We start from the raw sequence: 47,288 nt of genomic DNA, 5'->3' as shown, positions 1-47,288 counted from the left end.
AGCAACAGCAAAATCAGAAGCGGGCACGGTCCAAATGTGGGAGCGGGCTTGCTCGCGAAGGTCGTTAACGATGATGCGGGCATTCTGGATGAACGCGGCGTTCTCAGGTTTTTCGCGAGCAAGCTCGCTCCTACAGAAAAGCGGCTCTGCTTTCGCTCTGGATCTTGCCTCTGCTTCTAACACTCAAGCCGGCCGGTAGGCCGCTGTGCCCTTGCTTTTGATCTGCTTGTGATCTTGATCTGCGGGCCCCGTCAACCACGATGGCCGCAAGCAGGCACGGTGGAGCGGCTAAATCGGCAGGGAAGCCGATTTAGCCGCGCCGGGCCATGGATGGCCCGTCGCGGCGGCCCGCGGAATCGGGCCGGAGTGCGGGCATGCCGAGCCTAAGCGAGGCACCGAGTGGTGGGGCAGAGACCTTTTGGTTACTTTTGGGGCGTTTGCCAAAAGTGACCCGCTGTAAGAGCGGAACCATAGGCGGCCGTTACCTAAATAACGGATATGTACCCAATCACCCCTCAAACCGCCCGCAACGCCAAAATCGCCAAATACAGCAGCACCACACCGCAAGCACCATAGCTAACCCTTTGCCACGTAGGCGAAGCATTCCGCCGCAGCAGGTTGACCAACGCCGCAATCAAAAAGCACGAAAGCACCGAAGCCAACATGAATCCCGCAAAAAACATCAACGTCTGCCCATGGCTCGGCGTCGCCCCAACTATCCCCGACAGCGCGCTGCCCAAGGCCCCCCAATAGACAATGTTCTTCGGGTTGGCCAGAGAAATCGCCGCACCCACCATCAGCGCATTCTGCCCGGACCTGGCCGGCGCACTTTCGGCTGCCGGCAGGCGCCAGGCATCCATCAGGCTGCGCACCCCGAGCCACGCCAGATAGAACCCGCACACCGCCGTCAGCGGTACCCGCACCGACTCATGCTGGATCAACAACGCCATGCCCGTCAGCCCAACCACCGCCCACACAGCATCACCCACCAGCGAGCCAATCTGCACCAACAACGCAGGCGTAAACCCGTGCAACAACCCACGGCGCAGGGTTTCCGCCAGCACCGCCCCCGGCGACAGGCAAAACACAAACCCAAACACCAGCGCCGAAAAAAAGATCGTCAACATGCGCAATACCCATGTAGGAGCGAGCTTGCTCGCGAAGAAATCACAGACACCGCAGAGCACCAGGCTTCCCACGTCATCGTTAACGACTTTCGCAAGCAAGCCAGCTCCTACAGTGAATGCCGGCATTTTAGGGAAGGGTGCGGAAGTCGTCTTGAACCAGATTGCGCTTTTCAGCCCTTGAGCACGCGTTGATAGCGCCCCGGCGTAATGCCGTAGGCCGCACGAAAATGCCGGTTCAGATGGCTCTGGTCAGCAAATCCCAGGGCGTGGGCCACCTGCGATGCAGCAATGCCTGAGCGCAACAGCCCCTTGGCGCGCCGGGTGCGCAGTTGCATCGCCCACTGGCGCGGACTCAGCCCGGTTTCTTTCTGAAAAGCCCGCAGCAGATGGAATTTCGACAGGCCCAACTCGTCACCAAGGGTATCGAGTGCCACGGCCTGATGCAGGTTTTCAGCCAGCAATTCCTGGGCCTTGATCACCACCCCGCGACCCACCGTTGTGCTGCCAGGCAACCGCACGCCGCTGCAACTGACCACCTCGCCAAGCAGCACCACCAAGGCGTCCTCACTTAGCTCTCTGGTCAGCGGATCGGCACTCAACGAATCCTCAATCGCACCGGCGAGTTTCATCGCCAGTTCTGGCTGGAAGCACAGCGAACGGTCAAACTCCAGATGCGCCAGGCCCAGGTCAGCCGCCAATTGGTCAGCAGTCGCATACAGGCTGACAAACCGCCACGGCTGCCCCTCGGCCGCGCCGCCACCCTGAATCTGCCCTGGGTTGTACAAGGTGATGCTGCCGGGGCCGGCCTCGAACGTGCGGCGGTCCAGCCACACCTGTTCCTCGCCGAGCAGGTTGACGCCGATCACGCATTCATCATGGCTGTGGCGGGCAAACGTCAGGCCGGTGCACGAGGTGCTGCTGACTTCGTAGTTGCCCAGCCAGGCGTGCTGCATGGAACTCATTGAGGTGGCTCGCAGGGACGTTTGCCCGCGAGCATACGCCGGAAAAGGCCTTCAGATCGACCGTTGATTGACCCGTTTCGACAGCGCCTCGCTACTCTCCTTGCGCTCCGAATAACGGTCCACCAGGTCCGGGTGATCACGCAGCAGCAGGGTGAACTTCACCAGCTCTTCCATCACATCCACCACGCGGTCGTAGAGTGCCGACGGCTTCATGCGGTCCTGATCGTCGAACTCCATAAAAGCCTTGGGCACCGACGATTGATTGGGGATGGTGAACATGCGCATCCAGCGCCCCAGCACCCGCAGTTGGTTCACGGTGTTGAAGGACTGCGAGCCGCCGCAGACCTGCATCACTGCCAGGGTTTTGCCCTGGGTTGGGCGCACTGCGCCGAGTGCCAGTGGCACCCAGTCGAGTTGCGCCTTGAACACCGCCGACATCGAGCCGTGACGCTCCGGCGAACACCAGACCTGGCCTTCAGACCACTGCATCAGTTCCAGCAGTTCCTGGACCTTGGGGTGGTCGTTGGGAGCGTCGTCCGGCAGCGGCAAACCCGATGGATTGAAGATGCGCGTCTCGGCGCCAAAGTGCCGCAACAGTCGCGCCGCTTCTTCCACCAGCAGGCGGCTGAACGAGCGCGGGCGAGTGGAACCATAGAGCAGCAGGATGCGTGGCGGTCGTTCAAATTGTTGAGGCGTGGACAGGTTTTGATGCAGGTTGGGCAGGGTGCTCATCAGGCTCTCCGGTTACAGCGCGGCGATGCGATCAAGCTCGGCCTTGAGTTCGACGGGGTTCAGGCTGGCGAACGGGATCGCGAAAAAAGCCTGGCAGCGCCGTTCAATGATTTCCAGGGTGGCGCGGAACGCGGCGTCGACCTGGGCTTCATCGCCTTGAACATCAGACGGGTCTTCCAACCCCCAATGCGCCTTGATGGCCGGGCCGAAATACACCGGGCAGGCCTCCCCGGCGGCCTTGTCGCACACGGTGATGACGAAGTCCGGCGGGCTGCCTTCAAAGGCATCGTTGCCCTTGCTGTACAAACCTTCGGTGCTGATACCAGCGGCCTTCAGCGTGGTCAGGCTGCGCGGCAGCACCTGGCCCTTGGGGAAACTCCCGGAGCTGATGGCCTGGAAACCGCCCGGCGCCAGATGGTTGAACAAGGCTTCCGAGAGAATGCTTCGGCAGCTGTTGGCGGTGCACATGAACAGGACTTTCATCAAACGGACTCCGTCAGAAACTCAGGCGCAGGGCGAGGGCGGCGAGGGTGATCAACAGCACCGGCAAGGTCAGCACAATCCCGACCTTGAAGTAGTAACCCCAAGTGATGGTGATGCCTTTGCGCGCCAGGATATGTAGCCAAAGCAGGGTGGCCAGGCTACCGATGGGGGTGATTTTCGGGCCGAGGTCGCTGCCGATCACGTTGGCGTAGATCATCGCGTCCTTGACCACGCCCACGGCATGGCTGGCCTCGATGGAGAGCGCGCCGATCAGCACGGTTGGCAGGTTGTTCATCGCTGAAGACAGCAGCGCGGTGAGCACGCCGGTGCCCAATGCCGCGCCCCATACGCCGTAGCCGGCGAAGGTGTCGAGCCAGGTCGCGAGGTAGTCGGTCAGCCCGGCGTTACGCAGGCCGTAGACCACCAGGTACATGCCCAGGGAGAAAATCACGATCTGCCAGGGCGCTTCCTTCAGCACCTTGCGAGTGGAGATTTTGTGGCCCTTGGCGGCGATTACCAGCAGTAGGGTGGCGCAGGCGGCGGAAATCGCACTGATGGGAATGCCCAGCGGTTCCAGGGCAAAACAGCCCACCAGCAGAATGCCCAGTACCCACCAGCCGGCGCGGAAGGTGGCGCGGTCGTGGATCGCACTGGCGGGATCGTCGAGGTCGGCCGGGTCGTAGGTTTGCGGAATATCGCGGCGGAAAAACCACAGCAATACGGCGAGGGTCGCGGCGACGCTCACCAGGTTCACCGGCACCATCACGGCAGCGTATTCGTTGAAGCCGATCTTGAAGTAGTCGGCCGAGACGATGTTCACCAGGTTGGAGACCACCAGCGGCAGGCTCGCGGTGTCGGCGATAAACCCGGCGCCCATGACGAACGCCAGGGTCGCCGCCGGAGAGAAGCGCAGCGCCAACAGCATCGACATCACGATGGGCGTGAGGATCAGTGCCGCGCCGTCGTTGGCGAACAAGGCCGACACCAGCGCACCCAGCAGTACCATATACGCGAACAACCGCCGACCGCGTCCACGGCCCCAGCGCGCTACATGCAAGGCAGCCCAGGCAAAAAAGCCTGCTTCATCCAGCAACAGGCTGATGACAATCAGCGCGACGAACGTCCCGGTGGCGTTCCAGATGATGTGCCACACCACGGGGATGTCCGCCAGGCTGATAACGCCAAGGGCCAGGGCCAGGATCGCGCCCATTGTGGCGCTCCAGCCTACGCCCAGGCCCTTGGGCTGCCAGATGACCAGGATGATGGTGAACAGGAAGATAGCAACGGCTACAAGCATGAAAAGCTCTCCGCAGGATCAGCAGCAGGCGCTGGCCCGTTGTGGTCGGTCGCCCATGGTGTCCAGACGCTGGGCGTCTGTGTTTAACCAGGCTTGGTTGGCTTGCAGAGTGGTGTCGAGCACCGCCGTTACCCATGCCGGCAAGGCCGGGTTGAGGCGGTAATAAATCCACTGGCCCTGGCGACGGTCCAGCAATAACCCGCAACTGCGCAGTTGCGCCAGGTGGCGGGAGATTTTCGGCTGGCTGTCGTCCAGAGCATGGATCAACTCGCACACGCAAAGTTCGCCTTCACGCAGGATCAATAACGTCAGCCGTGCGCGAGTGGCGTCGGCCAGGCATTTGAAGACGGTGGGTGGGGAGAAAAGATCTGACATGGTCAGCGGCCTGATACATATGGAAATACGAATATACGTATTTCCATATGTATTGGTCAAATCCTGTTTCGATTGACCTGCGTCAACGGCCTGGCAATCGACGACAAGTGGTTGAAATTAAACTGAAACACAAATGTCCTAAAGTGCCTGCCCATTGGTGATGAAGGAAGAAAACGTGTGACCCGTGCCACTCGCAACCTGCGCAAGACCCTCGATTCCGTCGCGGACAATAACGAAACCGCGGCCTTTGACCTGATGCGCGCCGTCGAAAAGCTCAGCGATGAAGTGCTGCGCCAGCGCCTGCTCAATACCATCCACCGGCTCAACCAGGACGCCCACGAACTGCGCGAAGCCCGGGACGCGGTGGAGCGGGTGTCGGTCAAACTGGCTTGAGCACGATCGTTCAAGACAATCCCTGATACCGCTGGCATGCTTGTCGACTGACTGTCGATGAGCCTGTTGTGTATGCCTAACGCTCTGCCTCTGAACGCCTTTTCCCGTGGCGCGATTGCGATCATTCCATTGTCCCTGGCCTGCGCGCCCTGGGGGCTGCTGGCCGGTTCCACTGCAATCGATGCCCAATTCACGCCGCTGGAAGCCCAAGGGCTGTCGACTATCGTGTTTGCCGGTGCTGCACAGCTGGTGGCCATCGGCATGGTCAAGAGCGGCGCCAGTCTGATTTCGATCCTGCTGACCACCTTGCTGCTGACCTCCCAGCATTTGCTCTACGGCATGCACATGCGTCCCACGCTGTCGCCGCTCAAACCACGGTGGCGCATGAGCCTGGGCTTTTTGCTGACCGACGAGTTCTTCGCCCTGGTCAGCCAATATGACCGCCAGACCTTCAACCGCTGGTACGCCCTGGGTGTCGGCCTGACGTTCTATATCATTTGGAATCTGTTCACTTTCGCCGGCATCGTGCTCGGCAAAAGCATTCCCGGGCTCGACCAGTTGGGCCTGGAATTCTCGATTGCCGCGACCTTTATCGCCCTGATCACCCCCGTAGTGCGCGACGTGCCAACCATCGTCTGTGTCGCCGTGTCGTTGCTGTGCTCGGTGTGGCTGAGCTACCTGCATTGGGAATCGGCGGTGGTGGTCTCCGGTGTATTGGGAATGAGCGCGGGGTTTGCCTGCAAGCGCCTGGGAGTAGGGCAGCGATGATCTTCGTGATGATTTTTGGCATGGGTTTGATCGTGTTTCTCAACCGCTACCTGTTCATCGAGCCGCGCCTCCCGGTGCGCCTCAATCGCGGGGCGCGGGAGTTTCTCGGGTTTGCGGTACCGGGGATGCTCACCGCCATCTGCGGCCCGATCATTTTCCTGGCCGACCATAAGCTCAACCTCAGCGTGAGCAATCCTTACCTGCTGGCCGGGGTGTGCGCCGTGGCGTTGATGTTCTGGACCCGCAGCGTGCTGATCACCGTGTTGCTGAGCATGGCGCTGTTCTATCTGTTCCGCTGGCTGCTCTGAACAGCAAACTCCTGCTACGGGGGGGCGCAAAACCAAGGCAAAAAAAAGCCCGCGGGAGGGCGGGCTAGAAGGGAGACTTCTTAAAAATGAGCCTGCCGACTATAGGCGGCCAAGTCTCCCTTCACAGTGAAACAAAGTTCACTCTCCGGACAGTTTGGCGACAGCTTTCCCTCCCCGGATGGGGAAACAGGGGGCGGTTCGTCGTGTGTTCAGGAGCGCAGCCCGAGCGGGCTGCGATTTTGCATCAGCTTTTTGCGTTGAGTTTGCGCAGTTCGTCGTAAGTCGCCGATTGCACAAACCAGAAGCCGGAAATGATGCACCAAATCAATGTGCCGCCAATCAGGGCGCCAAGGCCTGCCAGAAAGCTCTGGCTGAACATCACGACCAGACCTGTAAGCCACAGGAAAGCCAGCGCGATGTAGAGAACGGTGTTGTTGACGCCGATAACGAAATCTTTCATGAGGCTTCCTTTCTAGGTAGTGTCCCGTGGGCCTCATCAGTGAGGCCCAACGGTGCAATCATAATGCCATGACTGCCTTTCACGCCACCTCGGGTGCAGGTCCTGCAGGTTTCTGCTTGTTGGCCTTCGCCTCCGCCGCCAGGCATTCCAGGGCAAATTGCTCGGTGTAGGTCATCTGGATCGGGGTGCTTTCGCCTTTGACGGTGCGCTCGCCATCCAGGATGTAGCGGATGCGCTTGTCGGTCACGCCGATGCGTTTGGCGATCCACGAAGGCGTTTGGCCGATGCGGCTGATCAGCTTGTCGGCGTAGTCGGTGGAGGGGTTGTAGCGCTCGGCGTTCGGTGTCATGGGGGTTCCGGGTAAAAGCGGGTTCGTAAGTACGCGGCAGGGTGACGCAATTATCATTCGGTGTCGCCTGCTAATGGTACAGTCGCGTTTTTTCCAAGGAAGCTTCGGTATGCGGATGGTGGTAATTGGCGCTTTGGTACTGGCATCGCTGGCCGGTTGCGCGGGCTCGAAGATGAAAGAGGCGCGTACCGGTACGCCCTATAAAACCCTGGCCTCGGACAAGGCCCCGCTGGTGGTTGCCCAATGTATCCAGTTCGGTTGGCAGGACGAAGCGGTGTTCGGCGTGGATGCCGGTGGCTTCATGGAACCTGCGCAGGCCGGTGGCTTCACCATCTACACCACGGCAGGCGATTACTTTGTCGACGTGCGCAGCGCGGGCGCGGGTGCCAGCGTGAATTATTACGCGGCCCAGGATGACTATCCGGCCAAGCGGCGCCTCGCCGCACTGGCGACTTGTCTGTAATCCGTTGCGTTAGAAAAGTTCAGAAATGCCCTGCGGACAGCCTCGCGGGCATTGTTTTAGTATTTTCCTGCTCGCCCGGCGTGACGGCTCTTTACCGGTACAGGGACGTCGAGGCCGGAACGTCGTGCGGGCAACTCTTTTCTAGCGTGGCATATACCCCAGGTGCCAGCGCCGGGGAATCTTCAGCGACACCAGCCCCAACAGCGCCGCCAGCAACCCGCTGACCAACAGCGCACGAATCCCCATCTGGTGTTCCAGCAATGCACCGATCACCGCACCGGCAAACATCCCGGCCCAGGGGATCAGTTGCACGCGCCAGCCATTGCGGCGTTCACCCAGCATCCAGCGGCCCAGCCCGCGACCAAATCGCGACAGCGCCCCCGTGACATAAGTAAGCCCCACCGGTAATCCGTTCACCTCTTCGACGGCAGCATTCAGCATGCCCATGGCGATGATCGCCGCCAGCAATGACGGCAGTTGATCGTCGAACGGCCAGGCCGCGGCACCGCACAGCAGCGTGGCGATGCACAGCAACAAAGGCAGCGCATGGCGCCGGCTGATACGGCTGACCATCACGCCCAGCGCGTTACCGGCGATGAACGTTGCCACCAGCAACGTCAGGCGCGCGGTGAGGCCCAGGTCGCCTTCGCTGATCGCCACGGCGAGGCGCGTGGTATTGCCGCTCATGAACGAGACAAAATCGCCGCTGGCCATGAAGCCGATGGCGTCAGTCATGCCCGCCAGCACGGAAAGGCTGGCCACCAGCATCAGCCCCACACGCCCGCGCCATTTGTGGCGATGCAACAAGGCGGCGTTGGTGTAGGGCTTCAAGGATGAAGGCAGCATGGGGCCGTGTTCCTCGGTGAGATTATCCGGCCACTACCGTAGGACGCTTTGCGTTCGGCTGCAATGACTTGGGGCACTCACAGGCGTTCTGCCAGTTGTTCCAGAAACATCGCCAGCCCCACTTCCTCGGCTTTCAGGCCTTTGCGCACCCGGGGCTTGGGCAGCTTTGCCAGTTCGCCCAGGCTGAAATGCTCCAGCACGGCCGGGTGGATATAGCACTTGCGGCACACCGCCGGGGTGTTGCCCAGTTGCTTGGCGACGTTCTTGACCATCTCCACCACATGCTTCTTGGCGTCGGATTCCGGCTGCCATTCAAGCTCGCGCAATACCGCCAACGCCAGGGCCGTGCCGGCCCATGTACGGTAATCCTTGGCGGTAAAATCCGCGCCGGTGAGGCTGTGCAGGTAGGCATTCACGTCGGTGGAACTGACCGTATGGCGCTCACCGTTCTCGTCCAGGTACTGGAACAGGTTCTGCCCCGGCAATTCCAGGCAACGTTTGATCACCGTGGCCAGGCGCCGGTCCTTGACGGTGATCTGGTGCTCGATGCCGCTCTTGCCGCGAAACTGGAACAGGATCTCGCTGCCCTTGATGTCTACATGGCGGGTGCGCAGGGTGGTCAGGCCGTAGGAGCGATTGTCCCGAGCGTACTGAGTGTTGCCGACGCGGATCAGCGTGGCGTCGAGCAGCATCACCACCGTGGCCAGGACCTTCTCCCGATTGAACCCGGGCGCCGCGATCTGCGCTTCCAACTGCTTGCGCAGCTTGGGCAACGCGCTGCCGAACTGTTGCAGCCGGGAATACTTGTCGGTGTCACGCACCTCACGCCAGCGTTGGTGATAACGGTACTGCTTGCGTCCCCGGGCATCACGGCCGGTGGCTTGCAGATGGCCGCGCGGGTCGGCGCAGATCCACACATCGGTATACGCCGGCGGCACTGCGAGGGCGTTGATGCGCTTGATTTCGTCGGCATCGGTTATGCGTGTGCCGTCGGCCTTGAAGTACTGGAATTTACCCCGCAGCTTTTTCCGGGAGATCCCGGGCTGGGTATCGTCGACGTAATGCAGGTCGCGGGGCAGGTCGGCAAGCAACGCAGGATCGGGCATGGCGCAAATTCCTTGGCAGGTATTTCTGATTGACCGCAGGGTTTTGCGGTCGTGCCAATGGATTCAGGCCAGTACCGCCACCGCCTTGATTTGCGCCCACAACGTCTGGCCGGGATGCAGTTGCAACTGGTCCCGTGAGTAACGGGTGATGCGCGCCAGCAGCGGCGTGCCGGCCGCATCCAGGCTCACCAGCACATGGGCTGCGTTGTCCGCGGGAATCTCCTGGGTCACCGTCACCGGCAGGCGATTGAGGATGCTGCTGTGTTCCTCGGCCTGCAGGCTGAGGCTGACGTCTCGCGCCTGGATCTTGAAACGCAACGGTTTGCCCAACGCCAGCGGTGCATGGGCCACGCGCATCTGCAATTGGCTCGCGGGCAGTTGCAGGGTCAGCAACTGGTAGTGGGCGTCGTAGGCGCAGACCGTTCCGTTGATCACCACGCCGGCGTCGTCGCCCAAGGCCATGGGCAGGTCCAGCCGGGCCAGGGTTTCGCCGATGGGGCCGCTGGCCAGGGCCTTGCCGTCGCTGAGCAACACGATGTGATCTGCCAGGCGCGCCACTTCGTCCTGGGCATGGCTGACGTACAGCACGGGGATCTCCAACTCGTCATGCAGGCGTTCGAGGTACGGCAGGATTTCGCTTTTGCGTTTGTTGTCCAGCGCCGCCAGCGGTTCGTCCATCAGCAACAGGCTCGGGCTGGTGAGCAGGGCACGGGCGATGCCGACGCGCTGGCGTTCACCGCCGGAAAGGTGCTGCGGATTGCGGTCCAGCAAGTGGCCGATGCCCAGCAGCTCGGTGGCCTGGTCCAGCTCCACGCGGCGCCGTTGGCGCGGGATGCGCTTGAGGCCGAATTCCAGGTTGGCCAGCACCGACAAATGCGGGAACAGGCTGGCTTCTTGAAACACATAGCCCAGGGCACGCTTGTAGGGTGGCACGAACAGCCCTTTGCGGCTGTCTTGCCAGACTTCGTCGTTGATCTGCACGAAGCCCTCTTCGGCCCTTTCCAGCCCAGCGATGCAGCGCAGGCAGGTGGTCTTGCCGGAGCCGGAATGACCGTACAGCGCCGTCACTCCGCGACCGGGCAGTTGCAGGTTAACGTCCAGGGCAAACCCGGAATACTTCAGTTGCAGGCGCACCTCGATCATCGACATCAGCTCCAGCCCGCTTTGGTTTTACGGCTGGAGTAGAGCGCCAGCAATACCAGGAAAGAAAACACCACCATCGAGCCAGCCAGCCAGTGGGCCTGGGCGTATTCCATGGCTTCGACGTGATCGTAGATCTGCACCGAGACCACCCGGGTCTTGTCTGGAATATTGCCGCCGATCATCAGCACCACGCCGAACTCGCCGACGGTGTGGGCAAAGCCGAGAATCGATGCCGTGATAAACCCCGGGCGCGCCAGGGGCAGGATCACCGTGAAAAATGTATCCCAGGGATTAGCCCGTAAGGTAGCGGCCACTTCCAGCGGTCGAGTGCCGATGGCGGAGAAGGCGTTTTGCAACGGCTGCACCACAAACGGCATGGAATAGATCACCGAACCAATCACCAGCCCGGCGAAGCTGAAGGTCAGTGTGCCCAGGCCCAGCCATTGGGTGAACTGGCCGAAGTAGCCATTGGGGCCCATGGTCAACAGCAGGTAGAAGCCGATCACCGTGGGTGGTAACACCAACGGCAAGGCCACCACCGCACCGATGGGGCCGCGCCACCACGAACGGGTGCGCGACAGCCACAGGGCGATCGGAGTGCCGATGATCAGCAGGATCACCGTGGTCAGAGACGCCAGCTTCACGGTCAACCAGATCGCGGAAAAATCGGCACTCGACAGCGGCATTTACAGTTCGTACCCGTAAGACTTGATCACCGCGGCGGCTTTCGGACCTTTGAGGTATTCAACCAGGGCCTTGGCGGCGGCGCTGTCCTTGCCCTTGTTGAGGATTACCGCGTCTTGCTTGATCGGGTCATGCATCGACGACGGCACGATCCAGGCCGAACCGCTGGTGACCTTGCCGTCCTTGTAGATCTGCGACAGCGCTACAAAGCCCAGCTCAGCGTTGCCGGTGGACACGAACTGATAGGCCTGGGTGATGTTCTGGCCTTCTACGATCTTGTCCTTGACCTTCTCGGCCAGGCCTTCCTTCGCCAGCACTTGGGTGGCAGCCAGGCCATAAGGCGCGGCTTTCGGGTTGGCGATGGACAGGTGCTTGAATTCATTTTTCTTCAACACTTCGCCCTTGGCATCCACGTAGCCTTCCTTGGCGGACCACAGCGCCAGGGTGCCTACCGCGTAGGTGAAGCGCGAGCCCTTGACGGTGTCGCCTTCGGCTTCGAGTTTCTGCGGGGTGGTGTCGTCGGCGCTGAGGAACACTTCAAACGGCGCGCCGTTCTTGATCTGGGTGTAGAACTGGCCGGTGGCACCGTAGGCGGCGACCAGCTTGTGGCCGGTGTCTTTTTCAAAGTCAGCGGCAATCGCCTGGATGGGGGCGGTGAAGTTGGCCGCCACCGCCACCTGGACTTCATCGGCATTCGCCGAGGAGAAGGCAAACGCGGCGATCAGGGTAGCGAGGGCCGTGGGGGCCAGGCGTGAGGCGCGAATCATCATCAAGAAGCTCCTTGGGGGATTACCGACTTTGCGGCTTTTTACAGGCAGAAGGGCGTACCGCTATGTATGGGAATATATAGCGGTTGGCCACTGCCGGTACAGCGCAAAGTTGTCCCGGGAGTTCAGGTTCAGCGTCGGCCGAGTTTTTCCAGGGTCTGCGCGGCCAGCTCCAGCGTCAGGTCATAGGTGGAGATGTCCTTGCCAAGGCGCAGCGCCTGGCCCGACCACAAGTTACTGAAGCCGGCTTCATCCTTGGCTTTCAGTGGCATCAATGCACCGCCAGACAACGGAAACGCAGGCGCCGCCGGGTTGATCGCGCCCAATTCACGCATCACCCGGTTGATGATGCCGCGTGCCGGGCGCCCGGTGAACAGGTTGGTCAATGCGGTTTCACTGGCCTGGGCATTGCGCAAGGCGTGGTGGTGTGACTTCGACACGGTGGCCTCGGGGGTAAACAGGTACGCCGTGCCGATCTGCACCGCCGACGCGCCGAGGGCGAAGGCCGCGACGATGCCCCGCGCATCCCCGATGCCGCCGGCTGCGATCACCGGCACCTTTACGGCGTCGACGATCTGCGGCACCAGCGCCATGGTGCCAATTTGGCTATTCAAATCGTCGCTGAGGAACATCCCGCGATGGCCGCCGGCTTCCGAACCCATGGCGATGATTGCGTCGCAGCCGTGCTGTTCCAGCCAGATGGCCTCTTCCACGGTGGTGGCCGACGACAGTATTTTCGCCCCGGTGGCCTTGACCCGGTCCAGCAGGGATTTTTCCGGCAGGCCGAAGTGAAAACTCACGACTTCCGGACGGAATTCTTCCACCACTTTGCAGGCGGCGTCGTTGAACGGTGCACGGTTGGAGACGGGCGTCGGTGCATCAAAGTCGGCGCCCAGTTCGTGGTAGTAGGTTTCCAGCAGGTTCTTCCACTGAAGGTCGCGATCAGCGTCTGGCGCCGGCGGCTGATGGCAGAAGAAATTCACGTTCAGCGGCCGCGAGCTGGCCTGGCGAATGGTGGTGAGTGCTTCGCGTAACTGCTCGATGCTCAGGGTTGCCGCCGGCATCGAACCGAGGGCGCCGGCCTGGTTGGCGGCAATCACCATGGCGGTACTCGTGGCATTCGCCATGGGCGCCTGGATGATCGGCAACTCAATGCCCAGCAGGTCAAGAATTCGGGTGTCTGGCCAGGTGCTCATGGGACGCTTCTCCAACGGTGGGATGCTGTGCCGTCGTTTTAGCAGGGCCATGCAGCACCAGGCCAGTCTGTTTTATTCACTGGACGAATCCAGTGTTTCATGGGCGGGCATCAGTCGATGGCGTGGCCCAGTACTGCATGAATCCGCTGGGCAATATGTGCGGCGTGGGTTTCCAGGGCGAAGTGGCCGGTGTCGAGCAATTCCACCACGGCGTTGGCGTTATCGCCTTTATAGGCATGGGCGCCCGGCGGGATAAAGAACGGATCGTTCTGGCCCCAGATCACCAGCGCCGGCACTTGCGTGGCCTTGAAAAACGCCTGGAACGCCGGGTACAGCGTCAGGTTGTTGCGGTAGTCGAGGAACAGGTCCAACTGGATTTCGTCATTGCCGGGACGCTGCATCAGGAGCACGTCGAGCATGTAGGACTCAGGCGCAACCAGTTCGGGCTGCGGGACGCCGTGCAGGTACTGATAGCGCGTGCCTTCCAGGCTGATGACCGCGTTGCGAATCACCTCGCGATTGGCTTGGCTTGGTTCGGCCCAATAGGCCCGGATCGGATCCCAGGCGTCACCCAAACCTTCCAGGTAGGCATTGCCGTTTTGCGATATCAACGCGCTGACCCGTTCCGGGTGTGCCACCGCCAGGCGCAGGCCCACCGGCGCGCCGTAGTCGAACACATAGAGGGCATAGCGGCTGAGCTGCAGGGCGTCGGCGAAATGGCCGACGGTAATCGCCAGGTTGTCGAAGCTGTAGTGGTAATGACGTTCGGCAGGCACTTCGGTGAAGCCGAAGCCCGGCAGGTCGGGGGCGATGACCCGGTAGCGGGTGGCGAGCAATGGGATCAAATCGCGGTACATATGGGACGAGCTGGGAAACCCGTGCAGCAGCAACAGCACGGGCGCAGACGGGTCGCCAGCTTCGCGGTAGAACACGCGCACGCCATCGGCATCGAGGTGCTGGTAGCGAACAACCGGGGCTGAAATCGACATGATCGGAATCCTCTTTGTAACTGGATAAAATAGTTTTTTGGGTTACTGGTTTCGCAGGCTGCGCTTGAAAAAGTAACCTGTCAAATTAATTTAATAGGTTACTTTGCAGTAAGTTTAGTAACTATCCAAAAGCGTTATCAGCGGTTACGATGTCGCGGACTTGAAGAGGATTCGCCATGACCGTCATCACACCATCCCCGCTGGAGCCCTACGTTTTGGCCGATCATCCGGTGTTGGACATGCTCAATACCCGGGCGAATGTCGACGGTGTGCCGTTTGAATTCTGGCAAGGCGATACCGATGTCGAGCGCTGGCTGGTGCGACTGGGCTGGTGCGAGGAGGGCGCGGTGCCGGTATTCGAGGAGGGCGCTTTGCTGGGCGCGGCGCAGGGACTGCGGGAAGTGATCCGGCTGTTGCTGGAACAGCGCAAGGCTGGGCAGCAGGGTGATCCTGCTGCGCTGAATGCATTTTTGCGCAAGGCGGTCAGCCATCCGCAACTGGCTTGGCCGGCGCCGGGCGAGTTGCGCCTGGAGCGCCAGCGCAAACAGCAAACCGCCGAGCAATTCCTGGCGCCGATTGCCGAAGCGGCGGCGATGTTGCTGGTGGAAGGGGATTTCGGGCTGATCCGCACCTGCGAGCATCCCGAGTGCGTGCTGTGGTTCTACGACCGGACCAAGGGCCACAAGCGCCGCTGGTGCAGCATGGCGCTGTGTGGCAATCGGCATAAGGTGGCCGAGTTTCGCAAGCGCAAGCTCTTGTAGCGTTCTTCAGGATTCTGCCGGGCTTTCGCGCTCGAGCAACTGCCGTTTGCGCTCAACGCCCCAGCGATAACCCGAAAGGTCGCCATTGCTGCGCACCACCCGATGACAAGGAATCGCCACGGCCAGGTTGTTGGCACCACACGCCTGGGCCACGGCGCGATAGGCAGTCGGTGCGCCGATGCGCTGGGCAATCTCGGCGTAGCTGGCAGTGCAACCCACCGGGATTTCCCGCAAGGCCTGCCACACCCGCTCCTGAAACGCAGTGCCACGCAGATCCAGGGGCAAGTTCAGGCCCAGGGCCGGCGCCTCGATGAAGCCCACCACTTGGGCGATCAGTTGTTCGAAGTCGTGATCGGCGCCCAGCAGATTGGCGCGGGGAAACTGGTCCTGCAGGTCACGCACCAGTTTGTCCGGGTCATCCCCCAGCAGAATCGCGCACACACCGCGATTGCTCTGCGCTACCAGAATTGCGCCCAACGAGCATTGGCCGACGGCAAACCGAATATCCGTGTTGGTGCCGCCTGCTTTGTAGTCGCCAGGCTTCATGCCGAGCAACTGGTCAGCGGCCTCATAAAAACGGCTGTTGGAATTGAAGCCGGCGTCGTACAGCGCATCGGTCACCGAATGCTGGTCCTTGAGCCCGTCGCGTACTTTGCGCGAGCGATGGGCGCTGGCGTAGCGCTTGGGTGTGAGGCCGGTCACCGCCTTGAACACCCGATGGAAATGAAACGGACTCAAGCCGGCGAGGGTGGCCAGGTCTTCAAGGGCCGGCAGGGTTTCGGCCTGTTCGATGTGTCGGCAGGCGGCTGCCACCAGTTGCGCGTGTCGTGCGGCCACCTGGGTCTGGTCTCCCGAATAGCGCTTGTTGGGCCGGTAGCCCGCGGCTTCGGCCTGTTGCGGGGTGTCGAAGAACTCGACGTTCTGCGGGAGCGGCCGGCGCGCGGAGCTGCTGGGGCGGCAGTAAACGCCGGTGGTTTTCACGCCATAGACGAAGGTCAAGTCGGCCTTGGCGTCGCGGGCGACGATGGCGGCCCAGCGTGGGTCTTGTTCGATGGCGTGGCGCGCGGTCATGGCGGTGGCTCCTGGTTGAAGAATGCCAGGTTAGTCCCCTGAGGCATTCGCAACACTCCGATGCTTGCGGTCAAATTCATCCGGCCGTGCGAAACGTCAGGTTGATGCGCTGCGGGCCCATGACCGGATGTGTGCCTGGCTTGATCGGCATCACGCCGTGAAAGCGCAGGCGATCGACGCCGCCCCATACCACCACATCACCATGGAACAGCGAGACTTTTTGTGGCTTGTCGCTGCGCTCATGGCCGCCGAACAGAAAAATCGCCGGCAAACCCAGTGACACGGACACCACTGGAGCGGCATAGCGGCGCTCGTTCTTGTCCTGATGCAGGGACATTTTCGCGCCTGGCACATAGCGGTTGATCAGGCAGGCATCCGGTTCGAAATCCTCGAAACCCGCGTCTGCCGCCGCCATGAGCGCCAATTGGCGTAGCGCCTCGGGCATGGCTGGCCAGGGTTGCTGGTTGTTGGGGTCAATCGCAGAGTAGCGATAGCCGGTGGGATCGGTCGTCCAACCCAGTTCACCGCAACTGCTCAAGGCGGCCGACATGGTAAAGCCGCCCGGCGTGATCATTTGCCGGAACGGCGATTGAGCCAGTATGCGCCGCAGTTCCGGCAGCAAACGCTCGACCCAAGGCAGGGCGTAGCCTCTGAGAACGTAGGATTGTTCACCGATTTGTTCGCGTCCCGGGGGCTGTTGCAAGGCCTCGTCGGCAAACAAATCGGCAGTTGCTCCGGGATCGGTCTTACTGCGCATCGTGAAAAATCACTCCCAATGTATGCCGCGTACCACTGTGCAGAACACTGACCCCATGGCGCAAGGTCACCCGATGAAACCCTCTCACGCTGGGCATGGGTCGCTGGTTGACCGCGAAGATCACAGCGTCGCCCCTGTTCAGCGGTACGACCTGGGCCCGGGATTGCATGCGTGGCCGCTGTTCGGTCAGCACCAGTTCGCCGCCACGAAAGTCCTCTCCCGGCTGCGACAGCAGGATGGCAACTTGTAAGGGAAATACATGTTCGCCGTACAGATCCTGGTGCAGGCAGTTGTAGTCGCCGGGGCCGTATTGCAGCAATAACGGGGTAGGGCGCTGTTGTCCCGCAGCGTGGCAACGGGCAATGAAGTGAGCATGGTGTGCCGGGTAGGTGATCGGCAGGTTCATCTGTTCGTTCCAGCGATTGGCCTGGGGGACCAGGTACTGATACAGCTGCTCGCGCAACTCGCTGACCCGGGTGGGCAGCGGATAGCGGAAATACTTGTACTCGCCCCGACCGAAGCCGTGCCTGGCCATCAGCACATGGGAGCGAAACCGTTCGTGCTGCGGGTAGTGGCCACTGAGCTCCGCACATGCCTGCTGGCCCAGCAAGGCCGGAATCAGTGCGTTGCCCTGTTGATCGAGGTCGCGCTCGATCGCGCGCCAGTCCAGCTTGGCCAGGCGCTCTTGCAGTGAGGTAGATGGCATTGACGAGTTCCTGTGGCAGCGGATAAAGGCTGCCAGTCTAGGAAGTCGCCAGCGTTACGACACTCCGATGCTTGCGCTCGAATTACAGAGCTTTGCTCACATTGATATCGGTGATTTCGTCGCTGGCATCGTGCATTTTCGCCAGGGCTTCCTTGGCTTCCTCAACGCTGCCTGCTTGCAGTTGGGCGAACTCGAAGCGGCGTTCACCGTTGAGTTTGTACTTGATCACATATTTGGTGGTAGTCACGGGCATTCCTGTCAGCTCAGTTTCGAATTGGTGCGGCGCACGATGCGGATCTTGTGGGACAAGGTTGGCTTCTTGGTCACGCTGATGGCACGGCGGGTCACCACGTCCAGGGTGATGTTCCAGAACCCGGTGCTCGGCGCGGTGATTTTTGCCGGGAACTTGTCGAATGCGCCGCCGTGGTAAGTGTGGCGGCCACCGTTCTTGAAGCTGCGAAAGTTCGCGTCGCTCATCAGGCGGATGTTGCAGGTTTGCGAGCATTCAATGACGACAATGTCTCCTTCATTAAGGTGTTCGCGTTGGTGGATGAATTTCATGAGGTGTCTCCAGAAGGGCTTTTTCTGAAAAATCAGAACGATACGTAGGATAAGATGGAGTTTATCAGCCCCAGCACGTTTATTATCGGACCGTCGTCGACGACTTCGACAATTTAAAACAGTTATTTACCGAGTTATCAGGGATAAATCCTACGTGGGCGGGAGAAAAATACCTTCTTCGCTGTCGTAGGGTCTTTATCGGAGGTTTTTAGTATGAAGTGGAGTGTGTTGGTTCTGGCCTTGGCGTTGGGTGGATGTGCTTCGGTGGCGGATATCAAGCAGACCCCACCGACGTTGGCAGTGATCTCCGGGAAAAAACCGCAGGAATACGCGGCGTGTGTGGTCCAGAAACTGTCTAAAACCCGCAGGCCGTCGCAGATTGAGCCTCACAAGGAGGGTGTTCAAGTTATCGTACCGCAGAAGTTTTCTGCCGATCCGTCGGCTATCTTCGAGATTGAAGAACGTTCCAGCGGTAGCAGTATCAAGCTCTACGAGAGCATGTCCAATGTGCCTATTCGTCCGGGGGACGTGAAGGCTGCCGGGGAAGCTTGCATTTCCGGCTGAGTCTGTAGGCCCGCCACTTTCGAATCCGATCAAAAAACCCGACCTGCCGTTGCAGCGTCGGGTTTTTTGTGTGGGATTTTCGGTTTGTAGTCCTTTTCCTTCGGTTAAGGGTGTTGTAGCTGTCGGACCATTACCCTACCATTTGTAGGCTTATGCCTAATTCGCCTAAGCATATAACTATAAAAATGGAGTCGTGATGATGTCTCTGGAACGAGTACTGATGGGGAGCGCGCTGCTGCTGATACTGGGCAATGCTCATGCGCTGGAGGGAAAAAACGTATTTACACAGGGTGGCTCGCAGCCCGGGGCCGCGCCGTGTGTGGCTTGCCATGGGGCGGATGGCCTCGGGCTGGCAGCGGCGGGCTTTCCGCGCTTGGCCGGGTTGCCAGCAGGCTATTTGCGCAAGCAACTGCAGGATTTTAAAAGCGGCGCCCGTAACAGCCTGGTGATGCAACCGCTGGCAAACGCCCTGACGGAAGAGGAAATCAGCGCTGTGACCCAGCAGCTGGCGGCGATGCCTGCGCCTGCGCCTGTCCTGATCCACCGCAGCGAGATGCCAACCGAGGCGGCACAAAAGATCGCCCTGCAAGGCGCGTGGGAGCGCCAGATTCCGGCCTGCGTCAGTTGTCATGGACCGGCCGGTGTGGGCGTCGGCGACGCATTTCCGCCCTTGGCCGGGCAATCCGCCGCCTATCTGGCGGCGCAACTGAACGCCTGGCGCAGTGGCACGCGCCATAACGATCCGAATGATTTGATGGGCCATATCGCCAAATCCCTCAGCGCTGAAGAAGTGCAGGCCGTGGCCACCTATTTTGCGTCGTTGAGTGGCCAGGAGGCCAAGCCATGAAGCTTCTCTTATTGGCAACCCTCGCCAGTGTGCCTGTCCATGCCGCCACCATCACCATGGAAGATCAGTCACAGTTGCAGCCAACCGCCAGTCCGACGGCTGCCGCGCAGTTCCAGCCGCCGCAAGAGAGCGAGCTGCCGGACAACGCCTACGGCAAGCTGGTGAAGCAGGGCTACGCTCTGTTTGTCGACACCAGGCGCCTGGCGCCGCAATTTGTCGGCAATGGCCTCAATTGCAGCAATTGCCACCTGGACCAGGGCCGCCTGGCCAATTCCGCGCCGCTGTGGGGTGCCTACCCGATGTACCCGGCGTATCGAAAAAAGAACGACAAGGTCAACACCTTCGCCGAGCGCTTGCAGGGCTGTTTCCAGTTCAGCATGAATGGCGGCACGCCACCGACCGCAGACAGCCCGGAGATCACCGCGCTGTCGGTGTATGCCTACTGGCTGGCGAGCAAGGCCCCGTTGGGCGTCGAGCTGCCAGGGCGGGGTTATCCGGAGGTGCCGGCACCCGCCAAGGGTTACGACCTGGCCCAGGGCGCAGAGGTCTATAAAGGCCAATGCGCGGTGTGCCATGGCGCTGAAGGCCAGGGCCAGAAAGTCGGTGACAGTTACGTGATGCCGCCGCTGTGGGGTAAAGACTCCTACAACTGGGGCGCTGGGATGCACCGTATCAATACGGCAGCGTCCTTCATCAAGCACAACATGCCCCTGGGCAAGGGCGGCAGCCTGAGCGACCAGCAAGCCTGGGACGTGGCGGCCTACGTCAACCGCCACGAGCGACCTCAGGACCCGCGCGTGGTGGAAGGCTCCGTGGAGAAAACCCGGGTGAAGTTCCACGCCAATGACGGCGTCAATCTTTACGGGCAAACGGTGGATGGCGTGCTGATTGGCCAAGGCATCCGTTAAACTGTCGGTAACCCACAAAAAATGCCGCTGAATCAGCGGCATTGTCTTTTCGGAAACTTATTCATGAAGCGTGAGCAAGTCAGAGAACAACATGCAGGGGGGCATATTTCTGCGACCCATGTGATTCAAAATCCCGCGGATACCGGCGAGTGGATCGTGTTCTTCAAAAAGAGCGGCGGTCGCAGCTATTTCCTGGTGGATGACCAGGATGAAGTCGAATCCTTTTCTCGCCTGGATGACTTGATCGAGACCATTCGCGGCCTGGGCATCAAGTTCGCCGAAATTCACATGTAATTACTTGCAAACTACCGTCACGCTGCGGGTCTTGTAGTTGCCGACATCCTTGCCCAGGGTCTTGTCGCTTTCTTTCAGGGCCGGTGTCCCTTCGGTGCCGACAATCCGGTAGCCGGTGCCCGCGCAGGACGCATCAGCCTTTTCATAGCAACTGGCCCAGGAGTTGGCTTCGCCGGAGCAATCGATCGCCAGGCCTTGTTCGCCATTTTTCAGCACGGTGTCGGAAGTGGTGGTGCAGCCACCGGTAAGCGCCAGTACCGCAATCAGTGCCAGGATCTTGTTCATGTAGGAGTCGTCATTAGGGTGTTGGAGGGAAGCGCTGACACTGTCGTGGGGCGTTTCAGGCGAGATTATAGCGAACCGCCATCAAGGTACAGACAAACACAAAAAAGCCCCGTTAAACGAGGCTTGATTGGCACTACTGCGGGTATTACTTGGTCTTGGGACGTTTGCTCGACGCGTGGCCGGCTTCATCTACGAACACTTCGGCCACGGCGCAGGCTTGAGCTTCGGTCGCGAATGCCCCGGCAACGCTGTCGCCGTGGAAGTTGATCAGGTGCCAGCCATCCGCTCGCTTGGTGATCAGGTAGCCGTTCACGCCTTTTGGTTCTGACATCTATCAATCTCGTTGTCTGGTTCAAGGCGGTAATGATAGCGCCAAACGGCCTGGGGCGGCGCAAGTTGTTGCAGTTCAGTGCCGATCGGCATAAAGCGTGCTAAAAAGGTTTAAGCCCTTTGAATGACGGGCGCAAGCCGACGATTTCTAACAGCGGCGAAGGCACTGGATTGAATGCTGGCGGAACTTACGCCGACTTTTTTTCTCTATGTTGACATCGCGGCGCCAGCAGGACCCATTGTAAGGTGACTGCGGCCTGATTAGACTGCGCCGAATTTCGTACGCACAGCCCTTTGTAAGGACTCATATGATCAAGAAATGCTTGTTCCCAGCAGCCGGTTACGGCACTCGCTTCCTGCCAGCGACCAAGGCCATGCCCAAAGAAATGCTGCCGGTGGTGAACAAGCCACTGATCCAGTATGGCGTGGAAGAAGCACTGGATGCCGGCCTGAACGAAATCTCGATCGTGACCGGCCGTGGCAAACGCGCCCTGGAAGACCACTTCGACATCAGCTACGAGCTGGAAAACCAGATCAAGGGCACCGACAAGGAAAAATACCTGGTCGGCATCCGTAAACTGCTCGACGAGTGCTCGTTCTCCTACACCCGTCAGACCCAAATGAAAGGCCTGGGTCACGCGATCCTGACCGGTCGCCCGCTGATCGGTGACGAACCTTTCGCCGTGGTACTGGCGGATGACCTGTGTGTAAACCTGGAAGGCGACGGCGTCCTGACCCAGATGGTCAAGCTGTACCAGAAGTACCGTTGCACCATCGTCGCGGTTCAAGAGGTTGATCCTCAGGAAACCAACAAGTATGGCGTGATCGCTGGCGACGATATCGGTGATGGCCTGATCCGCGTACGTGACATGGTTGAAAAACCGGCGCCGGAAGATGCTCCGTCGAACCTGGCGATCATCGGTCGCTACATCCTGACTCCGGACATCTTCAAGCTGATCGAAGAAACCGAGCCGGGCAAGGGTGGCGAGATCCAGATCACCGACGCCCTGCTGAAGCAGGCAAAAGACGGTTGCGTGATTGCCTACAAGTTCAAAGGTCGTCGTTTTGACTGCGGTGGCGCTGAAGGCTACATCGAAGCAACCAACTTCTGCTACGAGCACTTCTACAAGACTGGCAAGGCTTACTGATTCACGGTTGCCTGCTTGATCTGGGAAAGCCACCTTCGGGTGGCTTTTTCGTTTTTCGGCCCCATGTAAGCAGGTATGCTGTTGTCCTGCCGAGGAGAGTGAAATGGCCTACGATTTTGACCTTTATGTAATTGGCGCCGGTTCCGGCGGTGTGCGCGCTGCACGATTCGCCGCAGGTTTTGGCGCCAAGGTGGCAGTGGCTGAAAGCCGCTACCTGGGTGGGACCTGCGTGAACGTGGGCTGTGTGCCGAAGAAGCTGCTGGTGTACGGCGCGCATTTCGCCGAAGACTTCGAGCAGGCCAGCGGGTTTGGCTGGTCCCTGGGTGAAGCAAACTTCGATTGGGCGACCCTGATCGCCAACAAGGACCGCGAGATCAACCGCCTCAATGGCATCTACCGCAATCTGCTGGTCAACAGCGGCGTGACCCTGCACGAAGGGCATGCGCGGTTGGTAGACCCGCATCAGGTGGAAATCAACGGTGAGCGCTTCACCGCCAAGCACATTCTGGTGGCCACCGGTGGCTGGCCGCAGATCCCGGAAATCCCGGGGCGCGAGCACGCCATTGGCTCCAATGAGGCGTTCTTCCTCAAAGAGTTGCCCAAGCGTGTGCTGGTGGTCGGCGGTGGTTACATCGCTGTCGAGTTTGCCGGGATTTTCCATGGTCTGGGCGCAAAGACCTCTCTGCTGTATCGCGGCGACCTGTTCCTGCGCGGTTTTGACGGTTCGGTGCGCACGCACTTGAAGGAAGAGCTGACCAAGCGTGGCCTGGATCTGCAATTCAATGCCGACATCGAGCGCATCGACAAGCAGGCCGACGGTAGCCTGAAAGCCACCTTGAAAGACGGCCGCGTGCTGGAAACCGATTGCGTGTTCTACGCCACCGGCCGGCGCCCGATGCTCGATAACCTGGGGCTGGAAAACACCGGCGTCAAGTTGGACAAGCGCGGCTTTGTCGAAGTGGATGATCTGTACCAGACTGCCGAACCGTCGATCCTGGCGATTGGCGATGTGATCGGTCGTGTGCAACTGACGCCGGTAGCGTTGGCTGAAGGCATGGCCGTGGCGCGCCGCCTGTTCAAGCCTGAGCAATATCGCCCGGTGGATTACGCGATGATCCCGACAGCGGTGTTCAGCCTGCCAAACATCGGCACCGTGGGCCTGAGCGAAGAGCAAGCCCGTGCAGACGGTCACAAGGTGCAGGTTTTTGAAAGCCGCTTCCGGCCTATGAAGCTGACCCTGACCGAGTGCCAGGAAAAGACCTTGATGAAGCTGGTGGTCGACGCCGAGACCGACAAGGTCCTGGGTTGTCACATGGTCGGCCCCGACGCCGGGGAGATCGTGCAGGGCCTGGCGATCGCGCTCAAGGCGGGCGCGACCAAGCAGCATTTCGACGAAACCATCGGCGTGCACCCTACGGCGGCGGAAGAATTCGTCACCATGCGCACGCCGGTGGCGCAGTAATCAACCGTCGGTAGTTGCCTCTGGCGCCGTCGCAACGACGGACGCCAGGCGCAGCGCCTCGATGCTGGCCTGGGCTTTGACCAGGTCCAGCTCCAAGGTTTTGTTGGTCTGCTGATGTTCGGCCAGCGCTTCCTGGCGCGTCTGACTCTCCAGCAGTGCAACCCGCAAGCGTTCCTGCAACAGGGTGCGCTCGCTGTCGATCACGTTCACCTGTTCGCTTAGCTGGCGCTGCTGATCGCGGTCCTGGCGGGCCTGTTCCTGCAGTGCGCTCAATTCCTTTACGGTCACTCGATGTTCAATCAGCAGGCGCTCGTTATCGCGATGCAGCTGGGTGATCTCGTCCTGGCGCACCATCGCGCTCTGCTGAGCCTGACGCAGCTCTGCTTGTACCTGCTGCAACTGACCCTCATGCCGACGCTGTTCCTGCTCGCGCTGATCCTTGATTGCGTTGCGGTAATGCTCCAGGGCATCCCGGGCGTGCAAGTGCTTCTCTTCCAGTGAGCGTATCTGCTCGTCCTTGTCGTTGATCCGCAGTTCGTAATCGCTGCAGGCCTGGCTCAGCCCGGCGTTGCGGGTTTGCTCGGTTTGCAGGCTGGAGCGTGTGCTTTGCAGGGAGGCACTTTCTTCGGCCAAAGCGGCTGCCTGGATATCGAACTGCTGCTTGAGCTGACTGTGGGTGGCTTCCAGTTCCTCGACCTGGGCGAGCAGGGCGGCTTTCTGCTGCTGGAACTGCGCCAGGGCCAGGTCGATAGGCTCCTGGGCCTTCTCCTTCAGGCGCTGGGCCAGCCGCGCTACCAGTTCGCCGAGCTCGTCGTCGATGGGGGCTTCGGTGATGGTCTGGCGGGTTTCGCTTTCGTCCAGCTCCTTCAGATAGCGGTGAATCGTGGTTTTCGAGCCGGTATTGCCCATCTCGATGCGTACTGCATCGATGCTCGGGTTTTCGCCGCGGGCGAGGATCGCCAAACGTGCCGTTTGAACTACTGCTTTATTGATGCCGCCGCGAGCCATGGAGTCTCCGTCGATTTAGTACTGTGGTACGTAGTATGTATATACGTACTATATCATGATTATATTTAGCCTGAAATTGATGATTTAACAGATGGGATATTGGCGTATTATCCCGTGTGATCAAGGTTTTGAAGTGGACAACGCCCCCATGGCAGTACAGGTATGAGTGAACTGGACCGTTATCTGAATGCGGCCACCCGCGATAACACCCGCCGCAGCTATCGCGCGGCGATCGAGCATTTCGAGGTGAGTTGGGGTGGTTTCCTGCCAGCGACCAGCGACAGCGTGGCGCGCTACCTGGTGGCCCATGCGGGCGTGTTGTCGGTCAACACGTTGAAGCTGCGCTTGTCGGCATTGGCCCAGTGGCATACCAGCCAGGGTTTTCCCGATCCAACCAAGGCGCCGGTGGTGCGCAAAGTCCTGAAAGGGATTCGCGCCGTGCACCCGGCTCAGGAAAAGCAGGCCGAGCCATTGCAGCTCCAGCACCTGGAGCAGGTGATTCAGTTTCTCGAACAGGAAGGCCGCGACGCCCGAAGCGCAGAAGACCATCCCCGCTGGCTGCGTGCCAAACGTGACGCCACATTGATCCTGCTGGGTTTCTGGCGCGGGTTTCGTAGTGATGAGCTGTGCCGGCTGAATATCGAGCACGTGCAAGCAGCACCCGGCTCGGGCATTACCCTGTATTTGCCGCGCAGTAAAAGCGATCGGGAAAACCTTGGCCGCACTTACCAGACGCCGGCGTTATTGCGCCTGTGCCCGGTGCAGGCCTACAGCGAGTGGCTCAGTGCTTCGGCGCTGGTGCGCGGCCCGGTATTTCGCGGCATAGACCGCTGGGGCAACCTGGGCGAGGAGGGCTTGCACCCCAACAGCGTGATCCCGCTATTGCGCCAGGCCCTGGAGCGCGCTGGCATTGCAGCGGATCAATACACCAGCCACTCACTGCGCCGGGGCTTTGCCACCTGGGCCCATCGCAGTGGCTGGGACTTGAAGTCGTTGATGACTTACGTCGGCTGGAAAGACATGAAATCTGCCATGCGCTATGTTGAAGCGACGCCCTTTCTAGGCATGACCCGCGCATCCCTCGAGTGATTGAAGGTTTCTTCTATTAATACCGTCCCTTGATAGTGAAAACCAATCGTCAGCATCAGGTTTGCCAATGAGCCATCGGCCGGGAGAGTGGGTAGGATTCACCCCATCAACTTACTAAGCCCTTCTACAAACCTGACGGAGAGTCAACGATGCCTATCATCAACAGCCAAGTAAAACCGTTCAAAGCTACCGCCTACAAAAACGGCAACTTCGTAGACGTGACTGATGCTGACCTGAAAGGCAAATGGTCTGTCGTCTTCTTCTACCCAGCCGACTTCACCTTCGTCTGCCCAACCGAACTGGAAGACCTGGCTGACAACTACGCCGAATTCCAGAAACTGGGCGTCGAAATCTACAGCGTTTCTACCGACACCCACTTTGCCCACGCTGCCTGGCACAACACTTCGCCAGCCATCGGCAAAATCCAGTACACCATGATCGGCGACCCGACCCTGACCATCTCCCGCAACTTCGACGTACTGATCGAAGAAGCTGGCCTGGCAGACCGCGGCACCTTCGTGATCAACCCGGAAGGCCAGATCAAAATCGTTGAACTGAACGATGGCGGCGTTGGCCGTGACGCTTCCGAGTTGCTGCGCAAAATCAAGGCTGCTCAGTACGTTGCTGCTCACCCAGGTGAAGTGTGCCCAGCCAAGTGGAAAGAAGGCGAGGCCACTCTGGCTCCGTCCCTGGACCTGGTCGGCAAGATCTAAGCCTGTGAAGTACCAAGGGCGGGTTACCGCACTTAAGTAAGCTGCATCCGCCCTCAAAACGCCCGGGCGAGTTTCGCTCGGGCGTTTTTTTGTCTGCAATAAACCGAATTAATAGGAAATCGCCCGTATGTTGGACGCCAATCTTAAAGCTCAGTTGAAGTCATACCTGGAACGGGTCACCCAGCCGATCGAGATCGTCGCCTCCCTCGACGACGGTGCGAAATCCCAGGAAATGCTCGCCTTGTTGCAGGACGTAGCCAGCCTTTCCACGCTGATTACCCTGCAAAGCGATGGCAACGACGCGCGCAAGCCTTCGTTCTCCATCAACCGCCCGGGTGCCGATATCAGCCTGCGTTTCGCCGGCATCCCAATGGGCCATGAATTCACTTCGCTGGTGCTGGCGCTGCTGCAAGTCGGCGGCCACCCATCGAAGGCCAGTGTCGAAGTGATTGAACAGATTTGCGCCCTTAAAGGCGAGTTCAGCTTCGAGACTTACTTCTCGCTGTCGTGCCAGAACTGCCCGGACGTGGTCCAGGCGCTGAACCTGATGGCGGTACTGAACCCGAACATCCGCCACGTCGCCATCGACGGTGCGTTGTTCCAGGCCGAAGTCGATGATCGTCAGATCATGGCCGTGCCGAGTGTTTACCTGAACGGTGTGAACTTCGGCCAGGGCCGCATGGGCCTGGAAGAGATCCTCGCCAAGCTCGACACCAGCGGCATCGAGAAACAAGCCGAGAAGATCAGCGCCAAAGAAGCCTTTGACGTGCTGGTCGTCGGCGGTGGCCCAGCCGGCGCAGCTGCGGCGATCTACGCTGCCCGTAAAGGCATTCGTACCGGCGTGGCTGCTGAGCGTTTTGGTGGCCAGGTACTGGACACCATGGCGATCGAGAACTTTATCTCGGTGCAGGAAACCGAAGGGCCGAAACTGGCCAGCGCCCTGGAAGAACACGTCAAGCAATACGACGTGGACATCATGAACCTGCAGCGTGCCAGCGCGCTGATCCCGGCGAAGAACGCGGGTGAGCTGCACGAAATCCGTTTCGAAAGCGGTGCGACCCTCAAGTCCAAGACGGTGATCCTGGCGACTGGCGCCCGCTGGCGTGAAATGGGTGTGCCGGGTGAACAGGAATACAAGGCCAAAGGCGTGTGCTTCTGCCCGCACTGCGACGGTCCGTTGTTCAAGGGCAAGCGCGTGGCGGTGATCGGCGGCGGTAACTCCGGCGTTGAAGCGGCCATCGACCTGGCTGGTATTGTCAGCCACGTGACCTTGCTGGAATTCGACAGCAAACTGCGCGCCGATGCGGTATTGCAGCGCAAGCTGTACAGCCTGCCCAACGTTGACGTGATCACCAGTGCGCTCACCAGCGAAGTCAAAGGTGACGGTCAGAAGGTTACCGGCCTGGCTTACAAGGACCGTGACAGTGGCGAGTTCAAGACCGTTGACCTGGAAGGTATCTTTGTCCAGATCGGCTTGCTGCCTAACACCGACTGGCTCAAAGGCACTGTCGAGTTGTCGCCCCGTGGCGAGATCATTGTCGATGCCCGTGGCGAGACTTCACTGCCAGGTATCTTCGCAGCTGGCGACGTCACCACCGTGCCATACAAGCAGATCGTGATCGCCGTGGGCGAGGGCGCCAAGGCTTCCCTGAGTGCTTTCGATCACCTGATCCGCAGCTAAGCTGCCGGCTCTGAAACGAAAAACCCCATGAGTGATCATGGGGTTTTTTTATTACAGCGGCGTTGGCTGAATGATTTCAACCCAGTACGCATCCGGGTCTTTCACAAAGGCCAGGCTTTTCATGCGGCCATCACTCAAACGCTTCTGGAAGTCGCAGCCCAGCTCTTCAAAGCGCGCGCAGGCAGCCACAATATCCGGTACCGAGATGCAGATATGGCCAAAGCCACGCGGGTCGGTGTTGCCATTGTGATAGGCAAAGTCCGGGTCGTTTTCGGTGCCGTGGTTGTGGGTCAGTTCGAGGATGCCCGGAATCGACTTCATCCACTGGGTGCGTGCGGCAGCGTCGGCCGGGATCTGGGTCTTGTCCACCAGGGCCAGGAAGTACAGGCTGAATTCGGCTTCCGGGAAGTCACGTTTTTCAACCAGGGAAAAACCCAGTACGCGGGTGTAGAAATCCAGCGACTTGGTGATGTCCTTGACCCGCAACATGGTGTGGTTGAACACGAAGTTCGTGGTGGCGGTGTCAGGTTGGGCGGTTACGCCCGGGAATGTGTTCAGTTCGTGCAGGCTCATGGGCCCTCCAGAGAAGAATGGGGCAAACGTAGCTCTAGTTCGAGCGATCCCTTGGCTTGCGGCTGGCATCCGTGCAGCCGGCCCATGATACGCAGCCCTGCCGGTTGCGCCAAATGAAAAAGGTCACGCAGCCCTTGCGAGCAGCGGGTGCAGAGGCCCAAACTTTGTCGCTTGAACCTTGAGTGTTTTTTGCAATGATCGGATTACGCGCACCGCTGTTAATGACCCTGGGCCTAGTGTTGGGCAGCAACGCCGTATGGGCGGCGGACCCGGAAATTCATTGGCCCAGCGGCTGGCAAGTGGAGGAGGTAGTGCCCGACGATCAGGCGGCGGCGCAGCCGTCGGCAGTGTCCCGCCAGCGTGCAATCAAGAATGATGAAAATGGCGCGACCTTGATGGTCATGGAGTTGACGGGTACTCCGATTGAAGCGGGGCATACGGTCAATTTGCAAGGTGTGTTGCTGGAAATGCGTAAATCCATCCAGAAAGACTTTGCCCAAGGCGGTTATCAAAGTGTGTGCACCAAGATGCACCCCACAACATTGAGTCGGCTTGAGGCTTTGGAAACTACCTGTGTAATCACCGAGAACGGTCGGCATGTGCTGTCGCAAACGTTGGTGGGGGCGGTCGATACCGATAAGGCCTATGTTTTTTCATTCGCAGGCCAGGCCGCAGCTTACGAGTCAAGCAAGGATGAAGTCAGTTCGGTGCGCGACAGCCTTAAACTTTGAGTGCTCTAGGCCAGGTCGGGATTATTCGAATTGAACAAAGTGAAATGTTTTTTAAAGTTCGTTTTTGAAAGTGCCAGCGTCTGATTTTGTTTCAATATCGATGGTTGTAAACGAAGAAGCCCTGCATGTGCAGGGCTTGTCTTAGTGCGTTTGTACTAGCTGCAAAGCATTAGCCACGAAGCCAGGAATCTACAGTGGCCGCGCCGTATTGTTCTTTCCATGCCTTCAGGCCGCGGTGGTTCCCGCCCTTGGTTTCGATCAGTTCGCCAGTGTGCGGGTTGTGGTAAACCTTAACCACACGTGCACGGCGCTGTTTTGGTGCGGTGGCGACGGAAGCGCCGGACTTGCCCGCGTTAGGATCCAGGATGGAGATGATGTCGCGCAGGCTTTTGCCGTAGGTTTTCATCAGCCCTTGCAGCTTTTCTTCGAATTCGATTTCTTTCTTCAAGCCAGCGTCGTTCTTCAGGGATTCCAGCTGGGCAAGCTGTTCTTGAAGGGCTTTTTCTGCTGCGCGAAATTCGGCGAGTCTGGACAAAATCTATACTCCAATAGTGTATTTGGCTGATATCTACTGCAAACAAAGCGATAAGCCAAGAGCCTTAAGGCAACTCAACGAAAGTGGCCTTCCTGCCAATTCTGCACAGGCAGGAAAAATTGTAGTAGTTAATCAGCCTTGAGTAAATCATGTCTTTTGTATAAATAACAATATTTCCGTTGAACTGGATGGCTATTCAATGGCTGTTCAGGAATCTAATGAATTCAGCACAAGGTACAGGCTTGCCAAAGAGGTAGCCCTGCAAGAAATCAACACCTTGGGCGGCAAGATATTCACATTGTTCTGGTGTTTCGACGCCTTCGGCAACCATGCCCAGGTCGAGCTTGGCGGACAATTCAATGATGCTGTCGAGTATATGCCGCGAGAGTGCATCAACACCGATCATCGCGACGAAGCTCTGATCTATTTTCAAGTAATCGACATTGAAGTTGCGCAAATAACCCAGGCTCGAGTGGCCGGTGCCGAAGTCGTCGATCGCAATCATTACCCCCATTTCGTGCAGCGCCTGGAACAGCTGGTGGGTGATATCCGTGGGTTCGATCAACTCGCGCTCGGTCAATTCCAGTACCAGAATCACCTTGCCTGGCGGGAAGGCGCCGAGGAATTCCCGGCAGTCCTCCACCAGTTTCAGGTCGTGACAATGGCGGGCGGTGATGTTGATCCCGACGTGAAACCCCTCAGCGAGTTGCTCTGCGTGGGGCGCCAGCTGCGCAGCCGTCTGACGCATCAAGGCGCGAGTCATTGGCACGATCAGGCCCGAATGCTCGGCCAGGGGAATAAACAGGTCCGGGCGCACCAGGCCTTCCTTGGGGTGATTCCAGCGCATCAGCACTTCACAGCCGGCCCACTGGCGAATGTCGCCGCCGCGCACCACCGGCTGGTAATAGGGCACGAATTCATTGGCACCCAGGGCACGTTGCAGCTCAAGGGTCGGTGCCGATGAGCGCTTTTGCAGCCAGTGGGCGAGGATGCCTGCCAATACGCCGAAAAACACTACAAGAACGAACAGTGCAGGATACCGCGCCTGCATGTAGCGCCAGGTTTCGCCCTCCGGCATCCCGGCTTCCACGCTGTAGGTATACCGCTTGGAGTCGAGATGATGGTGCGCGAGGGCAAATGTCGGCAATGCTGTGCTGTGGACCTTGCCATCCGACGCCAGCCAGTTGGGCCCCACCTGCAACACCAGGTCGGTATATCGGCTGATCAGGCGCAAGGCGTTGGTCAAGTGATAGCCATCAACGGAGGCAAAGGCACCCCGGTCGCCCTCGGTGAGGCGATACACCAGCAAGGCCGTGTCGGGTGTGACCGGATTGCCTTTCATCAGCCAGAGGCGGCCGTCGACGTAGTCCTCCGGGTTGACCGGCGACAGATAATTGCCGCCGAACAACGAGCTGCAATAGATGTTTCTCTGCCAGGACAAGGTCGTGGCGCGCACAAAAGGCCGGCGGGTGACTTGTTCCCGTAGCGCCAATTGTGTCGGGTTATCACATTCATGCCCGGCCAGGGGCAGCAGGGCCTGGGCGGCGAGGGCGGTGTTGTCGAGCATCAGGTCAAACTGGCGCACGGCTTCCTGAGCGGTTTGCGCGGTGCTGTGCTCCAGCGTGCGCCCGGCTTGCCAGTACAGGATCAGCACACCCAGCAGAATCGGCAGCGCGCCACTCAACAGGGTGATCAGGTGGCGAGTGGTGGCTTTTCGTGGGCCTTTGACGGTCAGTGGCATTTGCGCGGCCTGTAGCGGGAAGGGGCAATAAGACGCTCAAATGCGGTCGGGACGTCCAACAAAGCGTTTTGGTATTGGCCATGATAGATGGCGGCACGCGACCCTGCATGCTCAATCAAGCTGCAAGCGTGTGGCCAGTTCAATAAACGCCAGGGTCGCCGGCGAGGATTGCCGTCGATCCAGAACCGCCAGCCCCACCTGGCGTTTCACGGCTGGTTTGAGCGGTTTGATCAGGTAGTCCGGCTCGGTGGATTCAGGCAGTGACGACTCGGCGACAATGGTCACGCCGTCACCCCGGCGCACGGTGTCCAGGGTACTGAGCAGTTGTGAGCAGCGGTAACGCACATCCGGCTGCAGCCCGGCGCCGACGAACAGCCTTGAGACCAGTTCGGACGAACCCGCCTGGGTCAGGATAAAGGGCTCGCCGCACAGCGCCTTGAGGCTGACGCTCGATTGCGCGCCCAGGTGATGTCCCGCTGGCAACAGTGCGACCAACTGATCCTCGATCAACGGGAGCGTATCGAAGCGCTCTTCAGGCAGCACCACAAACCCCACGTCGACGCGCCGTTCTTCCAGCCACTGCATCACCTGCCGATCCGGGCCTTCGTCGACGTGCACCTCAATGCCCGGATGCAACTCGCGAAAGCGTTGCAAAATCTTCGGCAACAGACGAATCGATGAAGTCGGCCCAAACGAACCAATGCGCAGCGTGCCGCGTTTCATCCCGCGGGCATCGGCGGCTTCCTGTTGCAGGGTGTTGGCCAGGCCGAGCATGGCCCGGGCGCGCAGCAACAACTGTTGGCCGATATCACTGAGTTCCACCTGGGACTGATGGCGGCGGATCAACTCCACCCCCAATTCCTGCTCCAGAGATTTGATCGCATGGGACACCGCTGACTGGCTGATGCCCAGGCGATTGGCGGCAGTGGTGAAACCTTGCAACTCGGCCACCAGGGAGAAGATTTCCAGTTGGGTAAGGGTCATGAGCATTTACTCATTTTACGATGACAAGGGATTAGCCAAACAATAAGCCAATCCTGTGTTTTTTGAGTAGAAATCTGATGACCCCAACCTCTGACCGTCTCACGTATTTGAAATTGGCGGCCGTGACCATGATTTGGGGCGGCACCTTTGTGGCCGGCCGCTATCTGGCTGCAGGCCTGGACCCGTTGTTGGCGGCGACTCTGCGCTTTGTGCTGGCAAGCCTGGCGCTGCTGGTGTTCATGGCTGTGGCGCGCCTTCGCCTGGTGCGCCCGACCTCCGCGCAACTGGGACAATTGACCGTGCTCGGGTTCTTCGGGATTTTCTTCTACAACCTGTGCTTTTTCTACGGCCTGCATTACATCAATGCGTCCCGGGCGTCGTTGATCGTCGCACTGAATCCGGCAGTGATTGGCCTGGCCTCGTGGCTGCTGTTCAAGGAGCGGCTGGGGTCGCTGAAGCTGCTGGGAATCGCCTTGTGCCTGAGCGGCGCCGGGCTGGTGATCGTCAGTCGCAACCCGCAGTTGCTACAGGGCACGGCAGATGCGTGGGTCGGTGACCTGCTGATCTTTGGCTGTGTGGTGGGGTGGGGCGTGTACTCGTTGTTTTCCCGCGGCCTCAACCAAAGCCTTGGGCCTTTGCAAACCGTGACTTGGTCGATCCTGTTGGGCACGCTGATGCTGACGATCACCACGCTGGTGACCGGACGATTGACGGTCGCCGCAGTGAGCAGCATTGATCTGCCGCAACTGCTGAGCTTGTTGTACCTCGGCGTGCTGGGTTCGGCGCTGGCCTACATCGGCTACTACGATGGCCTGCGCCGCATCGGCGCCACCCGGGCGGGCGTGTTCATCGCGCTCAATCCGCTGACCGCGGTGATTTGCGGTGCAATGCTGCTCGGCGAGCAACTGACCGTGCCGATGCTGCTGGGCGGGGCAGTGATCCTGCTGGGCATCTACCTGTGCAACAAACCCCTTGCGCGGGCCAGGGCAATGGGGATTTGATAAGAGTACGGACAAACGCGGTTACGCTGTGTAGAATCGATTTACGCATACAAGAATAAGGACTTGCGCTAACGCAAGCCTCGCCCGTAAGAGACTGATGCAACCATGAAGCTACTCGGGTCCCCCCTCATCTTTGGTGACTTCCTCGCCCGCAGCGTGCGGGGTATCTCCTGTGCGCCACCTGCTGACCTCATCCTTGCTCGCAAATAAACATTTGTAATTACAAGAATGATGAGGCACCGAAAATGGCAGACCTATACGAAAACCCAATGGGCCTGATGGGCTTTGAATTCATCGAATTCGCATCGCCAACCCCGGGCACCCTGGAGCCGATCTTCGAGATCATGGGCTTCACCAAAGTCGCGACCCACCGTTCCAAGAACGTGGACCTGTTCCGTCAGGGCGAGATCAACCTGATCCTTAACAACGAACCCAACAGCATCGCCTCCTACTTTGCGGCCGAACACGGCCCGTCGGTGTGCGGCATGGCGTTTCGCGTGAAAGACTCGCAACAGGCCTACAACCGGGCACTGGAACTGGGCGCCCAGCCGATCCATATCGAAACCGGCCCGATGGAGCTGAACCTGCCGGCGATCAAGGGCATTGGCGGCGCGCCGCTGTACCTGATCGACCGCTTCGGCGAAGGCAGTTCGATCTATGACATCGACTTTGTGTACCTCGAAGGCGTTGAGCGCAACCCGGTGGGCGCCGGCCTCAAAGTCATCGACCACCTGACCCACAACGTGTATCGCGGTCGCATGGCCTACTGGGCGAATTTCTACGAGAAGCTGTTCAACTTCCGTGAAGCGCGCTACTTCGACATCAAGGGCGAGTACACCGGCCTGACCTCCAAGGCCATGAGCGCCCCGGACGGCATGATCCGCATCCCGCTGAACGAAGAGTCGTCCAAGGGCGCCGGGCAGATCGAAGAGTTCCTGATGCAGTTCAACGGCGAGGGCATCCAGCACGTAGCCTTCCTCACCGATGACCTGGTCAAGACCTGGGACGCGTTGAAGAAGATCGGTATGCGCTTCATGACCGCGCCGCCAGACACCTACTACGAAATGCTCGAAGGCCGCCTGCCAAACCACGGCGAGCCTGTGGACCAGTTGCAAGCACGGGGCATCCTGCTGGACGGTTCGTCGGTGGCGGGGGACAAGCGCCTGCTGCTGCAGATCTTCTCGGAAACCCTGATGGGCCCGGTGTTCTTCGAATTCATCCAGCGCAAGGGTGATGACGGTTTCGGCGAAGGTAACTTCAAGGCCCTGTTCGAATCTATCGAGCGCGACCAGGTGCGTCGTGGTGTGCTCACCACTGACTGATCGTTGATGTAAAAAAGCCCGGTCGTGGGTATCCGCGACCGGGTTTTTTTTGCCTGGAATCAGGCCCTGCGCTGGCGAACCAGGTGCTTGAAACCTTCGTATACCAGCACCATCACCGCCAGCCAGATCGGCAGATAGGTCAGCCATTCCCCCGCCTTGATGCTTTCTCCCAGCAACAAGGCGACCCCGAGCAACAGCACCGGCTCCACATAGCTGAGCAGCCCGAACAGGCTGAACGCCAACAAGCGGCTGGCAATGATGTAGCACACCAGCGCCGAGGCACTGATCACGCCCAGCATCGGGATCAAGGCATACAAGCCCTTGTGCGCATCGAGCACGGCAAACCCCTGTTCGCCGCTTTGCACGAACCACAACGCCACCGGCAACATCAGCGCCATGTCGAGCCACAGCCCGCCCAGGTGGTCGGTCTTCAGGCGTTTGCGCACGATGAAGTAGATCGGGTAACCGATGATCACCACTAACGTGGCCCAAGAGAAACCACCTACCTGATACAACTCATTCAGCACGCCGAGGCCGGCAAAAAACACTGCGATCTTTTGCAGGCGTGACAATTGATCGCCGTACACCAGGCGCCCGGTCAGCACCATCGTCAATGGCAGCAGGAAATACCCCAGCGAAACATCCAGGCTGCGCCCATTGAGCGGTGCCCACATGAACAGCCACAACTGCACCCCGAGTAAGGCTGAAGACACCAGCAGCCCGAAGATCAACCCAGGTTTGGCCGCCACCCGCCGAACCAGTTCCCACACCCGCCGCCACTCGCCGCTGACGATCATGAACACGGTCATGCAAGGCGCTGTCAGCAACATCCGCCAGCCGAAAATCTCCAGGCCGCTCAAGGGCGTCAGCAGCGACGTGAAGTAATACATCACGGCAAACAACACCGAGGCCAAGACCGATAACACAACACCTTTAGACACGCTGTCCTCGCGAAAACCGATTCATACAAAAGAAGGGAGATTTCAGGGAGGGAATATAGTGCTTTTAGGGTGAGATGTTTGCTCTGTTTCGTGGCGAGGGGGCTTGTCCCCCGTTGGGCTGCGAAGCTGCCCCAGAAAAGCGGGAGCGCTGCGCACTCCAACGGGGGGCAAGCCCCCTCACCACAAGTCAGGTGTATGCCGCTCGGCTATCGGGCAATGCGTCCCGAGACAAAGTGGCTTACGTCATTAAACCCTGGCGTCGAGGCATGGCCCGGGGTAACCAGCGAATCAATGAATGCCTCATCTTCTGCCGTGATCTTCACCTCCAGCGCGCCGGTGTAGGCATCCCACTGCGCCTCGGTGCGCGGCCCGACAATCGCCGAGCTGACCGCCGAGTTGTTCAGCACCCAGGCAATCGCAAACTCGACAATCCCCACGCCACGGCCCTGGGTGTATTGCTGGATCTGCTGGGCGATGCGCAGGGATTCAACGCGCCATTCGGTTTCCAGGATGCGCTTGTCCTGGCGCCCGGCGCGGCTGCCGGCTTCAGGCGTTACGTCCGGCGCATATTTGCCGCTGAGCACGCCACGGGCCAGCGGGCTGTAGGGCACCACGCCCAAGCCATAGGCGGCGGCCGCGGTGATCTGCTCCGCCTCGGCCTGGCGGTTGACGATGTTGTACAGCGGTTGGCTGATGATCGGCTTGTCGACCCCCAGGCGCTCGGCCACGCGGATCACTTCAGCGATACGCCAGCCGCGGTAGTTGGACAGGCCCCAATGGCGGATCTTGCCCTCGCGGATCAAATCGCCAATCGCCGACACCGTGACTTCCAGCGGCGTATTGTGGTCTTCACGGTGCAGGTAATAGATGTCCAGGTAATCGGTGTCGAGGCGCGTCAGGCTGGCTTCCAGGGCATTGAAAATCCGCTTGCGGCTCAGCCCGCTGCGGTTCGGCAGGCCATCCACCGGGCCGATGCCGACCTTCGAGGCCAACACCCAATCCTGACGTTGGCGGGCGATGGCTTCACCGACGATTTCTTCGGAGCGCCCGCCGGTGTAGACGTCGGCGGTGTCGATAAAGTTGATGCCTTGATCCCAGGCCTTGTCGATGATGCGCAGCGAGTCCTCGGTGTTGGTCTGCTCGCCAAACATCATGCTGCCCAGGGTCAGTGCGCTGACCTTCAACCCGGACTGGCCCAGTGTGCGGTAAATCATCGTGAACACCTCATAAGGGGGAGACAGTCCCTATCCAATACCAGACAGCAAGGCTCTGGAACAAGCCCTGGGACGGTTATTGCGGTAATAGTTCGGCGCAACGCAGTTGCAGGAAGCGGTGCAGTACCTTGACCCGTTCCGACACTTGCAGCCGATGCGGGCACATCAGGTTGAACGGCGTCGGCTCGCCTTGCCAATCGGTGAGCAACGGCACCAGGCGCCCGGCCTTGATGTCGCGGGCTATATCCAGTCGCGCTTTATAAGCAATGCCATGGCCGGCCAATGCCCAGCGCCGGACAATCTCGCCGTCATCGCTCAGGTAGTCGCCGCTGACCTCGACTTCCTGCAGCAGCTCGCCTTGGCGAAAGTACCAGGTGTTGTTCGCGCGACCCTGGCGCATGTAGCGCAGCGTGCTGTGTTGCGCCAGATCCTGGGGGATGCGTGGGGTACCGTGGCGCGCGAGGTAGTCGGGGCTGGCGCAGGCCACGCGCTGGTGATCGGGCACCACCGGCAGCGCCACCAGACTGGAGTCCCGTGGTACGCCGAAGCGCAGGGCGATGTCGACGGTTTCGCGGAACAGGTCGGCATTGCTGTCGTTGAGCAGTAATTGGAGGCGAACGTTCGGGTGTTCGAGCTTGAACTCATCCAGCCAGCCCAGCAGCACATTGCGCCCGAAGTCCGAGGGCGCGGCCAATTGCAGCAAACCACTGAGGCTTTGGCCTTGTTGCTTGATTGCTTGTTCGCCCTCGGACAAAGCCTCGAGGGCGACGCGAACGCTGTCGAGGTAGCGCCGGCCTTCCTCGGTCAAGCGCATGCTGCGGGTGGAGCGCGCCAGCAGCCGCATGCCCAGGCGGGTTTCCAGGCGCTTGAGGGCAATACTGGCTGCAGCTGGGGTCAGGCTCAAGCTGCGGGCGGCCGCCGACAAGCTGCCGGTGTCGGCGGTGCGCACAAACACTTCAAGGTCGAGGATTGAGCTCATCTGTAAAAATCCTTTAAAGATCTTGTCGTTTTACCGGGATTTTTCAGCGATTGCCAAGCTGGGAAGATGAAACCTCATTTCTCAATCAGGTAGTTCTTCATGACTTCTCCCCTCAGCGGCAAAACCATCATCGTCATCGGCGGTAGCAGCGGCATTGGTGCGGCCGTGGCCAAGCAGGCTGTGGCACGCGGAGCCCACGTGGTGCTGGCGGGGCGGCGCTTGTCTTCTACCGTGGAGAACGGTGTGCGCAGCGAGCAGGTAGACGTGACCGACGCGGCCTCGTTGCAGCGGTTGTTCGAAACCGTGGGGCCGTTTGATCATCTGGTCTACACCGCAGGCCCTGCGGTACAGGCCAAGACCTTGATCGAGACGGACCTGAACCTGGCGCAAGACAACTTCAACGTGAAGCTCTGGGGTTCGCTGCGGGCGATCCAGTCGGCTCTGCCTTTTCTCGACGAGCGCGGCAGCATCACGCTGACCTCGGGTCAACTGGGGCGCAAAACCGTGGCAGGGCAATTCATCAAGACCGGGATCAACGCGGCCACTGAAGCGCTGGGCAAACAGTTGGCCAAGGAGCTGGCGCCACGTCGGGTGAATGTGGTCAGTCCAGGCGTGATCGACACCGAGGCGTATGCCGGGTTGTCCGAGGAGCAGCGGCTGGCGATGTTTGCCAAGGCGGGCGCGGCGTTGCCAGTCGGGCGAGTGGGGCAGGCCGAAGAAGTGGCTGCCGGGTATGTGCTGGCGATGGAGAACGGGTTTATCACCGCAAGCGTGATTGATGTCGACGGCGGTGGTTTGTTGTAAACAGACATCAGACTGTGGGAGCGAGCCAGCTCGCCCCCACACTGACGGTGTTACACCTTCAAGGTGCGCGTCATCCGCAACGCCAGCACGCTGCCCGCGACAATCACCGCCGCCAGCAAGTACAGCGCCAGGTCCGTAGACCCGGTGGCATCCTTCACAAACCCGACGATGTACGGGCTGAGGAAACCCGCCATTTGGCCCATGGAGTTGATCAACGCCAGGCCACCCGCCGCAGCACCTGCGCTGAGCATGGCGGTGGGCACCGGCCAGAACATCGGCAGGCCGGTGAGGGCGCCCATGGTGGCGATGGTCAGGCCGAGAATCGCAATCGCCGGCGTGGTCGCAAAGTTCACCGCAATCACCAGCCCGATCGCGCCCATCAGCATCGGCACCACCAGGTGCCAGCGACGCTCTTTGCGCAGGTCGGCAGAGCGGCCCACCAGCAACATGAACACCGCCGCCAGCAGGTACGGAATCGCACTGAGCCAGCCAATCACCAGGTTATCGCTGAAGCCCATGTTCTTGATGATCGACGGCAGCCAGAAGTTGATGGCGTACACACCGCTCTGGATGCAGAAGTAGATCAGGCCGAATGCCCAGATGGCCGGGTTCTTGAATACTTCCAGCAGCGAGTCGCTGGTGGTTTTCGGCTTGTTGGCCAGGTCGGTCGCCTGGTCGGCTTCCAGCACGGCACGCTCATGGGGCGTGAGCCACTTGGCGTTGGCGAAGCTGTCGCTGAGCAGGAAGTAGGCGAGGGCGCCGAGGATCACCGTCGGTACGCCTTGCAGCAGGAACATCCACTGCCATCCCGCAAGCCCGCCTTGGCCGGCGGCAAAGTGGTTGAGGATCCAGCCGGAGAACGGGCTGCCCAGCAGGCCGGACACCGGAATCGCCGACATGAACAGCGCCATGATCCGCCCACGGCGGAAGGTCGGGAACCACTGCGAGAGGTACAGCACCACGCCCGGGAAGAACCCGGCTTCAGCGGCGCCGGTCAGCAGGCGCAAGCCGTAGAAATGGGTCGGTGTGGTGACGAACAGCAGGCAGGTGGACAAGGTGCCCCAGACGATCATCATCAGCGCAATCCAGCGCCGTGGACCGAATTTGGTCAACGCCAGGTTGCTTGGCACGCCGCACAGCACGTAGCCGATAAAGAAGATCCCGGCACCAAGGCCGTACACGGTCTCGCTGAACTTCAAGGCGTCGAGCATTTGCAACTTGGCAAAGCCGACGTTGACGCGGTCGAGGTAGTTGAACAGGTAGCAGATGAAAATGAAGGGGATCAGGCGCAGGGTAATGCGCTTGTATACGGCGTTTTTATCGTCATCGGTGGCCTGGGTAACAGCGGCGCTCTGTGACATGGCAGTCTCTCTTTATTATGATTTTTCGCGATGCGAGGGTAACGTTGATCGCCCAATGAGTCTCGGCCACCTCAAGGGTTGATGTCTTTGTGCTCGCGCACAGTCAGGCACCATTTGCGCTGTGCCTATGAACAACCCACTTTCCAGGAATTTAGCCCCATGTTCGAGCTGGATCATGACTTGGCGCAGGATATCGTCAATCGCACCATGGCGATCCTGCCCTATAACGTCAATGTCATGGACAGCCAGGGCCTGATCCTGGGCAGCGGCGAACCCGAGCGCATCAACACTCGCCATGAAGGCGCACAGCTGGTGCTGGCGAATGTACGCGTGGTGGAGATCGACAGCCAGACCGCCAAGCACCTCAAGGGCGTGCAGCCCGGGATCAACCTGCCGCTGTTGCACGATCAGCGCCTGATCGGCGTATTGGGCATTACCGGCGAGCCGGAGCTGCTGCGCACCTATGCGCAACTGGTGCGCATGACCGCCGAAATGCTGGTCAGCCAGCGTCACCAGCAAGCCGAGCAGCAATGGCGCCGGCAGCGTTGCGATGACCTGCTGGCGCTGTTGCTGGCCGAGACCGGCGACTCGCCGCGGCTGGTGGATGAAGCGCAGCAACTGGGCCTCAAACCGCAGATGGCACGTACGCCGTACCTGTTTGAACTGGGCAGCGGCCAGTCGGCGGAAGCCTTGAGCGCCTGGCTGACCTCGCGCTACCCGGACAGTTGGTGCGTCAGCTCCGCACAGTTTTCCCTGCTGTGGTGCCGACCGGCGTCGGTGCAAGTCGACAACCCGCGCCTGCTGGAAAAACTCGACGGCCTGGGCTGGAACATCCTGCGGGTTGCCGTCGGCGGGCAAGCAGACGGCCTGCCCGGGCTGCGCCGTTGCTACCGGCGAGTCGGTGATCTGCTTGCCTATGGCCGCGATGTGCTGCCCGAATCGCGGCTGCTGACCCTCAATCGCTACCGCCTGCCGGTGATGCTCTGGCGCCACCGCAACGACGACGCCCTCGACGAACTGCTCAACCCGTTGCGCAAGGTGCTGGCCAAGGACAGTAACGGCCAGTTGCAGGCAACCCTGCGCAGTTGGTGCGATCACGACGGCCAAAGCCAGGCCTGCGCCGACGCCCTGGGCATCCACCGCAACAGCCTGCGCTATCGCATGGAGCGCATCGCCGAGCTGAGCGGCGTCGACCCGTTGACCCTCGACGGCATGCTCGCGTTGTACCTGGGCGTGCAGCTACTGCCGCAGACTTTGTCCAAATGAACAACAAACCCCAGCCACTCTTGTGCAATGGACAGGCGTTATTGCCGGTGCCAACTGGCAGCATGGGCGTTATAAAAACCGGAGAAAGCCCATGAAAATCATCATCGCCCCCGACTCGTTCAAGGACAGCCTGAGTGCTGAAGGCGTGGCGAATGCCATTGCCGAGGGGTTGGCCAGCGTGTGGCCCGACGCCGAGCTGATCAAGTGCCCGATGGCTGACGGTGGTGAGGGCACGGTGGAGTCGGTACTCGCCGCCTGCCAGGGCGAGTTGCGCACCAACCGTGTGCAAGGGCCATTGGGTGACAGTGTCGACGCGCACTGGGGCTGGTTGGCCGAGAGCCACACCGCAATCATCGAAATGGCCGAGGCCAGCGGTCTGCAACTCGTGCCACCGGGTCAGCGAGATGCGTGTTCCAGCAGTACCTTCGGCACTGGCGAGCTGATCCGCGCCGCCCTGGATGCCGGCGCCCAACGCATCATCCTGGCCATTGGCGGCAGCGCCACCAACGATGGCGGCGCGGGGGCGATGCTGGCTCTCGGTGTGCAATTGCTTGATGCCGAAGAGGCAGCATTGCCCCTGGGCGGCCTGGCGCTGGCCAAGTTGTCGCGCATCAGCCTTGAGCAACTGGACCAACGCCTGAAAGAAGTGCGCTTCGAAATCGCCGCCGACGTGAACAACCCGCTGTGCGGTCCCCACGGTGCTTCGGCGATTTTCGGCCCGCAAAAAGGCGCCAATCCCCAGCAAGTCGAACAACTGGATGCCGCTCTTGGCCATTTCGCCGATCACTGCGCCAAGGTATTGCCCAACGATGTGCGCGACGAACCCGGCAGCGGCGCCGCCGGTGGCTTGGGGTTCGCCGCCAAGGCGTTCCTTGGCGCGCAGTTTCGTGCAGGTGTTGAAGTGGTCGCCGAGTTGGTAGGCCTCGAAAAAGCGGTGCGTGGCGCTGACCTTGTGATCACCGGCGAAGGCCGCTTCGACGCCCAGACCCTGCGGGGCAAAACCCCGTTTGGCGTCGCGCGGATCGCCAAACAGCACAACGTGCCGGTGATTGTGATCGCCGGCACGTTGGGTGAGGGCTATGAGCAGATGTACGCCCACGGTGTGGATGCCGCGTTCGCGTTGCCATCGGGACCAATGACCCTGGAACAGGCCTGCAGCGAGGCGCCTCGCCTGTTGCGCGAGCGCGCCTCGGACATTGCCCGGGTCTGGAGATTGGCCGCGCGACGGGATTGATAGAGACAACCGACTGCGCCGTGACAGGGCTGTCGATAATTACTATGATCGTTGCTTACTTTGAAGACTGGCCCCTCCGGCCGGACACGTTGGAAGCCGATCATGCAGATCAAGCGTTTTACTCTCGTCAATTTCCGTGGCATCGAGCACATCGAGCTTGATTTCGAGGGCAAGAAGACTGTCGCTTTGGTGGGCGTGAATGGGGTGGGTAAGTCTTCGATTTTGGATGCTTTGGCGATTACGTTGTCGAATTTGACGTCCCGGATTATTGATCAGGCCTCTAAATCCAGGGCGATATCTAGAGACGATATTAAAGTTGGAGCGGATTACACGCGTTTGCAGGTTATCGCCGAGCTTCCTGATCATGGCGACGTCGATTGGGCGATTGCCTTAAACCGGCGGTCAGGAAAACACCCTAAAGAGCAAAGCAGTGATCTGCTCAAGCTGAACAAGGCTGCGAGTTCCGTCGAGGCGAGCGCGTTCAACTATGAACTTATCGGGGGCATGGCAGTTGAGTTGCCTTTAGCCGTTTACTACGACGTCCATCGAGCCGTTTTAGATGTGCCCTTGCGTGTCCGTGAACGCTTGATCAATGCCATTGCAGAGGGGTATGACGATTCGCTGGGCCACGGGGGCGCCGATTTCAAGAGGTTCTTTATCTGGTTTCGCAATCAGGAAGACCTTGAAAACGAAAATAGCCGAGATATTCCAGGTTATCGCGACCCTGAGCTTTCTGCTGTCCGCAGAGCAATTGAAACATTCACCGGGTTCAAGGATGTCAGGGTTCGTCGCAAGCCTGCTCTAAGAATGACGGTTCTGAAAGGAAACCTTGAGTTCAATGTTTTGCAGCTTTCGGATGGTGAAAAGTGCCTTCTGGCGATGGTCGGAGATTTGGCTCGCAGGCTGACCTTGCTCAATCGCGAGGTTGCAGACCCTCTGAATGGGAAGGGTGTTGTCCTCATCGATGAGCTGGACTTACACCTCCACCCAGGCTGGCAGCGTACCGTTGTTGCCAAACTTGAAAAAACATTCCCTAACTGCCAGTTCATCATCACCACTCACTCCCCGCAAATACTGGGTGAGCTCCCGGCCAATGCAATCATGCTGCTCAAGGATGGCAAGTACATCGGGCATCCCGAGCGCTCGCTGGGGCTTCGAAGCGGTGAAGTTGTAGAGGAATTGATGGGCGGTTATGCGCAGAATCAGGAAGTCAGTCTGCAACTCAAGAAAATCCACCGCGACCTGGATGGTGATGAACTGGACGCCGCCGAGGCCAAACTCGAACAGCTGCGTAAAAAAGTCGGTGATATTCCTGACATCCTTGAAGTCCAGGCCAGCATCGATTCCCTGAGGTGGACTGAAGAGGGCGAGGCGTGAGGTCAATCAGAAAAGGCGCAGAACCACGCGAGTTGATTGACTGGCGAATTGCAAACAAAGACACCCCACAGAACCTGTTTTACGGGAAAGGCAGCAGCTTCCCCGGCGAGCCTGTTCGTAAAGCACTGGTGCTGGAGCAGTCCCACTTGTGTGCGTACACCCTGCGGCGTCTGAAAACTGCTGGCGAGTGCCAGGCGCAGGGGCAGCAGATGGTGTTCAGCTGTCATATCGAACACATCCTGCCGCAGGAAGCACACAAGGATAAAAGTATCGCCTACAGCAACATGCTGGCCTGTTTTCCGCCCAGCCAAACAGATACGGCCTGCGGGTACGGTGCAGTAGAGAAAAAGGCCTACGACCCGTATCAAAAGCCATTTGTTTCGCCTCTGCTTGCCAATGCAGAGCGCCATTTTCGGTTTTCCAGCGATGGGTCGGTCGAAGGGCTGACACCTGAAGGTATTGCCACTGTTGATGTGCTGAAACTTAACCATCCGACATTGGTAAATAGCCGCGCGGCGGTCATCAAAGGTAGCCTCAAGCCACGCGGCAACGACATATCTGCGGCGACGGCCAGGCGCCTCGCTGTCGAAGTCAGTACCCCTGACGCTCACCAATGCCTCCCTGAATATTGCCAAGCGCTGAAACAACAGGCCGAGCTACACGCCGAGCGTCTTGAGAAACGCGCCGCCCGAATGCGCGGGCAGCAACGACGCTAATCTATTTATCCAACCGTTGTTCCAAGGATGAAACACCATGCACACACCTGAACCCAAAATCGTTATCACGCGCTTCACCGAGGCCCACCTTGACGGCGTCGCTGCGCTCTACAACGACCCGGCTGTCTGCCGTCAGGTGCTGCAAATGCCTTTCCAGTCGGTCGAGGCCTGGCGCAAACGCCTGGTGCAGGACAACGAACGGCGGCTACAACTGGTGGCGGTGCATGCCGGTGAGGTGATCGGCCAGCTCGGGCTTGAACAGTATTTGCGTGTGCGCCAAAGCCACGTCGGTTCGTTTGGCATGGGCGTGGCCACCGCCTGGCAGGGCAAGGGCGTGGGCTCCCGGCTGCTGAGCGCGGCGCTGAAGGTGGCGGATAACTGGATGAACCTGCACCGGGTGGAACTGACGGTGTATGCCGACAACGAAGCCGCTCACCGCCTGTACCACAAGTTCGGCTTCGAGACCGAAGGCCGGCTGCGGGATTACGCCGTGCGTGACGGCGCATTCGTCGACACCCTGACCATGGCGCGCATTCGCCAGCCTGCCTAGTCGTCCTGCAAGGCAAACGCCACCGCAGCCTGCGCATGCAGCTCGGTGGTGTCCAGCAGTGGCAGGTCGCTGTGCTGCGGCTTGATCAACAGACTGATTTCCGTGCAGCCGAGGATGATGGCCTGGGCGCCACGCGCCGCCAGGGACTCGATCACCCGTTGGTACACTTCACGCGATGCGTCGCTGATCACCCCGACACACAACTCTTCATAGATGATCCGGTGCACGGCCTGACGCTCTTCCGCGTCCGGTACCAGCACGGTCAGCCCCTGTCCGGCCAGGCGTGACTTGAGAAATTCCTGCTCCATGGTAAATGCGGTGCCCAGCAGGCCCACGGTCAGGGTGCCGGCTTCCACGGCCGCCGCGCCGGCGGCGTCTGCAATATGCAGAAACGGTATCGACACCGCCGCCTCAATGCGCGGCGCCACCAGGTGCATGGTGTTGGTACACAGCACGATGCATTCGGCGCCACCGGCTTGCAGGCGGCGGGCGGCGTCTTCGAGGATCAGCGCCGCGTCATCCCAGCGCCCGGCGTGCTGGGCCCGCTCCACCGGGCCGAAGTCGACGCTGTACATCAACAGTTGTGCCGAACGCAGGGGCCCGAGCTGGTCGCGCACGGTTTGGTTGATGATGCGGTAATACTCGGCGCTGGACTCCCAGCTCATGCCGCCGATAAGGCCGATGGTGCGCATGCGATGCTCCTGAATTGGACGGGCGAGGGCACCACATTACCCAAGCGCTGCGCTTTAGTCATACGCCAGCGTGCGGCATCTGCCATGATCAAGGCTCGCAACATGGGTCACCCAAGGAACACGGCAATGGACGATGTACAACAACTGGGCGAGATGCTTCGTCATTACGCCGACAGCGAAGCCCACAAGAAGCAGCAGTTCGAAGTGCAGTCGGCCCATTGGGCGCAGAAGATCGGCGAGTTGTTCGGCCAGATCGAGCAGTGGCTGGAGCCGGTAAAGACTGTCGGCTTGCTGGAAGTGCAGCGCGAGGCGTACGTGGCTTCCGGCCCCAGCGTGCCGGTGGAGACTTCCACCTTCAAGACCGAGAAACTGACCATCCATATCGCCGGCAAACCGGTGGAGTTCGTGCCGGATGTGATGGGCGTTGGTGGTTTGATTTCGTTGTCGGTGATGGGCTTGACCGCTGCCCGCTACGGCAGCATTTCCCTGGTGTTGCTGCCGGGCAAAAACGACTGGTTGTGGAAGAAAACCAACGGCCTGAAAGACCCGGACACCTTTGGCTTCGATGCCAACTTCCTGGCGTTGCAGTTGCAGAGTCTGATTCCCCGCGAACGCGGCTAGTCGCTCAATGTGG

56 protein-coding genes and 1 pseudogene are annotated in these 47,288 nt (G+C 59.9%); 25 read left to right on the top strand and 32 right to left on the bottom strand.

Annotated features, from left to right (window positions below; all coding sequences use genetic code 11):
• A pseudogene (locus SNL23_RS08575) lies at positions 1–180 on the top strand (hypothetical protein); the annotation flags it as partial.
• 335 nt (positions 181–515) lie between these two features.
• On the opposite strand, the gene SNL23_RS08570 reads toward SNL23_RS08575, so the two are convergent.
• The 6 genes from SNL23_RS08570 to SNL23_RS08545 all read right to left on the bottom strand — a co-directional run bounded on the left by SNL23_RS08570 (position 516) and on the right by SNL23_RS08545 (position 4,976).
• On the bottom strand, positions 516–1,127 hold the full coding sequence (locus SNL23_RS08570) for a LysE family transporter (RefSeq protein ID WP_167664904.1): 612 nt from the start codon (positions 1,125–1,127) through the stop codon (positions 516–518).
• A gap of 170 nt (positions 1,128–1,297) precedes the next feature.
• Complete coding sequence (locus SNL23_RS08565) at positions 1,298–2,089, bottom strand: AraC family transcriptional regulator (protein WP_318302018.1); 792 nt, start codon at positions 2,087–2,089, stop codon at positions 1,298–1,300.
• Between the two features lie 51 nt (positions 2,090–2,140).
• Positions 2,141–2,821: an arsenical resistance protein ArsH gene (arsH, locus tag SNL23_RS08560; protein WP_318302017.1), complete on the bottom strand. Its 681-nt coding sequence runs from the start codon at positions 2,819–2,821 to the stop codon at positions 2,141–2,143.
• A gap of 12 nt (positions 2,822–2,833) precedes the next feature.
• The gene (locus SNL23_RS08555; protein ID WP_318302016.1) at positions 2,834–3,304 is read right to left on the bottom strand and encodes an arsenate reductase ArsC; all 471 of its coding nucleotides are present in this window, start codon (positions 3,302–3,304) and stop codon (positions 2,834–2,836) included.
• A 13-nt stretch (positions 3,305–3,317) separates the two neighbouring features.
• Positions 3,318–4,601 carry an arsenic transporter gene (locus tag SNL23_RS08550; protein ID WP_076016204.1) on the bottom strand — a complete coding sequence of 428 codons (1,284 nt, stop codon included), beginning with the start codon at positions 4,599–4,601 and terminating at the stop codon, positions 3,318–3,320.
• Positions 4,602–4,619: 18 nt separating this feature from the next.
• Positions 4,620–4,976 (bottom strand): metalloregulator ArsR/SmtB family transcription factor, encoded by a 357-nt coding sequence (locus tag SNL23_RS08545; RefSeq protein WP_318302015.1) that lies wholly within the window; start codon positions 4,974–4,976, stop codon positions 4,620–4,622.
• A 177-nt stretch (positions 4,977–5,153) separates the two neighbouring features.
• Between SNL23_RS08545 and SNL23_RS08540 the strand changes: the two genes are divergently transcribed.
• The 3 genes from SNL23_RS08540 to SNL23_RS08530 all read left to right on the top strand — a co-directional run bounded on the left by SNL23_RS08540 (position 5,154) and on the right by SNL23_RS08530 (position 6,445).
• Positions 5,154–5,369, top strand: coding sequence for a hypothetical protein (locus tag SNL23_RS08540; RefSeq protein ID WP_003212603.1), 216 nt, complete (start codon positions 5,154–5,156; stop codon positions 5,367–5,369).
• Between the two features lie 72 nt (positions 5,370–5,441).
• Positions 5,442–6,137 (top strand): AzlC family ABC transporter permease, encoded by a 696-nt coding sequence (locus SNL23_RS08535; RefSeq protein WP_076016203.1) that lies wholly within the window; start codon positions 5,442–5,444, stop codon positions 6,135–6,137.
• Positions 6,134–6,445 (top strand): AzlD domain-containing protein, encoded by a 312-nt coding sequence (locus tag SNL23_RS08530; protein ID WP_063030469.1) that lies wholly within the window; start codon positions 6,134–6,136, stop codon positions 6,443–6,445. The genes SNL23_RS08535 and SNL23_RS08530 overlap by 4 nt, the downstream gene beginning before the upstream one ends.
• A gap of 244 nt (positions 6,446–6,689) precedes the next feature.
• Here SNL23_RS08530 and SNL23_RS08525 read toward each other — a convergent pair whose 3' ends face one another.
• Positions 6,690–6,905: a hypothetical protein gene (locus SNL23_RS08525; protein ID WP_076016202.1), complete on the bottom strand. Its 216-nt coding sequence runs from the start codon at positions 6,903–6,905 to the stop codon at positions 6,690–6,692.
• Positions 6,906–6,984: 79 nt separating this feature from the next.
• Positions 6,985–7,254, bottom strand: coding sequence for a hypothetical protein (locus SNL23_RS08520; RefSeq protein WP_076016201.1), 270 nt, complete (start codon positions 7,252–7,254; stop codon positions 6,985–6,987).
• Positions 7,255–7,363: 109 nt separating this feature from the next.
• Here SNL23_RS08520 and SNL23_RS08515 point away from each other — a divergent pair, with 109 nt between their 5' ends.
• The gene (locus SNL23_RS08515; protein WP_003212599.1) at positions 7,364–7,717 is read left to right on the top strand and encodes a hypothetical protein; all 354 of its coding nucleotides are present in this window, start codon (positions 7,364–7,366) and stop codon (positions 7,715–7,717) included.
• A gap of 141 nt (positions 7,718–7,858) precedes the next feature.
• On the opposite strand, the gene SNL23_RS08510 is transcribed toward SNL23_RS08515, so the two are convergent.
• The 7 genes from SNL23_RS08510 to SNL23_RS08480 all read right to left on the bottom strand — a co-directional run bounded on the left by SNL23_RS08510 (position 7,859) and on the right by SNL23_RS08480 (position 14,448).
• Positions 7,859–8,563, bottom strand: coding sequence for a YoaK family protein (locus SNL23_RS08510; protein ID WP_318302014.1), 705 nt, complete (start codon positions 8,561–8,563; stop codon positions 7,859–7,861).
• A 77-nt stretch (positions 8,564–8,640) separates the two neighbouring features.
• On the bottom strand, positions 8,641–9,669 hold the full coding sequence (locus SNL23_RS08505) for a DNA topoisomerase IB (RefSeq protein WP_076016199.1): 1,029 nt from the start codon (positions 9,667–9,669) through the stop codon (positions 8,641–8,643).
• A gap of 63 nt (positions 9,670–9,732) precedes the next feature.
• Positions 9,733–10,812 carry a molybdenum ABC transporter ATP-binding protein gene (modC, locus tag SNL23_RS08500; RefSeq protein ID WP_318302013.1) on the bottom strand — a complete coding sequence of 360 codons (1,080 nt, stop codon included), beginning with the start codon at positions 10,810–10,812 and terminating at the stop codon, positions 9,733–9,735.
• Between the two features lie 5 nt (positions 10,813–10,817).
• Positions 10,818–11,498 (bottom strand): molybdate ABC transporter permease subunit, encoded by a 681-nt coding sequence (modB, locus tag SNL23_RS08495; RefSeq protein WP_076016198.1) that lies wholly within the window; start codon positions 11,496–11,498, stop codon positions 10,818–10,820.
• Complete coding sequence (modA, locus tag SNL23_RS08490; protein WP_318302012.1) at positions 11,499–12,266, bottom strand: molybdate ABC transporter substrate-binding protein; 768 nt, start codon at positions 12,264–12,266, stop codon at positions 11,499–11,501.
• A 128-nt stretch (positions 12,267–12,394) separates the two neighbouring features.
• Positions 12,395–13,459 (bottom strand): NAD(P)H-dependent flavin oxidoreductase, encoded by a 1,065-nt coding sequence (locus SNL23_RS08485; RefSeq protein WP_318302011.1) that lies wholly within the window; start codon positions 13,457–13,459, stop codon positions 12,395–12,397.
• 110 nt (positions 13,460–13,569) lie between these two features.
• Positions 13,570–14,448, bottom strand: a complete 879-nt coding sequence (locus tag SNL23_RS08480; RefSeq protein ID WP_318302010.1) for an alpha/beta fold hydrolase — start codon at positions 14,446–14,448, stop codon at positions 13,570–13,572.
• Positions 14,449–14,624: 176 nt separating this feature from the next.
• Between SNL23_RS08480 and SNL23_RS08475 the strand changes: the two genes are divergently transcribed.
• A complete protein-coding gene (locus SNL23_RS08475) occupies positions 14,625–15,209 on the top strand; it encodes a CGNR zinc finger domain-containing protein (RefSeq protein WP_318302009.1) in 585 nt (194 codons plus the stop codon).
• A 6-nt stretch (positions 15,210–15,215) separates the two neighbouring features.
• Here the strand turns inward: SNL23_RS08475 and ada are convergent, their stop codons facing one another.
• The 5 genes from ada to SNL23_RS08450 all read right to left on the bottom strand — a co-directional run bounded on the left by ada (position 15,216) and on the right by SNL23_RS08450 (position 18,304).
• Positions 15,216–16,280 carry a bifunctional DNA-binding transcriptional regulator/O6-methylguanine-DNA methyltransferase Ada gene (ada, locus tag SNL23_RS08470; RefSeq protein WP_076016193.1) on the bottom strand — a complete coding sequence of 355 codons (1,065 nt, stop codon included), beginning with the start codon at positions 16,278–16,280 and terminating at the stop codon, positions 15,216–15,218.
• A 76-nt stretch (positions 16,281–16,356) separates the two neighbouring features.
• A complete protein-coding gene (gene alkB, locus SNL23_RS08465) occupies positions 16,357–17,037 on the bottom strand; it encodes a DNA oxidative demethylase AlkB (protein ID WP_318302008.1) in 681 nt (226 codons plus the stop codon).
• Entirely contained in the window at positions 17,027–17,743 is a 717-nt protein-coding gene (locus tag SNL23_RS08460; RefSeq protein WP_318302007.1) for a 2OG-Fe(II) oxygenase, read from the bottom strand. Before SNL23_RS08460 ends, alkB begins: the two co-directional genes overlap by 11 nt.
• 82 nt (positions 17,744–17,825) lie before the next feature.
• A complete protein-coding gene (locus SNL23_RS08455) occupies positions 17,826–17,990 on the bottom strand; it encodes a hypothetical protein (protein WP_167664902.1) in 165 nt (54 codons plus the stop codon).
• 11 nt (positions 17,991–18,001) lie between these two features.
• Positions 18,002–18,304: a DUF1883 domain-containing protein gene (locus SNL23_RS08450; protein WP_003212586.1), complete on the bottom strand. Its 303-nt coding sequence runs from the start codon at positions 18,302–18,304 to the stop codon at positions 18,002–18,004.
• Between the two features lie 213 nt (positions 18,305–18,517).
• Between SNL23_RS08450 and SNL23_RS08445 the strand changes: the two genes are divergently transcribed.
• The 4 genes from SNL23_RS08445 (at position 18,518) to SNL23_RS08430 (ending at position 20,917) form a co-directional block, all read left to right on the top strand.
• A complete protein-coding gene (locus SNL23_RS08445; protein ID WP_010171399.1) occupies positions 18,518–18,868 on the top strand; it encodes a hypothetical protein in 351 nt (116 codons plus the stop codon).
• Positions 18,869–19,064: 196 nt separating this feature from the next.
• Positions 19,065–19,715, top strand: coding sequence for a c-type cytochrome (locus SNL23_RS08440; protein ID WP_318302006.1), 651 nt, complete (start codon positions 19,065–19,067; stop codon positions 19,713–19,715).
• Entirely contained in the window at positions 19,712–20,623 is a 912-nt protein-coding gene (locus SNL23_RS08435) for a c-type cytochrome (protein WP_318302005.1), read from the top strand. The genes SNL23_RS08440 and SNL23_RS08435 overlap by 4 nt, the downstream gene beginning before the upstream one ends.
• 63 nt (positions 20,624–20,686) lie before the next feature.
• The gene (locus tag SNL23_RS08430; protein WP_003212582.1) at positions 20,687–20,917 is read left to right on the top strand and encodes a hypothetical protein; all 231 of its coding nucleotides are present in this window, start codon (positions 20,687–20,689) and stop codon (positions 20,915–20,917) included.
• Here SNL23_RS08430 and SNL23_RS08425 read toward each other — a convergent pair whose 3' ends face one another.
• The gene (locus SNL23_RS08425) at positions 20,918–21,202 is read right to left on the bottom strand and encodes a hypothetical protein (protein ID WP_003212581.1); all 285 of its coding nucleotides are present in this window, start codon (positions 21,200–21,202) and stop codon (positions 20,918–20,920) included.
• Positions 21,203–21,347: 145 nt separating this feature from the next.
• Positions 21,348–21,533, bottom strand: coding sequence for a hypothetical protein (locus SNL23_RS08420; RefSeq protein ID WP_003212580.1), 186 nt, complete (start codon positions 21,531–21,533; stop codon positions 21,348–21,350).
• Between the two features lie 307 nt (positions 21,534–21,840).
• On the opposite strand from SNL23_RS08420, the gene galU reads away from it, so the two are divergent.
• Positions 21,841–22,680, top strand: coding sequence for a UTP--glucose-1-phosphate uridylyltransferase GalU (galU, locus tag SNL23_RS08415; RefSeq protein WP_003212579.1), 840 nt, complete (start codon positions 21,841–21,843; stop codon positions 22,678–22,680).
• A gap of 103 nt (positions 22,681–22,783) precedes the next feature.
• Positions 22,784–24,142 (top strand): glutathione-disulfide reductase, encoded by a 1,359-nt coding sequence (gene gorA / locus SNL23_RS08410; protein ID WP_076016188.1) that lies wholly within the window; start codon positions 22,784–22,786, stop codon positions 24,140–24,142.
• Here the strand turns inward: gorA and SNL23_RS08405 are convergent, their stop codons facing one another.
• Complete coding sequence (locus SNL23_RS08405; protein ID WP_167664919.1) at positions 24,143–25,150, bottom strand: DNA-binding protein; 1,008 nt, start codon at positions 25,148–25,150, stop codon at positions 24,143–24,145.
• A 162-nt stretch (positions 25,151–25,312) separates the two neighbouring features.
• Between SNL23_RS08405 and SNL23_RS08400 the strand changes: the two genes are divergently transcribed.
• The 3 genes from SNL23_RS08400 to ahpF all read left to right on the top strand — a co-directional run bounded on the left by SNL23_RS08400 (position 25,313) and on the right by ahpF (position 28,633).
• A complete protein-coding gene (locus SNL23_RS08400; protein ID WP_318302004.1) occupies positions 25,313–26,239 on the top strand; it encodes a site-specific integrase in 927 nt (308 codons plus the stop codon).
• 149 nt (positions 26,240–26,388) lie between these two features.
• On the top strand, positions 26,389–26,952 hold the full coding sequence (gene ahpC / locus SNL23_RS08395) for an alkyl hydroperoxide reductase subunit C (RefSeq protein WP_003173835.1): 564 nt from the start codon (positions 26,389–26,391) through the stop codon (positions 26,950–26,952).
• A gap of 127 nt (positions 26,953–27,079) precedes the next feature.
• Positions 27,080–28,633: an alkyl hydroperoxide reductase subunit F gene (ahpF, locus tag SNL23_RS08390; protein WP_318302003.1), complete on the top strand. Its 1,554-nt coding sequence runs from the start codon at positions 27,080–27,082 to the stop codon at positions 28,631–28,633.
• A 51-nt stretch (positions 28,634–28,684) separates the two neighbouring features.
• Here ahpF and gloA read toward each other — a convergent pair whose 3' ends face one another.
• The gene (gene gloA / locus SNL23_RS08385) at positions 28,685–29,206 is read right to left on the bottom strand and encodes a lactoylglutathione lyase (protein ID WP_318302002.1); all 522 of its coding nucleotides are present in this window, start codon (positions 29,204–29,206) and stop codon (positions 28,685–28,687) included.
• Between the two features lie 194 nt (positions 29,207–29,400).
• On the opposite strand from gloA, the gene SNL23_RS08380 reads away from it, so the two are divergent.
• Complete coding sequence (locus tag SNL23_RS08380) at positions 29,401–29,937, top strand: DUF4946 domain-containing protein (RefSeq protein WP_076016183.1); 537 nt, start codon at positions 29,401–29,403, stop codon at positions 29,935–29,937.
• A gap of 169 nt (positions 29,938–30,106) precedes the next feature.
• Here SNL23_RS08380 and SNL23_RS08375 read toward each other — a convergent pair whose 3' ends face one another.
• From SNL23_RS08375 to SNL23_RS08365, 3 genes are all read right to left on the bottom strand, one after another.
• On the bottom strand, positions 30,107–30,472 hold the full coding sequence (locus SNL23_RS08375; protein ID WP_076016182.1) for a histone-like nucleoid-structuring protein, MvaT/MvaU family: 366 nt from the start codon (positions 30,470–30,472) through the stop codon (positions 30,107–30,109).
• 196 nt (positions 30,473–30,668) lie between these two features.
• Positions 30,669–32,213: an EAL domain-containing protein gene (locus SNL23_RS08370; protein WP_076016181.1), complete on the bottom strand. Its 1,545-nt coding sequence runs from the start codon at positions 32,211–32,213 to the stop codon at positions 30,669–30,671.
• A 111-nt stretch (positions 32,214–32,324) separates the two neighbouring features.
• On the bottom strand, positions 32,325–33,197 hold the full coding sequence (locus SNL23_RS08365; RefSeq protein WP_167664922.1) for a LysR family transcriptional regulator: 873 nt from the start codon (positions 33,195–33,197) through the stop codon (positions 32,325–32,327).
• Between the two features lie 77 nt (positions 33,198–33,274).
• Between SNL23_RS08365 and SNL23_RS08360 the strand changes: the two genes are divergently transcribed.
• Positions 33,275–34,198 carry a DMT family transporter gene (locus SNL23_RS08360; RefSeq protein ID WP_318302001.1) on the top strand — a complete coding sequence of 308 codons (924 nt, stop codon included), beginning with the start codon at positions 33,275–33,277 and terminating at the stop codon, positions 34,196–34,198.
• A 245-nt stretch (positions 34,199–34,443) separates the two neighbouring features.
• Positions 34,444–35,520: a 4-hydroxyphenylpyruvate dioxygenase gene (hppD, locus tag SNL23_RS08355; protein WP_076016178.1), complete on the top strand. Its 1,077-nt coding sequence runs from the start codon at positions 34,444–34,446 to the stop codon at positions 35,518–35,520.
• Between the two features lie 59 nt (positions 35,521–35,579).
• Here hppD and rarD read toward each other — a convergent pair whose 3' ends face one another.
• The 3 genes from rarD to SNL23_RS08340 all read right to left on the bottom strand — a co-directional run bounded on the left by rarD (position 35,580) and on the right by SNL23_RS08340 (position 38,654).
• Positions 35,580–36,461 (bottom strand): EamA family transporter RarD, encoded by an 882-nt coding sequence (gene rarD, locus SNL23_RS08350; RefSeq protein ID WP_318302000.1) that lies wholly within the window; start codon positions 36,459–36,461, stop codon positions 35,580–35,582.
• 206 nt (positions 36,462–36,667) lie between these two features.
• Positions 36,668–37,675, bottom strand: coding sequence for an aldo/keto reductase (locus SNL23_RS08345; RefSeq protein ID WP_167664925.1), 1,008 nt, complete (start codon positions 37,673–37,675; stop codon positions 36,668–36,670).
• A gap of 76 nt (positions 37,676–37,751) precedes the next feature.
• Entirely contained in the window at positions 37,752–38,654 is a 903-nt protein-coding gene (locus SNL23_RS08340) for a LysR family transcriptional regulator (RefSeq protein WP_318301999.1), read from the bottom strand.
• A 99-nt stretch (positions 38,655–38,753) separates the two neighbouring features.
• On the opposite strand from SNL23_RS08340, the gene SNL23_RS08335 reads away from it, so the two are divergent.
• The gene (locus SNL23_RS08335) at positions 38,754–39,458 is read left to right on the top strand and encodes an SDR family oxidoreductase (protein WP_318301998.1); all 705 of its coding nucleotides are present in this window, start codon (positions 38,754–38,756) and stop codon (positions 39,456–39,458) included.
• Positions 39,459–39,508: 50 nt separating this feature from the next.
• Here the strand turns inward: SNL23_RS08335 and SNL23_RS08330 are convergent, their stop codons facing one another.
• Entirely contained in the window at positions 39,509–40,819 is a 1,311-nt protein-coding gene (locus tag SNL23_RS08330; RefSeq protein ID WP_076016173.1) for an MFS transporter, read from the bottom strand.
• 159 nt (positions 40,820–40,978) lie between these two features.
• Between SNL23_RS08330 and SNL23_RS08325 the strand changes: the two genes are divergently transcribed.
• The 5 genes from SNL23_RS08325 (at position 40,979) to SNL23_RS08305 (ending at position 45,962) form a co-directional block, all read left to right on the top strand.
• On the top strand, positions 40,979–42,085 hold the full coding sequence (locus SNL23_RS08325) for a sugar diacid recognition domain-containing protein (protein ID WP_318301997.1): 1,107 nt from the start codon (positions 40,979–40,981) through the stop codon (positions 42,083–42,085).
• A 91-nt stretch (positions 42,086–42,176) separates the two neighbouring features.
• Entirely contained in the window at positions 42,177–43,319 is a 1,143-nt protein-coding gene (locus SNL23_RS08320) for a glycerate kinase (protein ID WP_167664927.1), read from the top strand.
• Positions 43,320–43,421: 102 nt separating this feature from the next.
• Entirely contained in the window at positions 43,422–44,696 is a 1,275-nt protein-coding gene (locus tag SNL23_RS08315; protein WP_167664928.1) for an AAA family ATPase, read from the top strand.
• Positions 44,693–45,412 (top strand): hypothetical protein, encoded by a 720-nt coding sequence (locus tag SNL23_RS08310; protein ID WP_167664929.1) that lies wholly within the window; start codon positions 44,693–44,695, stop codon positions 45,410–45,412. The genes SNL23_RS08315 and SNL23_RS08310 overlap by 4 nt, the downstream gene beginning before the upstream one ends.
• 37 nt (positions 45,413–45,449) lie before the next feature.
• Entirely contained in the window at positions 45,450–45,962 is a 513-nt protein-coding gene (locus SNL23_RS08305; RefSeq protein WP_318301995.1) for a GNAT family N-acetyltransferase, read from the top strand.
• Here SNL23_RS08305 and SNL23_RS08300 read toward each other — a convergent pair.
• A complete protein-coding gene (locus SNL23_RS08300; protein ID WP_318301994.1) occupies positions 45,959–46,654 on the bottom strand; it encodes an aspartate/glutamate racemase family protein in 696 nt (231 codons plus the stop codon). The genes SNL23_RS08305 and SNL23_RS08300 overlap by 4 nt on opposite strands.
• Before the next feature lie 126 nt (positions 46,655–46,780).
• Between SNL23_RS08300 and SNL23_RS08295 the strand changes: the two genes are divergently transcribed.
• The gene (locus tag SNL23_RS08295) at positions 46,781–47,275 is read left to right on the top strand and encodes a hypothetical protein (RefSeq protein WP_076016168.1); all 495 of its coding nucleotides are present in this window, start codon (positions 46,781–46,783) and stop codon (positions 47,273–47,275) included.
• Positions 47,276–47,288: the final 13 nt, after the last annotated feature.

It is taken from the genome of Pseudomonas sp. SED1, from assembly GCF_034044025.1.
In the GTDB taxonomy this organism is placed as follows: domain Bacteria; phylum Pseudomonadota; class Gammaproteobacteria; order Pseudomonadales; family Pseudomonadaceae; genus Aquipseudomonas.
This window is presented reverse-complemented; position numbering and strand designations above follow the sequence as displayed.

Excerpts from the sequence above, each read along its gene's own strand:
- SNL23_RS08570 (WP_167664904.1), bottom strand. The coding sequence starts at position 1,127 with ATGTTGACGATCTTTTTTTCGGCGCTGGTGTTTGGGTTTGTGTTTTGC.
- SNL23_RS08565 (WP_318302018.1), bottom strand. The coding sequence starts at position 2,089 with ATGAGTTCCATGCAGCACGCCTGGCTGGGCAACTACGAAGTCAGCAGC.
- arsH (WP_318302017.1), bottom strand. The coding sequence starts at position 2,821 with ATGAGCACCCTGCCCAACCTGCATCAAAACCTGTCCACGCCTCAACAA.
- SNL23_RS08555 (WP_318302016.1), bottom strand. The coding sequence starts at position 3,304 with ATGAAAGTCCTGTTCATGTGCACCGCCAACAGCTGCCGAAGCATTCTC.
- SNL23_RS08550 (WP_076016204.1), bottom strand. The coding sequence starts at position 4,601 with ATGCTTGTAGCCGTTGCTATCTTCCTGTTCACCATCATCCTGGTCATC.
- SNL23_RS08545 (WP_318302015.1), bottom strand. The coding sequence starts at position 4,976 with ATGTCAGATCTTTTCTCCCCACCCACCGTCTTCAAATGCCTGGCCGAC.
- SNL23_RS08535 (WP_076016203.1), top strand. The coding sequence starts at position 5,442 with ATGCCTAACGCTCTGCCTCTGAACGCCTTTTCCCGTGGCGCGATTGCG.
- SNL23_RS08530 (WP_063030469.1), top strand. The coding sequence starts at position 6,134 with ATGATCTTCGTGATGATTTTTGGCATGGGTTTGATCGTGTTTCTCAAC.
- SNL23_RS08525 (WP_076016202.1), bottom strand. The coding sequence starts at position 6,905 with ATGAAAGATTTCGTTATCGGCGTCAACAACACCGTTCTCTACATCGCG.
- SNL23_RS08520 (WP_076016201.1), bottom strand. The coding sequence starts at position 7,254 with ATGACACCGAACGCCGAGCGCTACAACCCCTCCACCGACTACGCCGAC.
- SNL23_RS08515 (WP_003212599.1), top strand. The coding sequence starts at position 7,364 with ATGCGGATGGTGGTAATTGGCGCTTTGGTACTGGCATCGCTGGCCGGT.
- SNL23_RS08510 (WP_318302014.1), bottom strand. The coding sequence starts at position 8,563 with ATGCTGCCTTCATCCTTGAAGCCCTACACCAACGCCGCCTTGTTGCAT.
- SNL23_RS08505 (WP_076016199.1), bottom strand. The coding sequence starts at position 9,669 with ATGCCCGATCCTGCGTTGCTTGCCGACCTGCCCCGCGACCTGCATTAC.
- modC (WP_318302013.1), bottom strand. The coding sequence starts at position 10,812 with ATGATCGAGGTGCGCCTGCAACTGAAGTATTCCGGGTTTGCCCTGGAC.
- modB (WP_076016198.1), bottom strand. The coding sequence starts at position 11,498 with ATGCCGCTGTCGAGTGCCGATTTTTCCGCGATCTGGTTGACCGTGAAG.
- modA (WP_318302012.1), bottom strand. The coding sequence starts at position 12,266 with ATGATGATTCGCGCCTCACGCCTGGCCCCCACGGCCCTCGCTACCCTG.
- SNL23_RS08485 (WP_318302011.1), bottom strand. The coding sequence starts at position 13,459 with ATGAGCACCTGGCCAGACACCCGAATTCTTGACCTGCTGGGCATTGAG.
- SNL23_RS08480 (WP_318302010.1), bottom strand. The coding sequence starts at position 14,448 with ATGTCGATTTCAGCCCCGGTTGTTCGCTACCAGCACCTCGATGCCGAT.
- SNL23_RS08475 (WP_318302009.1), top strand. The coding sequence starts at position 14,625 with ATGACCGTCATCACACCATCCCCGCTGGAGCCCTACGTTTTGGCCGAT.
- ada (WP_076016193.1), bottom strand. The coding sequence starts at position 16,280 with ATGACCGCGCGCCACGCCATCGAACAAGACCCACGCTGGGCCGCCATC.
- alkB (WP_318302008.1), bottom strand. The coding sequence starts at position 17,037 with ATGCGCAGTAAGACCGATCCCGGAGCAACTGCCGATTTGTTTGCCGAC.
- SNL23_RS08460 (WP_318302007.1), bottom strand. The coding sequence starts at position 17,743 with ATGCCATCTACCTCACTGCAAGAGCGCCTGGCCAAGCTGGACTGGCGC.
- SNL23_RS08450 (WP_003212586.1), bottom strand. The coding sequence starts at position 18,304 with ATGAAATTCATCCACCAACGCGAACACCTTAATGAAGGAGACATTGTC.
- SNL23_RS08445 (WP_010171399.1), top strand. The coding sequence starts at position 18,518 with ATGAAGTGGAGTGTGTTGGTTCTGGCCTTGGCGTTGGGTGGATGTGCT.
- SNL23_RS08440 (WP_318302006.1), top strand. The coding sequence starts at position 19,065 with ATGATGTCTCTGGAACGAGTACTGATGGGGAGCGCGCTGCTGCTGATA.
- SNL23_RS08435 (WP_318302005.1), top strand. The coding sequence starts at position 19,712 with ATGAAGCTTCTCTTATTGGCAACCCTCGCCAGTGTGCCTGTCCATGCC.
- SNL23_RS08430 (WP_003212582.1), top strand. The coding sequence starts at position 20,687 with ATGAAGCGTGAGCAAGTCAGAGAACAACATGCAGGGGGGCATATTTCT.
- SNL23_RS08425 (WP_003212581.1), bottom strand. The coding sequence starts at position 21,202 with ATGAACAAGATCCTGGCACTGATTGCGGTACTGGCGCTTACCGGTGGC.
- SNL23_RS08420 (WP_003212580.1), bottom strand. The coding sequence starts at position 21,533 with ATGTCAGAACCAAAAGGCGTGAACGGCTACCTGATCACCAAGCGAGCG.
- galU (WP_003212579.1), top strand. The coding sequence starts at position 21,841 with ATGATCAAGAAATGCTTGTTCCCAGCAGCCGGTTACGGCACTCGCTTC.
- gorA (WP_076016188.1), top strand. The coding sequence starts at position 22,784 with ATGGCCTACGATTTTGACCTTTATGTAATTGGCGCCGGTTCCGGCGGT.
- SNL23_RS08405 (WP_167664919.1), bottom strand. The coding sequence starts at position 25,150 with ATGGCTCGCGGCGGCATCAATAAAGCAGTAGTTCAAACGGCACGTTTG.
- SNL23_RS08400 (WP_318302004.1), top strand. The coding sequence starts at position 25,313 with ATGAGTGAACTGGACCGTTATCTGAATGCGGCCACCCGCGATAACACC.
- ahpC (WP_003173835.1), top strand. The coding sequence starts at position 26,389 with ATGCCTATCATCAACAGCCAAGTAAAACCGTTCAAAGCTACCGCCTAC.
- ahpF (WP_318302003.1), top strand. The coding sequence starts at position 27,080 with ATGTTGGACGCCAATCTTAAAGCTCAGTTGAAGTCATACCTGGAACGG.
- gloA (WP_318302002.1), bottom strand. The coding sequence starts at position 29,206 with ATGAGCCTGCACGAACTGAACACATTCCCGGGCGTAACCGCCCAACCT.
- SNL23_RS08380 (WP_076016183.1), top strand. The coding sequence starts at position 29,401 with ATGATCGGATTACGCGCACCGCTGTTAATGACCCTGGGCCTAGTGTTG.
- SNL23_RS08370 (WP_076016181.1), bottom strand. The coding sequence starts at position 32,213 with ATGCCACTGACCGTCAAAGGCCCACGAAAAGCCACCACTCGCCACCTG.
- SNL23_RS08365 (WP_167664922.1), bottom strand. The coding sequence starts at position 33,197 with ATGACCCTTACCCAACTGGAAATCTTCTCCCTGGTGGCCGAGTTGCAA.
- SNL23_RS08360 (WP_318302001.1), top strand. The coding sequence starts at position 33,275 with ATGACCCCAACCTCTGACCGTCTCACGTATTTGAAATTGGCGGCCGTG.
- hppD (WP_076016178.1), top strand. The coding sequence starts at position 34,444 with ATGGCAGACCTATACGAAAACCCAATGGGCCTGATGGGCTTTGAATTC.
- SNL23_RS08345 (WP_167664925.1), bottom strand. The coding sequence starts at position 37,675 with ATGATTTACCGCACACTGGGCCAGTCCGGGTTGAAGGTCAGCGCACTG.
- SNL23_RS08340 (WP_318301999.1), bottom strand. The coding sequence starts at position 38,654 with ATGAGCTCAATCCTCGACCTTGAAGTGTTTGTGCGCACCGCCGACACC.
- SNL23_RS08335 (WP_318301998.1), top strand. The coding sequence starts at position 38,754 with ATGACTTCTCCCCTCAGCGGCAAAACCATCATCGTCATCGGCGGTAGC.
- SNL23_RS08330 (WP_076016173.1), bottom strand. The coding sequence starts at position 40,819 with ATGTCACAGAGCGCCGCTGTTACCCAGGCCACCGATGACGATAAAAAC.
- SNL23_RS08325 (WP_318301997.1), top strand. The coding sequence starts at position 40,979 with ATGTTCGAGCTGGATCATGACTTGGCGCAGGATATCGTCAATCGCACC.
- SNL23_RS08320 (WP_167664927.1), top strand. The coding sequence starts at position 42,177 with ATGAAAATCATCATCGCCCCCGACTCGTTCAAGGACAGCCTGAGTGCT.
- SNL23_RS08315 (WP_167664928.1), top strand. The coding sequence starts at position 43,422 with ATGCAGATCAAGCGTTTTACTCTCGTCAATTTCCGTGGCATCGAGCAC.
- SNL23_RS08305 (WP_318301995.1), top strand. The coding sequence starts at position 45,450 with ATGCACACACCTGAACCCAAAATCGTTATCACGCGCTTCACCGAGGCC.
- SNL23_RS08300 (WP_318301994.1), bottom strand. The coding sequence starts at position 46,654 with ATGCGCACCATCGGCCTTATCGGCGGCATGAGCTGGGAGTCCAGCGCC.
- SNL23_RS08295 (WP_076016168.1), top strand. The coding sequence starts at position 46,781 with ATGGACGATGTACAACAACTGGGCGAGATGCTTCGTCATTACGCCGAC.